At 65.5% G+C, this 55842-nt stretch carries 50 protein-coding genes and 2 tRNA genes (2 of these 52 running past the window's edge); 32 read left to right on the forward strand and 20 right to left on the reverse strand.

Annotated features, from left to right (window positions below; genetic code table 11):
- Together argC and DSAT_RS02610 are read right to left on the reverse strand one after the other, a co-directional pair.
- On the reverse strand, positions 1–629 hold the 5' portion of the coding sequence (argC, locus tag DSAT_RS02605; protein ID WP_020886029.1) for an N-acetyl-gamma-glutamyl-phosphate reductase. Its footprint begins 427 nt before the window's first position; only the first 629 of its 1056 coding nucleotides appear in the window; its start codon is at positions 627–629; its stop codon lies beyond the left edge, outside the window.
- Between the two features lie 8 nt (positions 630–637).
- On the reverse strand, positions 638–940 hold the full coding sequence (locus DSAT_RS02610) for a DUF1844 domain-containing protein (protein ID WP_020886030.1): 303 nt from the start codon (positions 938–940) through the stop codon (positions 638–640).
- A gap of 162 nt (positions 941–1102) precedes the next feature.
- On the opposite strand from DSAT_RS02610, the gene DSAT_RS02615 reads away from it, so the two are divergent.
- Complete coding sequence (locus tag DSAT_RS02615) at positions 1103–1381, forward strand: BrnT family toxin (protein ID WP_020886031.1); 279 nt, start codon at positions 1103–1105, stop codon at positions 1379–1381.
- Positions 1378–1650, forward strand: a complete 273-nt coding sequence (locus DSAT_RS02620; protein WP_020886032.1) for a hypothetical protein — start codon at positions 1378–1380, stop codon at positions 1648–1650. Before DSAT_RS02615 ends, DSAT_RS02620 begins: the two co-directional genes overlap by 4 nt.
- Positions 1651–1783: 133 nt before the next feature.
- On the opposite strand, the gene mscL is transcribed toward DSAT_RS02620, so the two are convergent.
- The 5 genes from mscL to cbiR form a co-directional block, all read right to left on the reverse strand.
- Entirely contained in the window at positions 1784–2191 is a 408-nt protein-coding gene (mscL, locus tag DSAT_RS02625) for a large-conductance mechanosensitive channel protein MscL (RefSeq protein ID WP_020886033.1), read from the reverse strand.
- 234 nt (positions 2192–2425) lie between these two features.
- A complete protein-coding gene (gene polA, locus DSAT_RS02630) occupies positions 2426–5074 on the reverse strand; it encodes a DNA polymerase I (protein ID WP_020886034.1) in 2649 nt (882 codons plus the stop codon).
- 4 nt (positions 5075–5078) lie between these two features.
- Positions 5079–6095, reverse strand: a complete 1017-nt coding sequence (locus tag DSAT_RS02635; protein ID WP_020886035.1) for a DHH family phosphoesterase — start codon at positions 6093–6095, stop codon at positions 5079–5081.
- 19 nt (positions 6096–6114) lie between these two features.
- Positions 6115–6627, reverse strand: coding sequence for a bifunctional adenosylcobinamide kinase/adenosylcobinamide-phosphate guanylyltransferase (locus DSAT_RS02640; RefSeq protein WP_020886036.1), 513 nt, complete (start codon positions 6625–6627; stop codon positions 6115–6117).
- 1 nt (position 6628) lies between these two features.
- Positions 6629–7408, reverse strand: a complete 780-nt coding sequence (gene cbiR / locus DSAT_RS02645) for a cobamide remodeling phosphodiesterase CbiR (RefSeq protein WP_020886037.1) — start codon at positions 7406–7408, stop codon at positions 6629–6631.
- Positions 7409–7557: 149 nt separating this feature from the next.
- Between cbiR and DSAT_RS15605 the strand changes: the two genes are divergently transcribed.
- Positions 7558–7701, forward strand: coding sequence for a hypothetical protein (locus DSAT_RS15605; RefSeq protein ID WP_020886038.1), 144 nt, complete (start codon positions 7558–7560; stop codon positions 7699–7701).
- An 85-nt stretch (positions 7702–7786) separates the two neighbouring features.
- On the opposite strand, the gene DSAT_RS02650 is transcribed toward DSAT_RS15605, so the two are convergent.
- The 4 genes from DSAT_RS02650 to DSAT_RS02665 form a co-directional block, all read right to left on the reverse strand.
- Positions 7787–10969, reverse strand: a complete 3183-nt coding sequence (locus tag DSAT_RS02650; protein ID WP_020886039.1) for a UvrD-helicase domain-containing protein — start codon at positions 10967–10969, stop codon at positions 7787–7789.
- A gap of 284 nt (positions 10970–11253) precedes the next feature.
- Positions 11254–12045 (reverse strand): MogA/MoaB family molybdenum cofactor biosynthesis protein, encoded by a 792-nt coding sequence (locus DSAT_RS02655; protein WP_020886040.1) that lies wholly within the window; start codon positions 12043–12045, stop codon positions 11254–11256.
- Entirely contained in the window at positions 12042–12584 is a 543-nt protein-coding gene (locus tag DSAT_RS02660; RefSeq protein ID WP_020886041.1) for a 2-thiouracil desulfurase family protein, read from the reverse strand. Before DSAT_RS02660 ends, DSAT_RS02655 begins: the two co-directional genes overlap by 4 nt.
- A 4-nt stretch (positions 12585–12588) precedes the next feature.
- A complete protein-coding gene (locus DSAT_RS02665) occupies positions 12589–13296 on the reverse strand; it encodes a DUF1614 domain-containing protein (RefSeq protein WP_020886042.1) in 708 nt (235 codons plus the stop codon).
- Positions 13297–13535: 239 nt separating this feature from the next.
- Between DSAT_RS02665 and rfbA the strand changes: the two genes are divergently transcribed.
- Complete coding sequence (gene rfbA / locus DSAT_RS02670) at positions 13536–14423, forward strand: glucose-1-phosphate thymidylyltransferase RfbA (protein WP_020886043.1); 888 nt, start codon at positions 13536–13538, stop codon at positions 14421–14423.
- Between the two features lie 375 nt (positions 14424–14798).
- The gene (locus DSAT_RS02675; protein ID WP_161656087.1) at positions 14799–15209 is read left to right on the forward strand and encodes a response regulator; all 411 of its coding nucleotides are present in this window, start codon (positions 14799–14801) and stop codon (positions 15207–15209) included.
- A gap of 301 nt (positions 15210–15510) precedes the next feature.
- Here DSAT_RS02675 and DSAT_RS02680 read toward each other — a convergent pair whose 3' ends face one another.
- Together DSAT_RS02680 and DSAT_RS02685 are read right to left on the reverse strand one after the other, a co-directional pair.
- Positions 15511–15744 carry a hypothetical protein gene (locus DSAT_RS02680; RefSeq protein WP_020886045.1) on the reverse strand — a complete coding sequence of 78 codons (234 nt, stop codon included), beginning with the start codon at positions 15742–15744 and terminating at the stop codon, positions 15511–15513.
- A 3-nt stretch (positions 15745–15747) separates the two neighbouring features.
- Entirely contained in the window at positions 15748–16245 is a 498-nt protein-coding gene (locus tag DSAT_RS02685) for a peptidase M15 (RefSeq protein ID WP_152490210.1), read from the reverse strand.
- Positions 16246–16503: 258 nt separating this feature from the next.
- Between DSAT_RS02685 and DSAT_RS02690 the strand changes: the two genes are divergently transcribed.
- From DSAT_RS02690 to DSAT_RS02720, 7 genes are all read left to right on the forward strand, one after another.
- Positions 16504–17202 carry a S24 family peptidase gene (locus DSAT_RS02690; RefSeq protein WP_020886047.1) on the forward strand — a complete coding sequence of 233 codons (699 nt, stop codon included), beginning with the start codon at positions 16504–16506 and terminating at the stop codon, positions 17200–17202.
- A 160-nt stretch (positions 17203–17362) separates the two neighbouring features.
- Positions 17363–17596: a hypothetical protein gene (locus tag DSAT_RS02695; protein ID WP_020886048.1), complete on the forward strand. Its 234-nt coding sequence runs from the start codon at positions 17363–17365 to the stop codon at positions 17594–17596.
- A 265-nt stretch (positions 17597–17861) separates the two neighbouring features.
- Positions 17862–20276, forward strand: a complete 2415-nt coding sequence (locus DSAT_RS02700; protein ID WP_020886049.1) for a methyl-accepting chemotaxis protein — start codon at positions 17862–17864, stop codon at positions 20274–20276.
- 212 nt (positions 20277–20488) lie between these two features.
- Positions 20489–22246: a sensor histidine kinase gene (locus tag DSAT_RS02705; protein ID WP_020886050.1), complete on the forward strand. Its 1758-nt coding sequence runs from the start codon at positions 20489–20491 to the stop codon at positions 22244–22246.
- Between the two features lie 168 nt (positions 22247–22414).
- The gene (locus DSAT_RS02710) at positions 22415–22870 is read left to right on the forward strand and encodes a DUF2318 domain-containing protein (RefSeq protein WP_020886051.1); all 456 of its coding nucleotides are present in this window, start codon (positions 22415–22417) and stop codon (positions 22868–22870) included.
- 9 nt (positions 22871–22879) lie between these two features.
- The gene (locus tag DSAT_RS02715; RefSeq protein ID WP_020886052.1) at positions 22880–24043 is read left to right on the forward strand and encodes an ABC transporter permease; all 1164 of its coding nucleotides are present in this window, start codon (positions 22880–22882) and stop codon (positions 24041–24043) included.
- 54 nt (positions 24044–24097) lie between these two features.
- Entirely contained in the window at positions 24098–24784 is a 687-nt protein-coding gene (locus tag DSAT_RS02720) for an ABC transporter ATP-binding protein (protein WP_020886053.1), read from the forward strand.
- 85 nt (positions 24785–24869) lie between these two features.
- Here the strand turns inward: DSAT_RS02720 and mtgA are convergent, their stop codons facing one another.
- Together mtgA and DSAT_RS02730 are read right to left on the reverse strand one after the other, a co-directional pair.
- Entirely contained in the window at positions 24870–25499 is a 630-nt protein-coding gene (mtgA, locus tag DSAT_RS02725; protein ID WP_235695912.1) for a monofunctional biosynthetic peptidoglycan transglycosylase, read from the reverse strand.
- Positions 25500–25645: 146 nt separating this feature from the next.
- Positions 25646–26377, reverse strand: a complete 732-nt coding sequence (locus DSAT_RS02730; RefSeq protein WP_020886055.1) for a sulfite exporter TauE/SafE family protein — start codon at positions 26375–26377, stop codon at positions 25646–25648.
- 248 nt (positions 26378–26625) lie between these two features.
- Between DSAT_RS02730 and DSAT_RS02735 the strand changes: the two genes are divergently transcribed.
- Entirely contained in the window at positions 26626–27897 is a 1272-nt protein-coding gene (locus tag DSAT_RS02735) for an HDOD domain-containing protein (protein WP_020886056.1), read from the forward strand.
- Positions 27881–30193 (forward strand): putative bifunctional diguanylate cyclase/phosphodiesterase, encoded by a 2313-nt coding sequence (locus tag DSAT_RS02740; protein ID WP_020886057.1) that lies wholly within the window; start codon positions 27881–27883, stop codon positions 30191–30193. The genes DSAT_RS02735 and DSAT_RS02740 overlap by 17 nt, the downstream gene beginning before the upstream one ends.
- On the opposite strand, the gene DSAT_RS02745 is transcribed toward DSAT_RS02740, so the two are convergent.
- Entirely contained in the window at positions 30190–32727 is a 2538-nt protein-coding gene (locus DSAT_RS02745; protein ID WP_020886058.1) for a Lon protease family protein, read from the reverse strand. The two genes, DSAT_RS02740 and DSAT_RS02745, sit on opposite strands and share 4 nt — an antisense overlap.
- 19 nt (positions 32728–32746) lie before the next feature.
- The gene (locus DSAT_RS02750; protein ID WP_020886059.1) at positions 32747–33166 is read right to left on the reverse strand and encodes an Hsp20/alpha crystallin family protein; all 420 of its coding nucleotides are present in this window, start codon (positions 33164–33166) and stop codon (positions 32747–32749) included.
- A 174-nt stretch (positions 33167–33340) separates the two neighbouring features.
- Between DSAT_RS02750 and DSAT_RS02755 the strand changes: the two genes are divergently transcribed.
- Positions 33341–33434: transfer RNA gene (locus DSAT_RS02755), tRNA-Sec, on the forward strand.
- A 372-nt stretch (positions 33435–33806) separates the two neighbouring features.
- Here the strand turns inward: DSAT_RS02755 and DSAT_RS02760 are convergent.
- Positions 33807–33882, reverse strand: a tRNA-Ala gene (locus tag DSAT_RS02760).
- A gap of 236 nt (positions 33883–34118) precedes the next feature.
- On the opposite strand from DSAT_RS02760, the gene DSAT_RS02765 reads away from it, so the two are divergent.
- From DSAT_RS02765 to DSAT_RS02795, 7 genes are all read left to right on the forward strand, one after another.
- Positions 34119–35117 carry an ABC transporter permease gene (locus DSAT_RS02765; protein WP_040370661.1) on the forward strand — a complete coding sequence of 333 codons (999 nt, stop codon included), beginning with the start codon at positions 34119–34121 and terminating at the stop codon, positions 35115–35117.
- Positions 35114–35968, forward strand: coding sequence for an ABC transporter permease (locus DSAT_RS02770; RefSeq protein ID WP_020886061.1), 855 nt, complete (start codon positions 35114–35116; stop codon positions 35966–35968). The genes DSAT_RS02765 and DSAT_RS02770 overlap by 4 nt, the downstream gene beginning before the upstream one ends.
- Complete coding sequence (locus DSAT_RS02775; protein WP_020886062.1) at positions 35965–37620, forward strand: glycosyltransferase family protein; 1656 nt, start codon at positions 35965–35967, stop codon at positions 37618–37620. Before DSAT_RS02770 ends, DSAT_RS02775 begins: the two co-directional genes overlap by 4 nt.
- Before the next feature lie 221 nt (positions 37621–37841).
- Positions 37842–39107 carry a phenylacetate--CoA ligase family protein gene (locus tag DSAT_RS02780; RefSeq protein WP_020886063.1) on the forward strand — a complete coding sequence of 422 codons (1266 nt, stop codon included), beginning with the start codon at positions 37842–37844 and terminating at the stop codon, positions 39105–39107.
- Positions 39108–39115: 8 nt separating this feature from the next.
- Positions 39116–40342, forward strand: a complete 1227-nt coding sequence (locus tag DSAT_RS02785; RefSeq protein ID WP_020886064.1) for a ChaN family lipoprotein — start codon at positions 39116–39118, stop codon at positions 40340–40342.
- 20 nt (positions 40343–40362) lie between these two features.
- Positions 40363–41220 carry a bifunctional DNA-formamidopyrimidine glycosylase/DNA-(apurinic or apyrimidinic site) lyase gene (gene mutM, locus DSAT_RS02790; RefSeq protein ID WP_020886065.1) on the forward strand — a complete coding sequence of 286 codons (858 nt, stop codon included), beginning with the start codon at positions 40363–40365 and terminating at the stop codon, positions 41218–41220.
- Positions 41221–41224: 4 nt separating this feature from the next.
- Positions 41225–42373, forward strand: coding sequence for a tetratricopeptide repeat protein (locus DSAT_RS02795; protein WP_020886066.1), 1149 nt, complete (start codon positions 41225–41227; stop codon positions 42371–42373).
- A gap of 19 nt (positions 42374–42392) precedes the next feature.
- Here DSAT_RS02795 and DSAT_RS02800 read toward each other — a convergent pair whose 3' ends face one another.
- Together DSAT_RS02800 and DSAT_RS02805 are read right to left on the reverse strand one after the other, a co-directional pair.
- Positions 42393–43214, reverse strand: a complete 822-nt coding sequence (locus DSAT_RS02800) for a CoB--CoM heterodisulfide reductase iron-sulfur subunit B family protein (RefSeq protein WP_020886067.1) — start codon at positions 43212–43214, stop codon at positions 42393–42395.
- Positions 43211–44947 carry a 4Fe-4S dicluster domain-containing protein gene (locus DSAT_RS02805; RefSeq protein ID WP_020886068.1) on the reverse strand — a complete coding sequence of 579 codons (1737 nt, stop codon included), beginning with the start codon at positions 44945–44947 and terminating at the stop codon, positions 43211–43213. The genes DSAT_RS02800 and DSAT_RS02805 overlap by 4 nt, the downstream gene beginning before the upstream one ends.
- A 364-nt stretch (positions 44948–45311) precedes the next feature.
- On the opposite strand from DSAT_RS02805, the gene DSAT_RS02810 reads away from it, so the two are divergent.
- The 10 genes from DSAT_RS02810 to murJ all read left to right on the forward strand — a co-directional run.
- On the forward strand, positions 45312–47051 hold the full coding sequence (locus tag DSAT_RS02810) for an adenylyl-sulfate reductase subunit alpha (protein WP_020886069.1): 1740 nt from the start codon (positions 45312–45314) through the stop codon (positions 47049–47051).
- Positions 47052–47116: 65 nt separating this feature from the next.
- The gene (locus tag DSAT_RS02815; RefSeq protein WP_020886070.1) at positions 47117–47440 is read left to right on the forward strand and encodes a 4Fe-4S binding protein; all 324 of its coding nucleotides are present in this window, start codon (positions 47117–47119) and stop codon (positions 47438–47440) included.
- Between the two features lie 14 nt (positions 47441–47454).
- On the forward strand, positions 47455–49920 hold the full coding sequence (locus DSAT_RS02820) for a hydrogenase iron-sulfur subunit (protein WP_040370621.1): 2466 nt from the start codon (positions 47455–47457) through the stop codon (positions 49918–49920).
- 161 nt (positions 49921–50081) lie between these two features.
- On the forward strand, positions 50082–51041 hold the full coding sequence (locus tag DSAT_RS02825) for a tripartite tricarboxylate transporter substrate binding protein (RefSeq protein ID WP_020886072.1): 960 nt from the start codon (positions 50082–50084) through the stop codon (positions 51039–51041).
- 310 nt (positions 51042–51351) lie between these two features.
- Entirely contained in the window at positions 51352–51849 is a 498-nt protein-coding gene (locus tag DSAT_RS02830; protein WP_020886073.1) for a tripartite tricarboxylate transporter TctB family protein, read from the forward strand.
- A gap of 28 nt (positions 51850–51877) precedes the next feature.
- Positions 51878–53380 carry a tripartite tricarboxylate transporter permease gene (locus tag DSAT_RS02835; RefSeq protein WP_020886074.1) on the forward strand — a complete coding sequence of 501 codons (1503 nt, stop codon included), beginning with the start codon at positions 51878–51880 and terminating at the stop codon, positions 53378–53380.
- Positions 53377–54303, forward strand: coding sequence for a molybdate ABC transporter substrate-binding protein (locus DSAT_RS02840; protein ID WP_020886075.1), 927 nt, complete (start codon positions 53377–53379; stop codon positions 54301–54303). Before DSAT_RS02835 ends, DSAT_RS02840 begins: the two co-directional genes overlap by 4 nt.
- 191 nt (positions 54304–54494) lie before the next feature.
- Positions 54495–55214, forward strand: coding sequence for a Crp/Fnr family transcriptional regulator (locus tag DSAT_RS02845; protein WP_052167314.1), 720 nt, complete (start codon positions 54495–54497; stop codon positions 55212–55214).
- A 254-nt stretch (positions 55215–55468) separates the two neighbouring features.
- Positions 55469–55654, forward strand: a complete 186-nt coding sequence (locus tag DSAT_RS02850) for a hypothetical protein (RefSeq protein WP_020886077.1) — start codon at positions 55469–55471, stop codon at positions 55652–55654.
- Positions 55655–55725: 71 nt separating this feature from the next.
- Positions 55726–55842, forward strand: the beginning of a protein-coding gene (gene murJ, locus DSAT_RS02855; RefSeq protein ID WP_020886078.1) for a murein biosynthesis integral membrane protein MurJ. It continues 1455 nt past the right edge of the window; only the first 117 of its 1572 coding nucleotides appear in the window; its start codon is at positions 55726–55728; its stop codon lies beyond the right edge, outside the window.

Genomic DNA, 55842 nt, shown 5'->3' on the forward strand with positions numbered 1-55842 from the left:
TTGTAGGCCCTGAATGAATCCGCCACCTCGCAGTAGAGCATGGCCGTGTTCGCGCCGCGCCCAGCGCCCGTGGCCCCGGACTTGGCGTCCACCACGATGCCGTCGGGCTCGATTAGTCCGGCTTTAAGCGCCGGCGCAAGGCCCAGGATGGCGGCCGTGGGGTAGCAGCCGGGGTTGGCCACCAGCGAGGCGTTCCTGACCTCCTCGCGGTACAGTTCGACGAGCCCGAAGACGGCGCGGTCGAGCAGGTCGGTGCGGCGATGCGCCAGGTTGTACCATTGCGCGTAGATGTCCGCGTCGCGCAGCCTGAAGTCGGCCGAGAGGTCCACCACGCGAGCGCCCGCGTCGAGCAACTCGCCCGCCATGTCCATGGCCGTGCCGTGGGGCACGGCCAGAAAGACCACGTCGCAGGATTTCTTGAGATCCGCCACGTCGGGCATGGTGACCACGATCTCGCCCGGAGCGGTGCGCTCCAGGTGCGGAAAGAGGTCGGCCAGGCGCTTGCCCGCCTCGCCGCGCGAGGTGGCGCGCACGAGCTCCAGGGAGGGGTGGGCGGCCAGGAGCCGGGCCAGTTCCATGCCGGTGTAGCCGGTCACTCCGACCAGTCCGGCGGTGCGTTTCGCGGGCATGTTCGTCCTTACTTGCTTTTGGCCACGTATTTCATGCGCAGTTCGAAGAGCACGTCCTCGAGCAGCTTTCTCTCGTCGGCGTCGAGGCACTTCTCGGTCTTGCACTTGAGCATGCACAGGATGTCGATGGTGTGCTTGGCCAGGACTAGGTCCTCCTGCATGGCCCCGCTGGAGGGCTCGGGCACCTCGCCCAGGTGGACGAGTGCGGAGGAGGCCAGGGAGAGCACGAAGGTGGAGAACGTCACCTCGGGCATGATGGGCCCGCCGGGGCCTTCGCAGCAGGGAGAGGCGGGCGTGGTGTCGGCGGTCATGCGGATCTCCTTGAAGGCTTTGTTCGGACCGCGCCGTGGCGCGAGCCGGACCGGGTATCTCGTTTCCCTAGCGCAATAATCCCGCATGCTCAAGATGCAAGGGGCAAGGGGCAGACGGATCGTTGTTGCCAAAAGGCACACAATGGCATAATAGGTCGATTCATGAAGGAGTTCGTCTGGAGCGAGGAGAAGAACGAGATGCTGCGCCGCGAGCGCGGGGTCTGTTTCGAGGACGTTCTCGTCCACATCGCCGAGGGCGGGCTGCTGGACGTCGTGGAACACGGGAACCGGGCGAGATATCCGGGCCAGAGAATATTCATCGTGGACATCGAGGGGTATGCGTACCTCGTCCCGTTCGTGGAGAGCGAGCGCGAAATTTTCTTGAAGACGGTAATCCCGAGCCGCAAGGCGACGCGGGACTATCTTGGGAGGCGTCAATGAGCGCGATCGACCGTGAGGAGCAGGAACTCCTCGAATCATACGAGAAGGGCGAATGGAAGCCCCTGGACCCAGATGCCCGCGCCCGGTACGAAACGGCCGCGCGCGAGATGTTCCGCAAGGACAGGCGGCTGAACATCCGCATCTCGGGCCGCGACCTCGACCGCATCAAGCGCCGGGCGCTCATCGAGGGCATCCCCTACCAGACGCTCATCGCCTCGGTGCTCCACAAGTACGCCAGCGGGCGGCTTCGGGAGCGCGACGACGCCTGACGCCCCAAACAGGCCGGTGAAAAAGTCCCATCTGCCGCGTTGCCGCGAAAAACTCAAACCCTCGCGTATTTGAAATACGCGTCGGCCTTGAATGTTTCTTGCGCCTTGCATCTGGCGCATTGGGCACGGCCCGCTACGCGCCCTTCTTGAGCAGGTCCCTGATCTCGGTCAGGAGCTTCTCTTCGGGGCCGGGCTCGGGAGGCGGCGCGGCGGGCGCGGCCTCCTCCTTGCGGCGCAGCATGTTGATCCCCTTGACCAGCATGAAGATGGCGAAGGCCACGATGGCGAAGTCCACCACGGTCTGCACGAAGACGCCGTAGCGCAGGACCACGGCCGGGGCGTCCTCGGCCGCGGCCTTCAAGGTCACTGTCAGGTCGCTGAAGTCGATGCCGCCCACGAGCAGGCCGATGGGCGGCATGATCACGTCCGCGACCATGGAGCTGACGATCTTGCCGAACGCCGCGCCCACGATGATGCCCACGGCCATGTCCACGGCGTTTCCCTTGACGGCGAATTCCTTGAATTCCTGCAGAAGTTTCACGGCTGCTCCTCCGGTTTGCGGGGGAACATAACATCAACTCCCGCCCGCAGGGAGTGGGGAAAAACGGTAGGGGGAAGAATATTCGCTGGCCTGGGAGAAATATTCGCGCCGGAACTTCCAGGGGCGGCACGGGCACGGCCAGGGTAAAACGGCTTTTCCGCGTCGCGGCGAGCGAATGGGCCTTTGCGCCAACATCGGGACGCGGCCGCCTGAAGGCGGTCAGGCGCCCGCCCGTCAATGCGCCTCGGCCCAGGTGGGGCCGACGCCCCAGTCCACTGCCAGGGGCACGGAGATATCCACGGCCGAGGTCATGATCCCGGCCAGGCGTTCGCCCGCCTCGCGCGCGGCGTCCTTGGGGGCCTCGATGACCAGTTCGTCGTGCACCTGGAGGATCAGCCGCGCGCCGAGCGCGCGCAGCCGCTCGTCCTCGTGCGCGCGCAGCATGGCCAGCTTGATGATGTCCGCGGCCGAGCCCTGCACGCGCGTGTTGATGGCCTGGCGCACGGCCTGGGCCTGCTCGTTGTCGTTGCGCGAGAACAGCCCCGGCAGAAGCCGCCGCCTGCCGAACATGGTGGTCACGTAGCCGTCGCGCCGCGCGTCGCGCTCCACGCCCTCGAAGAATGCCTTCACCGCTGGCATGCGCTCGAAATAGCGGGCGATGAACTCCTTGGCCAGGGTCAGCGTGATCTTCAGCTCGCGAGACAGCCGCTGCGGCCCCATGCCGTAGAGCAGGCCGAAGTTGATGGTCTTGGCCGCGCGCCGCTCGTCGGGCGTGACCTCGCCCGGCTCCTTGCCGTGCAGGATCGCGGCCGTGCGCGCGTGGATGTCCTCCCCGGCGGCGAAGGCCTTGGTCAGTTCCGGGTCGCCGCACAGGTGCGCGAGCAGCCGCAACTCGATCTGCGAGTAGTCGGCCGAGGCCAGCAGGCGGCCCGGCCCGGCCGTGAAGCAGGCGCGCATGCGGCCGCCCATCTCGCCCCGGATGGGGATGTTCTGCAGGTTCGGGTTGGAGCTCGAAAGCCTGCCCGTGGCCGTGGAGAGGTTGTTGAACGTGGTGTGGATGCGGCCGTCCGGCCCCACCAGCCTCGGCAGCGGTTCGAGATAGGTGGAGCGCATCTTCTCGTAGCCGCGATAGGTCAGCACCAGGTCGATGACCGGGTGCTCCCCGGCCATCTTCTCCAGCACGGCCTGCGAGGTGGAGGGCAGCCCGCCGGGCGTCTTGCCGCGCGGCTTGAGCGAGAGCCGGTTGAAGAGCAGGTCGGCCAACTGGTGCGAGGAGCGGACGTTGAACTCCTCGCCGGGCGAAAGCCCGGCCGCCTCGCGGATGGCCTCGGTCAGTTCCGCGAGCTTGTCCGTGACCTCGTCCAGGAAGCTCTCGAAGGCCCCGAGGTCGATGGCCACGCCTGCCTCCTCCATGTCGCGCAGGACCGGCAGCAGCGGCAGTTCGAGCTCGGCGTAGAGGCGCTCCATGCCGGCCGCCTTGAGGCGCTTGGCGAGCAGCTCGCCCAAGGAGCGCGCGGCAAGGCCCGGCGCGTCGTCGGGCAGGGACGGCATGTCCGGGTCGGCCTCGTAGGCCGCGAGCAGATGCGTGAGGCCGTACTCGCGTTCCTCGGGGTTCAGGAGATAGGCCATGAGCCCCAGGTCGCGCACCTTGGCGAAGGGCAGGGCGCGCCAGGCCCCGGCCGCCCTGGGCCGGGCCAGGATATCCTTGAAGGAGGGCGCGGCAAGGCTCGCTGGTCCGGCCTGGGGCGCGGCCAGGGCCTTGGCCAGGGCGGCTTCGTCGCCCGTGTAGAGCAGTTCGCGGCCGTCAAGGCCGAGCGCCATGCCGTCCGGCAGCGGCGCAAGGCCAACGTGCATGCCCGAAAGTTCCGGCAACTCCCCAGGCGTGGCGACGCGCTCGGCCGAACTCTTTGGCTCGGCTTTCGGCCCATTCACGTAATCCAGCAGGCTCATGCCCCCGGCCTTGGCGCTTGACGCGGCCACGGACGCGGCTTTTTGCGGCGCGGGCAGGGTGGAAAGCTCGCGCGCCAGGGAGCCGAATTCGTAGCGGGCCATGAATTCCTTCAGGCCCGCGATGTCCGGCGCGGCGGGCGTGAGCGCGGCCAGGTCGGTGGTGTGGCAGAACGTGGTGCGCAGCCGCGTCAGCTCGCGCCACCTGAGCGCGTCCTCCAGGCGGCCATCGAGCTTCTTGCGGTACTTCTCGGGCAGTTCATCGAGCCCTTGCCAGATGGCCTCCAGGGTGGGGAAGCGGGCCATGATTTCGGCCGCGGACTTGGGGCCGATGCCCGGGACGCCCGGGATGTTGTCCGAGGAGTCGCCCGTGAGGGCCTGGAAGTCCGGCCACGACGACGGCGCAAGGCCGGTCTCGCCCGTGAATTCGGCCAGCCCCGTGAGCTTGTCCTGCTTGCCCGCCGGATCCCACAGCCAGACACGCTCGGCCAGGCACTGCTTGAGGTCCTTGTCCGCGCCGACGATGATCACAGGGTGGCTTGGCCGCAGGCGTTCGGCCAGCGAGGCGATGCAGTCGTCGGCCTCGCCGCCCTCGGAGACGATGACCGGCAGCCCGAAGAGGCGCAACGCCTCCTTGATGGGCTCGATCTGGACGAGGAGGTCTTCCGGCGTGGCTTGGCGCTGGGCCTTGTATTCGGAATATATCTCGTTGCGGAAGGTGGGGCCTTTGCCGTCGAGGAAGAAACCGATGGCCCGTGGCTTTTCTTCGCGCAGGATCTTCATGATCATGCGCAGGACAACGAAGAGCGCGTTGGTGGGAAAGCCTTCGCGTGTGCTCATGTCGCGAAAGGCATAGAAACCGCGGTAGACGAAGGCGGAACCGTCCACGAGAAAGACGGGCTCGGCGGAAAGGTTCAATCGATCCTTGAGGGGCATGGCGTCAGGCGTCCGGGGTTGCGGTGGGCATGTGCTCGGTGCAGCACTGCAATTTTTTGCCGTCGAAGCGCGAGCAGAGCAGGATTTCGGGCGACGTCTTCAGGGCCTTCAGGTCGATCTCGGCCCGCGCAGCCTGGCGATGGCCGCCCGCGCTGCCCACGTCGCCGAACATCTCGCTGGCCATGACGCCCACGTCCTGCTCCAGGCCGTCACCCCGGAAGATGACGACCAGCGTGGGGCCGCACTTACCGGCGATGGCCGTCCAGTTGATCTCGTGCACACGCAGGAAGAAGTCGGCCAGGATGACCAGAATGTCCGGGTTCTCCACCTCGCCCATGTAGACGTAGGCCCCGTGTTCGCAGATCTCCAGGCGTTCGAGCGCGGCGCGGAAATAGTGCAGCCAGTGCAGGTGGTATTCGCTGCGCACGATCTTCTTCAGGGCCATCTGGTTGGCGAACTTGGTCAGATGGCGGAAGGCGCGCACGTCCGTGTCGCAAAAATTACGCTCGAAGCTCTGGGTGTCGGACTTGATGCCGTAGAGCAGGGCCGTGGCCAGGAGCGGGGAGGGCTTGATGCCCAGGTTGTAGAGGTATTCCGTGAGCAGGGTGGAGCAGGCCCCGTATTCGGTCCTGATCTCCGTGAAGGGAGCGGCGACGGGCGATTCGGCCTTGAGCGGATGATGGTCGAGGACGATGGAGAATTCAAGGCCCTCGAAGGCTGGATTGTGGTGCGGCTGCGAGTCGACCAGGGCGAGACGGTCGTAGTGCGAGGGCATGCGCTTGGTGAGCATGTGGGTGGGGATGCGCAGGGTGCGGATCATGGTCAGGTTGTCGGGCCTGCGCACCTCGTTGATGTGGGCCAGGCTCACCTTGGCCACCCGGCGGCCGATGATGCGCTTGAGCGCCATGGCCGAGGCCATGGAGTCCGGATCGGCGTTCATCAGGATCAGCCAGCGCTGCTTCTTGTCGAGAAGCCCGATGAGCCGCTTCATCTCCTCGGCCAGCACCCGGAAATAGGCCATGGTTTCTCCTTGTTTCGTCTCAGCCCTTGAGCCTGAGCGGCAGCCCGGCGGCCACGAACCAGGCCTCGTCGGCCAATGTGGCCACGCGCCGGTTCACGGCTCCGAGCTCGCGCACGAAGGCCCTGGTCGCGCCATCCCCGGCCACGGGGCAAAGCCCGGCCTCCTGCGAGACCACGACGACCGAGGGCCCCTGGCTCGCAAAAGCCCGGAGCGCCTCGCACAGCGCATCGGCCTGCGCTTGGAGCGTGTCCGACATGATGCAGGAAAACAGCCAGAAATCAAGGCTGTCCACGAGCACGGAGGTTTGCGCCGCGCCAAGACGTGTAAGCTCTTCCGACAGGTTCTCGCGCGCTTCGATCACCGGCAGGGCGGCGTCTCGGCCCTGTTTGTGGGCCATGATGCGGCGGGCGAAGTCCGGGTCCTCGGCTCGACCCGTGACCAGGAGGGCGCGGGGCGCGGGCGCGTTCGCAAGCATGGCCAGGGCGTGGTCGGACTTGCCCGATGACTGCCCGCCGAGCACCAGGGCGATCATCTCAGCCCGCCGAGGTGGTCATGACGTGATGCAGGACGGCCAGGGACTCGGCCAGCCCCTCGGGTTCGAAGACCTCGGGCATGACCACGGTGTCGGGCCCCATGCGCGAGAGGATGACGCGGAGCAGGCGGCGTCCCTCGCGGTCGAGCTCGGTCAGCGGCAGATGGCGGTCGCCGTCGCCGGGCGCGCTCAGGTGCAACAGCTTCACGCGCGGCCACAGCCGGGGCAGGTCCAAAAGCCGCTCCTGGTTGTAGGCGATGAGGTGCCCAAGATCGAGGCAGACGTTCAGGCCCAGGTAGCGGATGTCGCACCAGAACTCCAGGGGGTTGAATTCCTTGGTGTTCTCCAGGAGGATGCGGTCGGGCTTGATGCCCTGGTGGATGAAACAGAAGGCCACCTCGTCCAGAAGCTTGGCGTGCGGCGGGGCATGCAGCACAAAGCTCCAGGGATCGAGGAAGGCGGTCTTGTCGAGCAGCCCCTCGATAATGTGGCGCACGGCCAGGATGCCCTGGCTCCACGGCAGGTCCAGAGGCAGATGCAGGTGGTAACGCAGCGAGAGTTCGGCCATGGTCGGGGGCAGGTCTTCCTCGGTGTAGGCCAAGCTCGCCTGGGATTCGAAAAGGACGATGCCGACCTCGTCGAAGACTTCGCCCAGACGACGGCAGTTCTCGCCCACGGTTCCGGGCCAGACCCAGGAGGGCGCGGCCAGGCGGAAGGGGAAGTCGGTGGGGCCGACGCTGAGTGTGAGCGGGCCTTCAGAAGTCTGTTTTTTCAGGGGCATAAACTTTTTCCGCCCAGGGCCGATGAGATTGACGACAGCATGTGGCCGCGCCGTATGCCGACCCCTTGACTAATCGCAAAAGGCACGCAATTTGCTTGAGTCGAAGTGTGCGTTTCAGGTCGCAGGACCGGAACGACAGGAGTGGGTTCATGAAAAGGTTCAGGATGTATTTTCAGCACGCGTTCAACCCGTTGCATGTCTATTGCCGTCTCACGGACCTGGGCATGCGCAGGGGCACGGCCAGGCGCTTATGCCTCGCCTACGAACGTCTCGTGTATTGCCGCGTGGGCTGAGAGCCCGCGTCCTTTCTTTCAGGCCGCCCAGGCTCACCGTATTTTCCACCGCGCCCTGTCCGGTCCTTCGTTCCTTGAGTCTTCTTCATATCAGGGAAATCTGGCGCTCCTGGCGCATGGTTCGCGGCACCAGGGCGGACGCCTTGAGCAAGCCGTCGGGCAGCACGTCGAGGAAGCGCGAACCCACGAGCTTCAGTTCGCGTCCGTACAATTCTCGCGCCACTGCCCGCGAAAGGTACAGCCGCCCCTTGGAGCGCGTGAGGCCAACGTAGAACAGGCGGCGTTCCTCGTCCAGGGGCGGCCTGCCTTCGTCGGATTCTGCCCCGCCTCCTATCTTGCCAGTGAGCACGCCCGCGCCCGCGTAAGGCACAATGCCGTCCTCCAGGGCAGGCAGGAAGACCGCCTCGAATTCGAGCCCCTTGGCCGCGTGCAGGGTCATGATCTGGACTTTCTCGGCCTTTTGCCGCACCTGCTCGATCTCGCTTTGCAAGTCCACCCAGTTGATCAACCCGGCCCAGCCGCCCTGTTCGTCAAAGGAACGTGAAAGCTCGCGGAAGGCTCGGCCCTGCCAGAATGCGCGGTCAAAGGGCGCGGCGTCCTGCAAAAAGGCCGCAAGGCCGAGAGGCCCGCGCGCCAGCACCTTTTCGGGGATGGTCAGGTTGGTGCCCAGGACGCCTGTTGGCTCCTCCGGGCCGGTCATGCCCAGGAATTCCTTGGCCGTGGTCAGGATCGCCGCGGCGCGCGGCTCGTTCCAGAAGGCTTCCATCTCCGGCACGGCGCAGGGCACGCCCACGCGTTCGAGCGCCCGCCGGATGGGCGGGGCCAGCGACTTGAGACGCACCAGCACGGCCACGTCGCCGGGAGAGAGTCCCGCGCCCGCGCCGCCGTCGAGGGTGGACGAGCCACCGCCGAGCAGGTTGCGCACGCGCTCGGCGATCCAGGCCGCCTCGCGGGCCGCGTCGGGCGCGGTGAAGAAGAGCTGCTCGCCGCGCTCGGGCTTGTGGCCCACGAGCGGCGAGCGTCCAGGCATGAGCGCGGCTGCGAGCGACAGGATGGGCGCTGCGCTGCGGTAGTTCTCCGAGAGGCGGACCACGGAAAGATCGGGCCACACGGCCGCAAGATCGGCCGAGACGTCGGCCAGGGCCCCCCGGAAGGAGTAGATGGACTGGTCGGGATCGCCGATGGCGAACAGTCCCCGGCCCTCTGGTCCGGCCAGGGCCTTGACCACGGCCAGTTGCAGGGCCGAGAGATCCTGGACCTCGTCCACCAGCAGGTGCGTGTGGCGGCGCACGTAGATGCCCGACTCGATCTGCTCGCGCCAGAATTCCAGAAGGTCGGCGTAATCGACCAGGTTCCAGTATTCCTTTTTCTTGACGTAGGGGCGGAAGGCCTCGGCCATCTCTTCGCTCACGGCCAGACTTTCGCGGGCCAGCATGTAGCCGTCGTAGGCCGCGCGCAGCCGCTGTCCGGTCAGCTCGGGCAGACATTCGGCGAAGACGCGGCGGCTGGACTCCTCGTCCATGACCGTGGGGGCCTCGTCGTAGGCCCCGGCCCAGTATTCGAAGGCCAGGGCGTGCAGCGTGTCGGCCTGGGGCAGGCTGTCCGCGTCGCGGCCCGATGCGGCCAGGCGTTCGCGCATCTCCTGGGCCGCGCGGCGGGTGAAGGTCAGGCACAGGATCTCGCGTGCGGGCACGCCCTTGGCGAGCAGCGCCTGGACCCGGCCCATGAGCGTCTGGGTCTTGCCCGTGCCGGGTCCGGCCACCACCAGCACCGGTCCCGGTCCGGCCGCGATGGCCGCTTGCTGCTCGGCGTTGTAGGAAATCTCGCGCGGGCTGGGTTTGTCGCGGCGCGGGGCGGCAGGCACGTCCGGGGCGGTTTTCCCGCCAAAAACGTCGGAATCGGGCGCAGGCGGTGTAAGGGAATCCGACGGCGCGGCCGCCTTTTGTCCGCATTTGGCGGAGGGGGAGAAGCCCGGAGCCAGGAAGCGACCCTGGCGCATCTGGCTCTTTTCGGCCTTGGAGAAGACCGAGATGACGCCGAACTGGCCGTCGAAGCCGGGCTCGCGGATGACCTTGCCCGCGCGCATGCGCGAGAGCGCCTCGCCGAGCAACGGGTGGACGCGGACCAGTTCCTCGGGCGGCGCGTCGCACAGCACGGCCATTTCCGAGCCGATGCGCGAGACGGCCTTGGTGTAGAGCGCGCGGGCCTTCTTGGTGGCGGGCCCCACGCCCAGGACCTCGCCGATGACCTCGGAAAGCGGGATGAGCGAGGTGAAACCAGGCTGCCCCGGCGGCGTCACGGGAGTCTCGCGGTCGGCCAGGTCCATGACGCGGTGCAGGACGCCGAGCGTCAGCGGCTTGCCGCAGACCGGGCAGAGATCGCCGCGCGCCTTGGACTCGCGGGGTTCGAGCACCACGCCGCACTTGCGGTGGCCGTCGAGGTGGTACTTGCCCTCCTCGGGGAAGAACTCCAGCGTGCCCAGGAACTCGTGGCCCAGCCCCTCGCCCTTGAGCGAGCGGTAGATGGTCTCGTAGGAGACCTCGCCCGAAAAGATGTTGGCCTCGCGGCCGAGCTTCTCGCCCGAGTGGGCGTCGGAGTTGGAGATCAGGCGGAAACGGTCGAGCTTGGAGATGAGGCGGTTCATCTCGGGATCGGAGGACAGGCCCGTCTCCAGGGCGAAAACCTCGTGCGCGAGGTCGCCGAAGCATTCCTCCACGGAGTCGAAGCCGGAGTTGGAGCCGAAGAGCGAGAACCACGGCGTCCAGATGTGCGCGGGCACGAGAAAGGCCATGCCGCCCAGTTCCAGGACCATCTCCAGCAGGTGCCGCGCGTCCAGGCCCAGGATCGGGCGGCCGTCGGAGGTCAGGTTGCCTATGGCGGAGAGCTTTTCGTTGAGTTTTTTGGCTTGAGAGAAGCCGGGCACGTAGATCAGGTTGTGGATTTTGCGCACCCGGCCGCCGCGCTTGTAGATGGAGCTGATCTCGGCCTGGAGCATGAAGCGCACGCGCCCAGGCGGCAGAAATCCGTCGAGGCTTTCGATCTCCGAGGCCAGGCCCTGTTGCGAGCGCAGGGAGAGAAGACCCCGGCCGTCCTCGACGCAGGCCTCCTCCAGTTCTTCGAGCCATTTGGGATGCGTGAAGTCGCCCGTGCCCACCACGTCCAGACCCTTGACCAGGGCCCAGGCGGCGAGGTTTCGCGGGGTCAGGGCCCTGGAGGTGGCCCGAGAGTGACGCGAGTGGATGTGCAGGTCGGCCCTGAAGAGTTCCATGGCTGCGGCTGGCGGTCCTTTTGCGTCGCGATCGGCGCGGGTTCGTGGATTGCTGTCGGGTCTTCGTCGGCCTTGTCAGGCGCGAAAAAAACATACTTCTTTTTGTCTGTGAACACCACTCCCCCGGAGACCGGCTGGCCGCCCCCAAAACATCACCTGCTGCGTTGCCGCGAAAAGTTCAAACCTTCGTGTATTGGTAATGCGCGTCGGACTTGAATTTTTCTTGCGTCTTGCATCTGACGCTTTTGAGCGGTCTGCGAGGCGGTGCCGCTCGCAACGACCTGCTATCCCCCGCAGTCGGCCGGGTCGCCGCGCAGCTTCTCCACGGCGTGGGGCAGGGCTGGCAAAATGGCCTGAAGCGTCTCGCGTACGGCCTTGGGCGAGCCGGGCAGGTTGACCACGATGCTCTGCCCGATGGTCCCGGCCACGGCGCGCGAGATGGCCGCGTGCGGGGTCTTTTGCAGCGACACGGCGGTCATGGCCCGTTCAAAGCCGGGCAGGCGCTTTTCGATGAGCGGCAAGGTGGCCTCCGGCGTGATGTCGCGCGGGCCAAGGCCCGTGCCGCCGGTGGTCAGGATGACGTCGAAGCCCTCGATGAGCGCGAGCGTCGCCAGGAGGCCTCGCAAAAGGCCGAGGTCGTCGGGGATGACCTGGCCGCGCGCAATGCTCACGGGCATGTCGGCGCGGGCCATCTCCTCGATCAGGGGGCCGGAGGCGTCCACGCGTTCGCCCCGGCTGCCCTTGTCGGAAAGGGTGATCCAGGCCAGGGAGAAGCCGTCCGTGGCCACGCTGAACTCCGCCTGGCCCGGAAGGGCCGTGGGGCGAAGCGCGGTCAGCGCCGCGACCACGGGCGCGGGCCTGTCCATGGGCCAGACCATGCGGCCCGCGACCCTGAAGACGGGCTGGCCGTCGCGCGAGAGAGTCTGGCCCGCGCGAAGGCAGGGGCCGGACGGGTCGCAGATCAGCACGGGCACGGGCGCGTGGAACAGCGGCGCGCTGGCCAGGGCGCACATGTCGCCCGCGTCCAGGGCCAGGCCTTCGGGGGCCGTCAGGCCGATGGTCGCGCACTCGATCATGAGTTCTCCTCCGGGGGCGCGGCCTCGGTATAGGCCTTGGCGCCGACCACGCGCGCAAAGCCGTCCAGGGCCGGTGAGAAGGACAGGATGCGTTCGTCCGCCACGGGCACGTCGGGAAAGCGGCGGCGGGCCAGCCGGGCGAATACGCCCAAAGCCTGGCCCGAGGGCCGAGCCATGGTGTCGTGCACCGGAATCGGGGTCACGGCGGCGCAGGTCGGCGAGCGGCTTTTTAGTACCATGCCCGAGGGCGGGTCGTGCTCCAAATGATCCAGTATTTCCAGGCAGCGCTCGGTGACGCGGAAGGTGTAGTCCGCGCCGGTCTGCACCCCGATCAGCGAGGGAGCGAGGGGAGAGCCGTGGAGGTTGATGGGCTCGCGCGGCACGGGCAGGCCCGCCTCCACCTCGGGGCAGACGGGGAAAAGCCGGAAGCGCTCGGTGAGGAAGTCGATCAGTCGCTGCGAATGGATCAGGGCCGCGTTGTAGCGGGTGCGCTGCCCGGCCAGACAGGCGCTTATGACCACCAGGGGTTTTTGGCGCATGGCGTCAGGCCAGGAGCACGGCCAGGATGCCGGTGATGAAGATGCCGTCGAAGGTGCCCGCGCCGCCGATGGACAGCGTGGGGGCCTCGAGCGCGCTCATGGTCCGTCTGTTCATGAGGTGCAGCACGTCCGCGCCGATGAGCGTGCCCATGGACCCGGCCACGTAGGCCACGGCCGGGGCGTGGTCGGGCGGGGCCAGGGTGATGGCCGCCAGGGCCGTGATCAGGGGCGGCACCAGAATGGGAATGCCGATGCCCACGCCCTGCACGGGTCTGGCCAGCTTGTAGCACACCAGACTGACCAGGACCGTGGCCGCGATCAAGGGAACGGTCAGCCCCATGCGTGAGACGAGCCAGAACGAGAGCAGGCAGGGAATCAGGCAGCCGCCCATGTTCACCACAATGGTCTGATCCACGAGGCGGCCCTCCTCACAGCGCATCCAGGGGCCGCGCTGGTGGCGGAAAAGGGCCGAGAGGTCGGGGACACAGACGCGCACCTGGCGGCCGGTGCGGAGCAGCGGCAGATTAACGGCCGCCCCGATCAAGGTGGCCAGAAGCAGCATGAAGCCTTGTTGTGGCGTCAGGCCGAGCTTGGCGAAAGCGATGGTGATGGCTCCCACCTGGATGATGACGAACAGGAATATGAGTCCCACGAAGAAGAGGATCATGACCAGCCCGGCCAGGGGAAGATGGACAAAGGGTCCGCGCGCCATTGGTCTCCCGGGGTTGCGGTTCGCTGTTGCTTGCAGGTATTGCCGGGAGCACGAGGCTAAAGGCCTTTTGTTCCCGCGGCTTGGCCGCCGTGGTTTGCGAGAGGCGGGCCAGTCGTGACACTTCGGAGCAGAAAATATTGCATGTTTTCAGCTTCAGGTAATATAGAACGCTCTCGCGCGCATGGCAAGGAACCCGGCCCCGCAAGGGCGCGGGAGCGTCGGAGGAGAAAGGAGAGAGCATGAAGGGCATCATTCTGGCCGGTGGATCGGGCACACGGCTTTCCCCCATCACGCGGGGCGTGTGCAAACAGCTTTTGCCGCTGTACGACAAGCCCATGGTCTATTATCCGCTCTCCGTGCTCATGCTTGCGGGCATTCGTGAGATCGCCCTGATTTCCACGCCCGAGGATCTGCCGCGCTTCGAGCGCATGTTCGGCACGGGCGAACAACTCGGCCTCTCGCTGACCTACATCGAGCAACCCCGGCCCGAGGGGCTGGCCCAGGCCTTCATCCTGGCCGAGGACTTCATCGGCCCAGACCCGGTCTGCCTCGTGCTCGGCGACAACGTCTTCCACGGCCACGGCTTGTCGCGGAAGCTGCAGGAGTGCGCGCGGCTGATTAAGGGCGGCATCGTCTTCGGCTATAAGGTCAAGGACCCCGAACGCTACGGCGTGGTGGAGTTCGACGCGAGCGGGTGCGTGAAGAGCATCGAGGAGAAGCCAAGCAAGCCCAAGTCGCGCTACGCGGTCACGGGGCTCTACTTCTACGACAACACGGTGGTTCAGATCGCCAAGGAGCTTTTGCCTTCGTCTCGGGGCGAGCTTGAAATCACGGACGTGAACAACGCCTATCTGGCGCGCGGCGAACTACGCGTGGAATTCCTGGGACGCGGCCACGCCTGGCTCGACACGGGCACCTTCGAGTCGCTGCATCAGGCGGCCGGATTCGTGCAGGTCATCCAGCAGCGCCAGGACGTGGTCGTGGCCTGCATCGAGGAGATCGCCTACCGCATGGGCTTCATCGGGCTGGACGCGCTGGAGGAATTGGGCCGCGAGATGAGCAAGAACAGTTACGGCCAGTATATCCTGGACATTGTGCGCGAGGAGCGCGCCCGACAGTCCGATTGAGAGATTTTCCCGCGTCCGCGTGCCCCGCGCTCGGGCGTTCCCCAGGGGGGCCGTGCATGTTGTCGGTTCCGGTCGTTTTCGGTCTGGGTGGCCAAAGTCGGGGCAGATGAAAGCCGGTGAAAAAAATATTTTCGGCTCGCGTTCTTGTATTTTTCCCACATTTTCGATCCCCGCTTTCGCCCCCGCCCCGAGTGCCTTGCACCGCAGTCGTTTTCGTTCATCCACGGTTCATGGATCACGCCGCAGTTGCTCTCGTAAGGTTTGTTTCACGCTGTTTGCAGCCGATCGCACACTTGTCAGCATGACTGATTTCTGGTTTATTCTGGAAGTGCCCTGCCCCTTTGTTCCATGGCGCGGCGAGGAGGCCCGATGCGCATGCTCATCGCAGATGACGACCGCATGGACAGGACGGTCCTGGAGAAGATCCTTGGCCGGTCGAGCACCGTGCACACGGCGAACGACGGCGAAGAGGCCCTGGACATGTTCGGGAAGGCCATCGATGAAGGTGCGCCTTACGACGTGGTCATCCTTGACATCATCATGCCTGGAATCGATGGCGTCACGGCCTGCAAGCTTATGCGTCTGATCGAACGCGCCAGAGGGGTGGCGGGGCGGTCGAGATTCTTTTTCATCAGTGCGCACCACGATCTGCGCGGGATAGGGGAGGGCGTTTTCCCCGAAGGAAGGAACGTGTTTTTCAGCAAGCCGGTCCTGAACTCCATCGGCGAGATCAGCCGGGTCGTCCAGACGGCCGGAAGGGGCAGGAGCGCGAGGGCCTTGGCTTGATGCGCAACGGCCGGGGCTGTCTGCCGGAGTTTATTTTCGGGATGCGCATCGCGCGCTCAGGCCACTGAAACGGCGCCATGTGTGAGGTGCCGCGAAAATATCCAAATTCGTGCGTGTTTTCTGTTCCCGGCATCATGCCGCAGCCTTGAAGATTTTTTGCGCCTGGCTTCCGGAGCCCCTTGTGCGGCTTGGCAGGCGAAACGTGGTGGCAACTCGAAAGCGGCCCCATTTACGCGGGGCCGCTTTCGGTCATCTTTGTTCGGGCTGCTGGGAGTGGACAAGAAGAATGTGGAAAAAGCGGTCAGGATGCGCGGCCGGAAGAGCGGGACGTTGGCGATGTCCGCCGGACGGTGCGGGAGCGGCGGCGGCGACGGCGTAGCCACTGAGTCAGGTCGTCGGGCAGGGCCTTCCAGATGCCCCGGCCGCCGTCCTGCCAGGCGGGCAGCCCCTCCTTTTCCGCCAAGTGCGGGATGGTGTTGTAGCCGACGCCGATGGCTTGGGCGATGGCCTTGCGGCCGATGAGCACGATCGGCATGGTTTATCCCTCCACCCAGAGAATCCCGCGCGCGTCGCGCGGGTGGTTGCGAAATCCCAGGTGAAGCCAGGAGACGTTCGTCTCGACCACGCTGATCCAGGCGAAGGCCGGGTTCTCTCCGCTGCGCCGCTCGGCGTCCCTGATGTCGGCCCGGATGGCCTCGGCCGTGGTCCGCACGGGCACGATATCCACCGCTCGCCCAAATTTGTGGTCGGAAAGGGCCGCGCCCACGGAGCAGTCGTGGGGCCGGAGCCCCCGGTAGCGGTGCTCGCCGCCCGCGGCCCAGGTGTTGCAGACCATCGGGCCGTAGATGTCGCGCAGGGCGTCGATGCTCCACAGCATGCGCGCGTCGAGCAATCCCCACAGCCGCTCGGCGGACTGCGCACGGTGCATCTCCGGCGGCACGAGTTCGGCGAGATCGAAGTGTCTCGGCTGGTATCCGATTAGTGCGGCGGTGCCTGGAGTGGCGTTTTGCAGGGGCTCAAGCGGCGCATGCGGCATGCGTGTGTGAGCCTGCGGCGTTTGTGGTGTGGCCTTTTGCATCTGTGTAACCCCCTCGAATTCTTGGCGTAAGACCCTGTGTCCAACGAGGGCGAACGCCGGTTCACGAACGATACGGCCACATCCCGGGCAAAAAGCGGTGCGCCGGTGAGCCGCGTGCATGGTCGAGAAAGATTATTCTATTAAATCGCAAAATGCAAGCGATAGATTCTGAAATTTCGAATGGCCTTGTGCGAAATAATCTGGTAAGATTTTATTATGTACGACCTGAGCACCGGCAAAATATTCGGCGCCGCGCTCAAGCGGCTGCTTGGCGAGCGGCCGCGCGGCACGCAGGCGCGGCTGGCAAAGGCCTTGGGCAAGGAATCGTCCTACATCGCCGACATCAAGCACGGCCGGGGCGGCGGCACAGAGGAAACGCGGCGTTACATCGCCAGTTTCCTGGGCGTGCCCTACGAGGAGATGCTGGCCATGGGGCGGGCCATGTTCAAGGGCGCGAGCGAGGGCAAGGCCGCCTTTCCCTTGCCCGAGCCCTTGTCAGCCTACGGCGGGGAAGGCATAACCCCGGTGCCGTTCCTCGAGGCCGTGCCAAGCATGGGTGGCGAGAGTCAGCGCACCTCTCGCAAGGTCAAGTCACACTTGGCGTTTCGCACCGACTGGCTGCGTACCAAAGGCAACCCCGAGCGCATGGTCGTGGTCCGGGCCGACGGCGACTCCATGCATCCCACGATCCCCGACGGCAGTATCGTGCTCTGCGACGAGTCGCGCACCGGTTTTGCCGAGGGCCGCGTCTTTCTCGTGGAGGTCGGCGACGGCATCTGCATCAAGCGGTTGCGCATGGGGTCTTCGGGGGTGATCCTTGTCTCGGACAATGGCGGCGTCGAGACCCCGGTGCCCAGGGGCGAGCACTTCCGCATCCGCGGCCGCTGCCTGTGGACCGCGCGCGAACTCGAGTAGCGCCGGGATTTGCCGAGCTGCCTGTAGCGTTTTCTGTACGCGCCCGGCCGTCGCGCTGAGAATGAGCTTCCCGCCATTTCGGAATGATCGATCAAAATTGCTTGCTTTTGTTCGGTTTCGTAGAATATAAAGTGGCACTTCGTATTTTGAAGGAGTGCCGATGCCGCTTTACCTCGCCCGCGACAAGGACGGCGGACTCCGCCTGCATCCTGGCCTGCCGCGCCGCAACGCGGAGTTGGGCCTGTGGGAGACCGGCGACGAAGCCACGCTCTTGCCCGCGTCCTCGTTTCCAGGACTGACATGGGAGTCGCGGCCGTTGCCGGTTGGTCTTGTCCCCCACGTCCGAACCGTTCCCGCGCCGCCTCTTTCAAGCGCGTCCGTCTTCCACGCCTGACGCCCCTGCCCCTGAAGTCCCCCTGAAGCTCCGCCCTGAAACGATAGGCCTCGGGCATCCCGAGCGGTCGAGATTTTTAGCGCAAGCGAGCGCCCCCCGCATTCGCTGTGCGGCCTATTTTTCACAAGCCTAATCTTATCATTGCATCGAATAAGCAGGTTGCTATTCCTCGCAATATATCGGTCAATATCCGCCCGCAAAAGTCTGAAAAGGGCGGCAACCGGCGAGCGCGCCCTGAAGGTGCGACGCGCTTTGGGGGAAGGTCATGGGCATCAGGTTAAAGTTCATTCTGCCGCTCGTGGTCACAGTGCTCGTGCTCGGCGTCGTGAGTTTCGTGGTCGTCACGCGTCAGCTCGACGAAATGACCGTCATGAACGTGCGCGAACAGGCCGAGGCCAAGGCCCGGGAGGTGCAAAACGGCATCGACCAAGCCGCGACCGCCGCCCTTGAACTCGCGTCCTCCTTCTCGCAGCTTCCCGACGTGCTCGAAGCGTACGAATTCGCGCACATGGGGAATCTCGACGATGAGAACGACCCCTTGGCCCAGACCGCGCGCGCCATGCTCAGGGCCAAGCTTTCCGGCGCGGCCGCCGGATACAAGGCCGTGTTCGGCAAGAACCTGGAGTTGCACTTCCATCTGCCCACGGCGCGAAGCCTGGTGCGGTTGTGGCGTGAGAAAAACCACCGCGTGGGCGATCGCTGGGTGGACGTTTCCGACGACCTCAAGTCGTTTCGCCCCACAGTCATCGAAGTCAATCGCACCGGACGGCCGGTCAAGGGAATCGAGGTCGGCCGGGGCGGTTTCGCCATCCGGGGCCTCGCGCCCATCAAGGACACGTCCGGCAGACAGCTCGGCTCGGTCGAGGCCCTGGCCGATTTCGACGCCGTGCTGGCCAGCGCCGCCGCGGACGAAGGCAACCTCATCCTCTACATGAACGCGGACCTGCTCTCCATCGCAACCAGCTTGCAGGACCCTGCGAAGAATCCCGTGCTCGACGGCCGCTTCGTGCAGGTCACGCAGATGCGCGACACGAGCCTCGGTGCTCTGGTGAGCGCCGCTTTCCTGGCCAAGGCTGCGTCCGCCCCGTCCATCGAGGATCACGGGAGCATTTCGCTGTCCGGCTTCCCGGTCCGCGATTACCGCGGCGAGCAGATCGGCGTCATCGTCCACGCGCTCGACACGGCGGCCGCGCAGGGCATCATCGGCGGAGTCAAAAACGTCGTCGTCGGCGTCATGGTCGCCTTGCTCGTGATCCCGGGTCTGCTCGTGGCCGTGCTCGTGACCCGCTACGTGCTTTCGCCGGTGCGCCGCATCGTGGGCGTCATCCAGGACATCGCCCAGGACAAGGCGGACCTGAAACAGGAAATCGACGTGCGCCAGAGGGACGAGATCGGTGAACTGGCAACTTGGTTCAACCGGCTGATGCGCAAGATCGACGCCGTGATGTGCGAGTCCGAGGGGTACGTGAACATGCTCAACGCCGTGCCCGACCCGATCTTCGCCGTGGACGACGATTTCAAGATGCTTATGGCCAACAAAGCCACAGAGAAATTGCTCGGCAAGTCGCTCGAAGAAATGAAGAAACACCGTTGCGCGGACCTCTTCAGGACCGAGTCCTGCGGCACGGACAACTGCCCAATTCACCAGGCCAAGCAGATACAGGGCTTCTTCACGGCCGAGGTCATCAACATCGGCAGCAGCGAGAAGCCGCATTTCATCAAGCCCACGGGCGACGTGGTGCACGACTGTCACGGCCGCAAGGTCGGCTATGTGGAGGTCGCGCGAGACGTGACCGAGATGGTTTTGCAGGAGCGTTTGCTGACGGAGAACATGGAGCGTCTGGAAAAGGTCAACGCCGAGATATCCGAGGCCGCCAGCCGCGTCTCCTCGACCGCCGGGCACCTCTCGCAGGCCTTCGAGCGGATCACGGCCGACGCCGCGCGCCAGCGCGATCACGTCATGGGTACGGCCGGAGCCATGAACGAGATGAACTCCACGGTCATGGAAGTTGCCCGCAACGCCTCGGAGACGGCCGAATTCGCCGGCGACGCGCGCAAGCGCGCCGAGGCCGGGGCCAAGGTCGTGGCCAACGTGGTCGCGGCCATCGGGCAGGTGCGGCAGCAGGCCTTGTCCATGAAGGACGGCATGGGCGAACTCGGGCGCATGGCCGAGGGCATCGGCCAGATCATGAACGTCATCACGGACATCGCGGACCAGACCAACCTGCTGGCTCTGAACGCAGCCATCGAGGCGGCGCGAGCGGGCGAGGCCGGACGCGGTTTCGCCGTGGTCGCGGACGAGGTGCGCAAGCTCGCCGAGAAAACCATGAACGCCACCAAGGAAGTGGGCGAGGCCATCACCTCCATCCAGGAAGGGGCCAAGCGCAACGTGCGCGACGTGGATGGCGCGGCCAAGGCCGTGGAGGCCGCCACGGAACTGGCCGGCCACGCAGGCGAGTCGCTGGCCGAGATCGTCAGGCTCGTGGCCCAGACCACGGATCGCGTGCACTCCATCGCTTCGGCCGCCGAGCAGCAGTCCGCGACCTCCGAGGAGATCAACCGCAGCATCGCGGACATCTCGCGCATCGCCGACGAGACCGCGCAGGCCGTGGACGAATCCTCACGCGACGTGCAGACCCTGGCCGAACTGGCGGGACGCCTTAAATCCATGGCCGGATAGAGCAGGCCGCACCGGGCCGCGCCTTGCATCCGGAGGCGCGCGAAACTGTTCCCCCGCCTCCCGAACCCGCCGTGCGCCGGGTTCGGGAGGCGGGATTATTTTTTCCAGGCAAACGTTTTTTCGGTCTATGCGAGCACAACCCGTAATGATATGGCGATATCTTGCGAGCGTCATGCAGGATCCGCGTGGCGCGACACCAAGACCCGGCACCCATGCGACTGAGAAAACTCTACTCCATACGACGCGGCATCGCTCTGGTTGTGCTCTTGGCCGTTCTGCCAGCGCTGTTCATCATCTGGCGCACGGGTCTGCAACAACGCGAGGCGGCCGAGGCCGAGGCCCGAAGCCGCGCCTTGAATCTCGCCGTCAGTCTGGCCGAGCTACAGGAGCGCACCACGGAATCGACGCGCACGCTGCTCGCCACCCTGGCGCGCGTCCCCGAAGTGGAGGCCTTCGACCACGAGGCCATGAGCGCGCTCTTCGCCCGTCTCTTGAGCGAGAATCCTTTGTACGTGAACATCGTAGCCACCGACACCACGGGCGACATAGTGGCTGCGGGCACGCCCTTCGTGGGGATCAACCTCGCAGACCGTAAGCATTTTCAGGACGCGATCCGCAGCAAAGACTTCGCCGCAGGCGAATTCATCGTCAGCCGTACGGCCTCCGAGGCGGCCTTCCCCTTTTCGCTTCCGCTCATCGACGCCAATGGTGAGGCGAGAGGCGTGCTCATCGTCGCCTTGCGTCTGGCCTCCTTCGCCGAGAGTGTGCAGCGTTTGAATGTGGCCGACAACGTCGTTCTGGGCGTTCTCGACGGAAAGGGCATCAGGCTGTTTTATTGGCCGCCCACGGCTACAAATCCGCCCGGCCAACCCATCCGGGGAGAAGTCTGGCAGGCCATTTCCAGCGGCGGGGCGGAAGGACTCACGGTCCAGGAAGGCTCGGACGGCGTGCGCCGCATCTATGCCTGGAGAAAGCTGCGACTTTCGCCCCTGGACGAGCCCTACATGCACATCGTTGTCGGCGTGCCCGAGGCCGAAGCCTATGCGGAGGCCGCTGCGCTCACGCGGCGAAACCTTTTGCTGGTCGGTCTTGCGGCGCTTTTGGCCCTCGCCTTGGCCTGGGTCGGAGGCGGCGCGATCGTCGCCAGACGCATCGAGCGCATCAGCGAGACGGCCCAGCGCATCGCACGCGGCGATTTCGACGCCCGCACCGGCCTGGGCGATCTGGGGGGCGAGTTGGAAGGACTGGCGCGGTCCTTCGACGCCATGGCCGAAAGCCTAGCCAGGCGGCACGACGAGCAGGCTGCGGCCGAGGAGACCATCCGCGCTTCCCTGGCCGAGAAGGAGATGCTGCTGCGCGAGATCCATCACCGGGTCAAGAACAACATGCAGGTCGTCATGAGCCTCATCAGCCTGCAACAGGCTGAGGTAGGCGCTGAGGGGGCCGACGCCATGCGCCGCATGCACGCCCGTGTGCGGGCCATGGCCCTGGTCCACGAGCGGCTGTACATGTCGCGGAATCTGGGCGAGATTGAGATGCGCGACTACCTGCCGACCCTGGTGCAGCAGATCGCCGCCTCGTACAGGGCCGAGGCAGGCAACGTGGAGGTCGCGGCCGAAACGGAGTCCATGCGGTTCCCGTTGGACACGGCCATTCCCTTTGGGCTCCTTGTCAACGAATTGGTGACCAACGCCCTCAAGCACGCCTTCGTGGCGAGTGGCAAGGGCAGGGTCCGCATCCTTCTTGCCCGACGCGGCAAGGAGGCCGAACTGCTGGTGGAGGACGACGGAAAAGGCTTGCCCGAGGGGTTCGACGCGCGCGGAGCAACTTCGCTTGGCATGCAACTCGTGTTCGGGCTCGTCTCGCAGCTTGGCGGCAGGCTGGACATCGGGAACCGGGGAGCGCGCGGAGCGTCGTTCAAGGTTCTCTTCCCGCTCGATTCCGATTCGGAGGAGCATTCCGGGGCGTAAGCCCAACTCGTGCGACCTCTCTCCCCGATTTCGTTCCGTTCGGAACAAGACACCTCCTAACCTTGTCAGGTCGCGCCTGGGTGATTATGAGAAGAATTCGGCGACATCAAAATTATGACCAAAAAAGTATGGAATAGCCGCCACGGCGGTTCAAGGAAGGGAGGCTCCATGCCCCGCATTTTCACAATCAGCCTGATTCTTGCCGCGTTTCTGGCCGTATCGGCCGTCCCGGGACAGGCCTTTTTCGGCCTCTTCAGTTCCGGCAAAAGCCTGACCTTGGCCGACGGCAAGGCGCTCATCCCGCTCGACGGCCTGAAGACGGGCGAGGCGCGATTCTTCACCGTGCCGCTGGACGGCAAGACCATCAAGCTGTTCGCCCTGAAGACGCCCGACGGACGGGTGCGCACGGCCTTCGACGCCTGCGACGTGTGCTGGCACGCGCACAAGGGCTATGCCCAGGACGGAGACTTCATGGTCTGCGTCTACTGCGGCATGCGCTTTCATGTCATGCGCGTGGGCGACGTCTCGGGCGGCTGCAACCCCGCGCCGCTGCCTTCGACCGTGGAAGGCAAGAACGTCGTGATCACGGAAGCCGCCCTGCGCACGGGCGCGGGCTTCTTCTAGGCGGGCGTCATGGGCATTCTGCTCATTCCCTGGCGTAATCTGCGCCGCAAGCCCTTGCGCACGGCCCTGATGATCCTCGTCTTCGCGGCGGGCGTGGCCGCGGTCTCGGCCTTGGCCACGCTCTCCACCCAGGTGGGGGACAATCTCGAAGCCAAGATGAGCGCCTACGGGGCCAATATTCTGGTCACGCCCAAGCGCGAGAGCCTGCATGTGAGCTACGGCGGCATGCAACTCGGCGACGTTTCCTACGACGTGGGCGCGCTGAACGCCGAGGCCACGGTGGCCGCCATCCGCTCCATCCACCATCGCGACCGTCTGGCCGCCGTGGCCCCCAAGCTGGCCCTGCTGGCCCAGGTGGACGGGCAGAGCGTGGGCGTCATCGGCGTGGATTTCGACCAGGAGCTGCGCATCAAGAGCTACTGGTGGCCAGAGGGCGAGATGCCCAAGGAGCCTTTCCACGTCCTCGCGGGCGCGCATGCGGCCCGCGCGCTCGGACTTTCGCCGGGTTCGGAAGTCGTCCTCATGGATCGCCCCTTCGTCGTGGCCGGGGTGCTGAACGTCACTGGCGGCGACGACGACAACGTCATCTTCGCGGACATCACGGCCTTGCAAGACGCGACGGGCAAGCCCGGCGCGGCCCACTTCGTGGAGATCGCGGCCCTGTGCGCGGGCTGTCCCATCGAGGACATCACGGATCAACTCGAAGCCGCCCTGCCCAATGCCGAGGTCATCACCATGCAGCAGGTGGTGCGCGAGCGCATGATGACCGTGGATTTCGTGCAGAGGCTCGCGGCCGGGATATCGGCCGTGATTCTGCTCACGGCCTGCGTGATGATCGGACTGTCCATCTTCACCTCGGTCAACGAGCGCATCCACGAAATAGGCCTGTTGCGCGCCCTGGGCTTCTCCAAGGGCAGCGTCTTCGCGGTCTTTTCGCTCGAAGCCGTGGGCATGGGGCTCGTGGCGGGCGTGCTCGGCCAGATCGGCGGGATGTTCGCCTCCGAGCGTCTGGCCGGGCTCGTCGGTCTTGGCGATGCGGCCATCGCGACCTTCGACCCGCTGCACTTCGTCCTGGCGCTTGTGGTGGTGCCGCTTCTCGCGGCCCTGGCCGCCCTGCCTCCGGCGCTCAAGGCCGCGCGGGTGGAGCCGTCGCAGGCCCTGGTCATGCTGTAGCAGGCCGCCCAAAAGCACCATCTGTTCCTGGCAATATTCATGGGAGAATCCGTCATGCAGACCCCGCTTCTCGAAGCCCGCGAGATCGTCAAGTCATATCGGGGCGAGGCCGCCCAGGCCCCGGCCCTGCGCGGCGCGTCATTGTCCGTGGCCGAGGGCGAGTTCGTGTGCATCGTGGGCCGCTCGGGTTCGGGCAAGTCCACGCTTCTGAACGTCCTGTCCACGCTGCTCAAGGCGGATTCCGGCGAGCTCGTGTACCAGGGCCGGGACCTGACCCGCGCCACGGAGACGGAACTGAACCGCCTGCGGGGAAGCGACTTCGGCATGGTCTTTCAGATGCACCACCTGCTTCCCTACCTGACCACGCTCGAAAACGTGCTCCTGCCTTTCATGAAGGGGCTTTCCCCGATCCCGGAAAAGCGCCGCGAGCGCGCCCGCGAGGTGCTGTCCCTGGTGGGGCTCGCGAGCAAGCAGGACCGCCTGCCGGGCCAACTCTCCGGCGGCGAGCAGCAGCGCGTGGCCATCGCCAGGGCGCTGGCGGCAGGACCCTCGGTGCTCTTCGCCGACGAGCCCACGGGCAGCCTGGACAAGACCACGGGCCGGGGGATCATGGAGCTTTTGAAGCGCATCAACGCCACGGGCGTCACCGTGGTCATGGTCAGCCACGACCCGGAATACGCCGCCCAGGCCAGCAGGCGCATCACCATCGACGACGGCTTGGTCGTTCCCGACGCGGCCTGAGCCTTTCCCCGTCCTGCCCTCGCGCGGCGGCCCCGGTCCGGAACCTCCCGGCCCGGCCGCCGTGTTTTTGTTTTGGAGATAGGCCCTACAGCCGTCGCTGCATGCGCGAGAGGTACAGGCGCGCACGCGCGGCCACGCCCGGCGAGGGCTTGGTCGGCGACCATTTGAGGGGGTTTGGCAGCACCGCCGCCAGGTGCGCGGCCTGGTTCGGCGTCAGGGCCGATGCCGAGACCTTGTAGTGGTGGCGCGCGGCCGCCTCGATACCGAAGACGCCGTCGCCCCATTCGGCCACGTTGAGGTACAACTCCAGTATCCGCTGCTTGTGCAGTGTTCGTTCCAGGCGGTAGGCCAGGATGGCCTCCTTGGCCTTGCGCAAGGGGCTTTTGGACGGACTCAGGTAGAGGTTCTTGGCGAGCTGCTGGGTTATGGTGCTGCCGCCCGCGGCCACGCGTCCCGCTTCGATGTTGCGTCGCAACGCCTGTTCCATGGCCGGGAAATCGAAGCCGTCGTGGTGCCAGAACTTGTCGTCCTCGGCGATGGTCACGGCCAGGACAACGTGCGTGGGGATGCGGGCAAGCGGCGTCCAGGTCCACTGGATAGTCTTGTCCCGGCTCGCCTCTTCCCACTGCGCCTCGCGCCAGCGCATGAAGGCGGTTTTGTCCGGCTTCTCCTCGCTCAGCGCGGCCACGTCCGGCCATACGACGTAGCGACCCACGTCCCCGGCCGCGAACAGCGCGAGCAGCCCGAGCGCGATCCAAAGTCCGCGCGCAAGGCGAGAAGGAAGCGATGCGCGCCGCGTCCGTCCGCGAGGCCGAGGTCTTGGGGGAGAGATGCGTTTTTGCACGCGCGCCATGTGGCCCTCTACTGCAGCAGCACGCGTCCGGCCATGAGCGTTCCCAGACCCAGCAGGAAAAGTGTGACCAAGCGGCGGTAGGCTGCCTCGCTCACCCGCGCGCAGTACCGGGTTCCCAGGAAAGCGCCCAGGGCCAGGCACGGAAGGGCAAAGGCAAAAAGTTCGAGCACCTGCGAGGTGACGAGTCCGAATACTACGTGCGTGCTGGTGATAATGCACCCTGTGAGCAGGAAATAGGCGGCCATGGCCGCGCGCACGCGGTCCTTGGGCAGCCCTTGCGAGGCGAGATAGGCGACCACGGGCGGGCCGTTGGCCCCGATGCTGCCTCCAAGCCCGCCGGACAGCACGCCCACGGCGAATCCGGCCCTGCCACCCCACGGCCGGGGCTTCGCCCTGCCCGGCAGCAGCGAGTACAGGGCGAAGCACAGGACGAGCGTGGCCAGGATGGCTTCGAGGACCACGGGTTCGGCCTGTCTGAGCACCATAACGCCAAGAGGGAAGCCTGGAACGAGGCCGACCAGGATCGGCGCGATATCGCGGCCACGCATCTCGCGGCGCAGGGCCGTGAGCAGCGTGATGTTCAGGCTCAGGGCCACGATGCCGGTCAGGGGGATGGCCACGGGCATGCCGAAGAGCAGTGCGGCCACGGGCATGACCAGGAGCACCGAGCCGAAGCCCGAGATGCCCTGGGTGAAGCCTGCCAGAAGGGTGACGGCGCACAGGGTGGCTGTGGTGATCATAAAAACAATTCTACTGTTTTGACCTTGCCCGGACAAGCCGGATTCGACGGCAAACCCAGGGGCGACCACGGACGATCCGGCAGGGTGAGAGCGAAGGCGTTGCGACGAAAAAAATAAGTCCAGTCCGTTTCGTTCCCGGTCCCGTTTAATCGGAGTCCGGCAATCCCAGTGGCGGTAGGGCAAACCCCCATTGCCAGGAATCGCGTGTCGTGTTTATGGATACGTTAATTTCCTTATCGAGGGGCAGCGTGGGCGTCATCAACATCGAGGACGTGCAGCCGGGCATGGTCCTGGCCGCCGATCTGCGCACGACGCAGGGCAGGCTTTTGCTGCCCCTGGGGTCGCCGATCACCTCGGAGCATCTGCGCATCGCGCGTATCTGGGGGATAACCGAGGCCGACGTGCAGGGCGTCTCCGAAGCCGACGCCGAGCGCGACGCCCTGTCGCGCCTGGACCCCGAGGTCAGAAAGCTCCTCGACGCCCTGTCCGGTTGGCGCTTTTCCTGCTGTGACCTGAGTCTCGCGCCCGTGCGCCAGCTCATGCGCCTGTTCATGCAGCGCGCAGCCAGGGGGGCCACGCGCGGCAAGGCCGCCGACCTCGTGGCCCGCTACCGGGGCCCCAGGATTCCTCCCGATGTCCTGAAAGCGCCGCTCCCGGCCGAGAAACCGACCTGCGCCGACATTCTCAAGAAGGAACTCGGGCTGGCCTCGCTGCCCACGATCTTCAACGAGATCGTTGAGGCCGTGAAGAGTCCCAAGAGTTCGGCCGCCCATATCGCCGAGGTCATCGGCAAGGATCCAAGTATTGCCTCGCGCCTGCTGCGCTTGGTCAACAGCGCCTTCTACGGCTTTCAGTCGCAGATCGACACCTTGTCGCGCGCCGTGGCCATCGTGGGGACAATCCAGATCACCAACCTGGCCATGGGCATCGCCGTGACCACGAGTTTCAAGGGCATTCCCGAGGAGCATCTGGATCTGCGCGCTTTCTGGGAACACAGCATTGCCGTGGGAGTCATGGCCCGCCTCCTGGCCTCACACGCCCGCGTGCCCGGCGAGGAACGGCTTTTCGTGGCCGGGCTTTTGCACGACATCGGTCGCCTGGTGATGGTCCGCAATTTTCCCGATCTGGCCGCCGACGCGGTGCGCCGCGCCATGGCGAGCGGCAAGCCCATGGACGACGTGGAGCGGGTCGTGTGGGGTTTTTCCCACGCTCGGCTGGGCAGCCTCCTGATGCACGAATGGAAATTGCCCGAGGGGCTGCGCAAGGCCGTGGACATGCACCACGTTCCGTTCAAGGCTGACGCCGAGGTGGAGGCCGCCCTGATACACGTGGCCGACGTCACGGCGCATGCCCTGGGCTTCGGCCACAGCGGGTCCAGGCTCGTTCCGCCGCTTTTCGCCGAGGCCTGGAAGCGCATTGGCCTGCCCATCAGTATCCTGCCGACCCTCGCGGCTCAGACCGAAAACCAGATGCGCGACCTGATGCGGGTCTTTTTGGAGGATCATGCCGCCGTCGCCTGAGTGCGAGGAGAACCTCGCCGAACTGCGCGAGCGGATCGCGTATCTCGAAACCGCGCGCCGGGACATTCTGGAGTCCCTGGATCTGGCCGCTAAGTCGGGAGATTTCCGCCTCTCTCCGGGCGCCTTCGATGGCCCCCCCACCATGCTGCGTGAGGTGGCGGCGCGCGTGCGCAGGCTCTTGCCCGTGACTTCGCTGGCCTTTTGGCTGGTGGACGAGGACACGGCCAATTTCGACCTCGCGCTGTGCGATCCCGACGGCGAGGCGCGGTTCATGAACGGCGAGTTCGAGCGTCTGAGCGACGAGCGCATCGTCGCCTTGGCCCTGAACAGCGAACGGCCGGTCACGGCGGCGGGCAGCGGTGGCTGCCGCCACGTCGTCCATGCCCTGACGACCGCCTCTCGCGTGCGCGGGCTGATGATCGGCCGCTTGGCAGACGGTGCGGGCGGGTTGCCGGACGCTTCGCTGGCGCTCTTGACGATCCTTTTGCAGGGCGCGGCCTCCTCGCTCGAAGGCCATGAGCTTTACAAGCTCTTGCGGACCAAGAACGAGGCGTTGCGCGAGGGGTTGCGCCGCCTGGCTGTGCAGGAGGAGGCCCTCAGGGGCGAGGTTGCCGCGCGCAAGGCCGCGCAGGGCAAGCTCGAACTTCTGGCCCAGGCCTTCGTCGGCTCGCTGGAAGGGATGATCGTCACCGACGCCTCGGGCCGCATTCTGGAGGTCAACCCGGCCTTCACGGTCATGACCGGACTTTCGGCCGAATCGGTCATCCGCAGGCGCATGCGCTCGTTTCTGGCCGCCGCCGAGGGGCGAGACCAATTTCGGCTGATGATCGCGGAGCTTTCCGCGCGCGGCCGTTTCGAGGGCGAGGTCACGGGCCGCAGGGCCGACGGACGGCTCTTTCCGGTCTGGCTTTCGGCCAGTGCGGTGCGCGGCGAGGATGGGCGGATCGTCAACTACGTTGCCGTGTTCCACGACATCACGGAACGCAAGGAAAAAGAGGAGCAGATCCGGCATCAAGCACAGCACGACGCGTTGACCGGGCTGCCAAACCGGACGCTGCTGCTCGACCGCCTGGGCGTGGCCATGATCCGGGCCATGCGGCGTGGCTGCAAGGTGGGCGTCTTTTTTCTGGATGTGGACGACTTCAAGCGCATCAACGACTCCATGGGCCACCCTGTGGGTGACGACCTGCTGCGCGCCGTGGGGCAACGGCTCGAGCAGGCCATGCGCGGCGGCGACACCGTGGCCCGGCTGGGTGGCGACGAATTCGTGATCATGGCCGACGACCTGCGCGATCAGGGCGATGTCGCGCGTCTGTGCGACCGCATCACCTCCCTCTTTGTCGAGCCGTTCATGGCGGGTGGCATCGAGCATCATCTGACCATCAGCATGGGCGTAACCGTGTACCCTGACGACGGTGACGAGCCCAACATGCTCATCCGCAACGCCGACCTGGCCATGTACAAGGCCAAGGAAGGCGGCAAGGGACGCTGTCACATCTACACTCCGCAACTGACCCGGCACGCCAAGAAGCGGCTCAAGCTGGAGCGGCTTTTGCGCAGGGCGATCGAGAAGGACGAGATAGAGGTTTTCTACCAGCCGCAGGTGGATTTCGCCACGGGCCAAGTGGTGGGATTGGAGGCTCTGGCGCGCTGGCGACGGAAGGGAACACTCGTTCTGCCCTCGGAGTTCGTGCCCTTGGCCGAGGAATGCGGGCTGATAGGCGCGGTGGGGGCAGTGGTACTCAGGCAGGCTTGCATCCAGGGAGCCCTGGTCAACGGCAACGGTCATCGCATTCGAGTTGCGGTCAACGTCTCCGCCCGGCAACTCGAACAGTCCGGGCTTGTGGAAACGGTGACCGAGAGCCTGGATCGTTCAGGCTTTTCTCCCGAGCTATTGGAGATCGAGATCACGGAGACGGCGCTCATGCGCAACGAGGACCGCGCGCGCGTGGTCCTCGAAAACCTGCGCACCATGGGCGTGCAGGTTTCTATCGACGATTTCGGCACGGGTTATTCCTCGCTTTCGCACCTGCGCCGCTTCCCCATCAAGGCTCTGAAAATAGACAGGGGATTCATCCAGGGACTGCCTGCGGACCAGAACAGCGCGAGCATCGTGGAGGCGATCCTCTCCATGGCCAAGAGCCTTGGCCTCTTCGTGGTGGCCGAGGGCATAGAGACGCCAGCCCACCATGATTTCCTGCGCAGCCGGGGTTGCGACAGCTACCAGGGCTTTCTCTTCAGCCGTCCCCTGCCCGCAGCCGAACTGGAAGGCTTTCTGAACAGCCGAAGCCGTTAATCGGCATTCTTCCCGCGAGCCGCCCCTTTCTTTTTTGGCTTCTCGCCGTTCTCTTCCCCCTTGGCGGCGAAATCGCGCAGCCCCTCCGCCAGGCGTGCGAGCGTTGCATCCGCCAGGCCGAAGACCGAATCCATGGAATAGCGGCCCTGCGCGTCGCGCTCTCCCGCCGGGCGTCCGGTCAACAACTCGATGCCTTCCTGAACCGTGGCAACGGCGAAAACGTGGAATTCGCCCTTGGCCACGGCCTCGACCACCTCGGGTGCGAGCACCAGATCCTTGACGTTGGCCTTGGGGATCATCACTCCTTGCGTGCCCGTGAGCCCCTTGCGCTTGCAGCACAGGTAGAAACCCTCGATCTTCTCGTTGACACCGCCGATGGGCTGGACCTCGCCCTTCTGGTTGACCGAGCCGGTCACGGCCACGTCCTGGCGCAGGGGCAGGCCGGAGAGAGCCGAGAGCAGGGCGTACAACTCTGTCGATGAGGCCGAGTCGCCGTCCACGCCGCCGTAGGACTGCTCGAAGGCGATGGAGGCCGCGAGCGAGAGCGGCTTGTCCTGCGAGAAGGTGCGGCGCAAGAAGCCCGAGAGGATGAACACGCCCTTGTTGTGCGTGGGGCCGGACATCTCGGCCTCGCGCTCGATGTTGATGATGCCTTCCTTGCCCATGGAGACGGCGGCCGTGATGCGCGAAGGCTTGCCGAAGGCGTAGTCGCCCATGGAGTAGACGGCCAGCCCGTTGACCTGGGCCGTGACTGCGCCGCTCACGTCCACGAAAATCGAGCCTCGGTCGATCATCTCCTGGATGCGTTCCTCGATCTGGTTGTGACGATAGATCCGCGCTTCCACGGCCTCGTGCACGTGTTTCGCGTCCACGGCCGGGGCGTTCGCCCGCCGCGCGAAATGATCGGCTTCGAGCAAAAGGTCGGCTAGGCGCGAGAAGGCCGTGGATATCTTTTCCTGGCGGCCAGCCATGCGCACGGCCTCTTCCACTACCCGGGCCACGGCCGCCGCCGTGAAGGGGAGCAGATTTTCCCTGTCGGCCTGGGCGCGCACGAACCGGGCCACCTTGGCAGTGGACTCGTCGCTACGGTCCATGCTCGTCTCCCAGTCGGCGCGGACCTTGAATATCTTGGCCGTATCGGGATCGTAGTAGCGCAACAGCCAATACAGGCGCGGCTCGCCCAGGACCACCACCTTGACTTTCATGGGGATGGGCTCGGGCTTGAGCCCCGTGGCCGTGAAGAAATAGTAAGGGTCGTAGGTCTCGATCTCGATAAGCTCAGTCTTGAGCGAGCGCTTGAGCGTCTGCCACACGCCTGGTTCCATGATGGCGTCCATCAGGTTCAGAACCAGAAAGCCGCCGTTGGCCTTGACGAAAGCCCCGGCCTTGATCTTGGTGAAGTCCGTGCGCCATGTTCCGGTGCGGTCGGTGACGCGCTCGATGGAGCCGAAGAGGTTGCGGTAGGTGGGCCAGGATTCGATGATCACCGGTTGTCCCTTGACCTCGGCGTTGTCCACGATGAGATTCACCTGGTAGGGATGCAGCACTGCCTCCGCCGGCGGCGTGAAGCTCATGCCGGGCATGGGTCCCTGCACCGGCCTGCCCAGGGTGCGCAACTCGTCCAGGTTTTCGACCATGTGGTCGAGCACCGCGTCCAGGTGGGCCTGGACCTTGGCGCCAGGATAAGCCTCGCGCACGGGCCGCAGCGCCTCCTGCGCCCAGGACATGAAAACCAGGCGGTCCACCTCCTCGTGCCGGGCGGTGACTTCCTTTTGCAGTGCCTTGACCTGCTGGATGACGTGGTCGATCTGCTCCTTGACTTCTTCCCGCTTCTTCTTCAAGCGCTCGAATTCCTCGCGCGGGAAGCGGCCATGCTCCACCATGTCTTCGAGCTCGATCATGCGTTTGGGCTGGCCGTCCACCACGGGCAGGACATCGGGTCGCGTGAAAGGGCCCATTTGCATGTTGACCACGACGAGCCCGGTGTCGCGGACCTTCTCCTCCATTTCCTTGTAGAAAGCCATGACGCGCTTCTCGTGCGCCTCGGCGATGTCATTCTTGCGCTGGATGTAATCCTCGCTCTCGAATATCTGCGGCACCTCGCGCTTGAGAAGCTCCAGGAATTCTTTGATGCTTTTTTGGAAGCCGGCTCCCTGTCCAGCCGGGAAGGTCAGCAGGATGGGCTGCTCGGGGTGCTTGAAGTTGTTGACGTAGGCCAAGTCTTCGGGCGCTTCCTGCTCGCTGGAAAGCTCGGTCAAAAGCCGCCTGACCGTGGCTAGGCGGCCGGTTCCGGCCGGGCCGGTGACGAAGATGTTGTAGCCCTTGCGAAAAAGGCCCATGCCGAAGCGGAAGGCCTCCACGCCACGCTGCTGGCCCAGGATCTCGTCCAGAGGCTCGACGTCGGCCGTGGTGGCGAAGCCAAGGCTTTCGGGAAGCACACGCGGTCTGAGGACTTCGGGCGTTAGGGCGTGGTGTGCGTCGGGGGAGGCGCTTTTCGCGGTCGTGCGTGAGGAGGAAGAACGTCTGGCAGGCATGGGATCGCGCTCCTGGCTTTTACAGGGTCTCGCGCCCGGTGCGGGCGTCTCGGGCCGTTTGGGGGCGCTTGGGCAGCGTCACGGTCAGGGTCTGGGGAGAAAAATCTATCCGCGCGGCAGTGGGGTCGACCGTCGCGGGCAGGGTGATCTCGCGGCGGAAGGCGCGGGCGTCGATGCCGTCCGGGGTCTTTACTCCGCGCTTGCCAGAGATCGTGAGGGTTCTGGGGCTGGCCACCACTTCGATGTCCTCGGGCGAGAATCCGGAGAGGCTGGTCGTGACGACCACGCATCCCGCGCGTTCCACGACCCGCAGACGCAAGCCCCCAGGCAGGAAGAGGGGAGGCAGCCCATAGTCGGCGCACAGGGCGTCGAAAAGGCCGTCCATGTCCTGGCGTAGGCGTTCGAGGGCGGAATCGCCCCACAGCTTGAGATCGGCCATGGCGATGTCCTCCAGGGGAAAACACGTATCCCATGCCTAACACATTCGCGCTCCTGTGGACAACCCTGACGGCAGGAAAAGGTGAACACTCGGCAGGCGACCGGGGCAACGCGCGGAAAGGCGCTTCTTCGTCTTGCCCGGTGCGGGCAAAACTGATAGTGGGCCATGCCACGTGGAAGCGTATCGTCACCGGTGTGGCGCCCGGTCTTCAAAACCGGTGGAAGACAGAAATGTCTTCGGTAGGTTCGACTCCTATACGCTTCCGCCATCTCTTCCTCCGGCCTCTGGCTTTACAGGCCTGGCCCACCTCCAAGACATGACCCGCCGCGCCGCCGTGAAAAGTCTCGATTCCAGGGATGGGGGCACGCGCTGCCGTGAGCCTGTTGCGCGGCCCGCATCTGGGCTTTTTGAACGGCCGTGGAGCGGGCTTCCTTGGCGCGCCTGTGCGAGCGTTACATGCTTGGCCGCGCGGCTGTCTGGCAGAGGAAAGGCATAGAGGATGAATGGTTAACAGAAAGGATCGGTGTAAGAAAAACGTCCGTCGGAAGCGGCGGACATAGAGCGGACACGGAGGGGAAAATCGCCCCTTCGGGCATGAAAAAAGGGTTTCGGTAACTCACCGAAACCCTTTGGATTAGCGTGGTGGAGCTGAAGAGAATTGAACTCTTGGCCTCTTGAATGCCATTCAAGCGCTCTCCCAACTGAGCTACAGCCCCACGCTGCGAGGCGTCCTTTTTATAAATTGCGGGCAGATTGTCAAGGTCCAAATCGTCTTCGTGGAAAAAAATTCGTAGTCCTGCGTTGCAACCGGGGCCGAGGTCTTTCTCGGCAGGCGCGCGGGCGCGGGAGGGGCATGGAAGAAGACGGCCAGGTCCGGACGGCGCGGCGCCTGCCGCCTACCCGGCGCGCGGCAGGCGTTGATTCGCGCCGCGTTTGGCCGTACATTCCCCCCATGCTCGCGCTCCTCGCACGTCTGGCCGCCAAGCTCGCCTGGGTCGCCGTGGTCTTCATCGGCATCACCGTCATCAGCTTCGCGGTCATCCATCTGGCTCCGGGCTCGCCCACGGACCTCGAAACCCAGATGAACCCCCAGGCCTCGGCCCTGGCCCGCGAGCGCCTGGACAAGCTCTACGGCCTGGACCGGCCGCTGCACGTGCAATACGCGGACTGGCTCTCGCGCCTGGCGCGCTTCGATTTCGGCCGCTCCATTTCCGGCGACAGGCGGCCCGTGTGGGACAAGATCAAGGAGCGCCTGCCCCTGACCTTCGGTATGAACGTGGCCTCGCTGATCCTCACGCTGGCCATCGCCGCGCCCATTGGCGTGCTCTCGGCGCGACGACGAGGCAGCGCCTTCGACAAGGGCATGACCGTCTTCGTCTTCATCGGCTTCGCCGTGCCCGGCTACTGGCTGGCGCTTCTGATGATGTATTGGCTTGGCATCGTCTGGCCGGTGCTGCCCATCTCGGGGCTGACCTCGCTCGGCTTCGACGAGATGAGCCTGGGCGAGAAATTATGGGATCTCTCGCGGCATCTGGCCCTGCCCATCTTCATCTACACCTTCGGCTCCCTGGCCGGGCTCTCGCGCTTCATGCGCACGAGCATGCTCGAATCACTGCGCCAGGACTACATCCTCACCGCGCGGGCCAAGGGCCTGCCCGAGCGCCTGGTGGTCTGGCGGCACGCGCTCAGAAACGCGCTGTTGCCGGTCATCACCATCCTGGGCCTTTCCGTGCCGGGCCTCATCGGCGGCTCGGTGATCATCGAGTCCATCTTCGCGCTGCCGGGCCTTGGGCAATTGTTCTTCCAGGCGGTCATGGCCCGCGACTATCCGCTGATCATGGGCAACCTGGTGCTGGGCGCGCTGCTTACGCTGGCGGGCAACCTGTTGGCCGATCTTGGCTACGGGCTGGCCGACCCCCGCGTGCGCGCCGGGGCGGGGAGGGGGGCATGAGCCTTCGCGACCTCACGCCCTACGGCATCCTGCGCCGTTTCGTCTCGCGCCACGGTCTGCTCGTGTTCGGCGCGGCCATCGTCATCGGCATGTCGCTGCTGGCGATCTCCGCGCCGATGATAGCGCCGCACAGCCCCACGGCCATCAACGCCGAGACCATCCTGCAGCCGCCTTCCCTGGCGCACCCACTGGGCACCGACGCGCTGGGCCGCGACGTGCTCTCGCGCATGCTGTACGGCGCGCGCGTCTCGCTGTGGGTGGGCTTCGTGGCCGTTGGCCTGTCGGTCTCCATCGGGCTCACGCTTGGGCTCGTGGCCGGATACCGGGGCGGCCTCACGGACGAGATCGTCATGCGCGGGGTGGACGTGATGCTCTGCTTCCCGTCGTTCTTCCTGATCCTCGCGGTCATCGCGCTGCTCGAACCCTCGCTCGTGAACATCATGATCGTCATCGGCCTGACCTCGTGGATGGGCGTGGCCCGGCTCGTGCGCGCCGAGACGCTCTCGCTGAAAGGCCGCGATTTCGTGCTCGCGGCCCGCGTGGCCGGAGCTGGGGCCCCGCGCATCCTGCTCGCGCACATCCTGCCCAACGCCATCGCCCCGGTGCTGGTGGCGGCCACCCTGGGCGTGGCCGGGGCCATCCTTGTGGAGTCCTCGCTCTCGTTCCTGGGCCTTGGCGTGCAGCCGCCCACGCCCTCGTGGGGCAACATGCTCATGGAGGGCAAGGACGTGCTGGAGATCGCACCCTGGATGTCGGTCTTTCCGGGGCTGGCCATCCTCGTTACGGTGCTCGGCTACAACCTTTTGGGCGAGAGCCTGCGCGACCTGTGGGACCCGCGCCTGAAGCGATGAGAATCTGCCTCGTGACCTGCGGCTGGCCCGTAAGACCGCTGCGCGACATGGGCCACGAGGTGCTGCACCTGGACAGGCCAAGCGACGGTTCGGCCGTGCTCGACCTGCCGCGGGCCCTCGAAGCGGCCCGTTTCGCGCCCGATTTCGTGGTGCAGGAGGAATTGCTCGACCGCCGCATCCTCTGCGCCGGACTTGGCGACGTGACTTGCCCCAAGATTTTCCTTTCCCGCGACACCCACCTCAACGCATGGTGGACGGCGCATTACGGCCGCTGCTTCGACGGTGTTGCCACCACCCAGCCCGACTGGGTTTCGCGCCTGAAGTCCATGGGCCTTGCCCAGGTGGGCGTGGTCTCGTGGCACGGCCACGACGTGCCCTTCACCCCGCACGGGGAGCGAAAAACGCCCGTGGCCTTCGTGGGCCGCCTGCATCCCTCGCGGCAGGCGCGCGGCTGGCTGGTGGAGCTTTTGGCGCGGCGCTTTGGCGCTCGCGTCGAGTCCACGCTGCCGCCGGGCAAGGTGCTGCCGCTGTATGCCGACACGTTGCTCGCGCCCAACGAATGCATCCTGGGCGAGATCAACATGCGGCTTTTCGAGGCGGCCTCGGCCGGGGCCTGCGTGCTCACGCCCGACCTGGGCGAGGCCCAGGCGCGGTTTTTCGAGCCGGGGCGGGAGATCCTCGTCTATCGCGACGCGCTGGAACTGTGCGCACTCATCGAGCGGCTGCGCACGCGCCCCGCCGAGACCGAGCGCATCGGCCGCGCGGCCCGAGAGCGGGTGCGCGCCACGCACCTGCCCGCGCACCGGGCGGCCGAACTGCTCGACTTCGCGCGCGGCCTTTCGCCAGCCGCGCTCACGGGCGATGCGGCGCGGGGCGAGTGGGCTATGGCCGCGCGGCTTCTGTCACTTTCGCAGCGGCTCAGCGTCGCGTCCGAGGCGCTCGAACCCGAGCTTTCGCGTCTCGCGCTCGGCGGACGACAGGGGCGCGCGGGTAGGGCCGACGCGGCCGTGCTCCTGCTGCGCGTGCTGTGGGAGCGCGGCGCGAAAGAGGAGGCTGCCTCGCTTCTGCGCACGGTCCTGTCCTCGGGGCTTCATGGCGGCAACGCCGCATTCGCCGCGGCCGCATATGCGGCCGCCCTGCGCCTGGGCCAGCCGGAGATGGCCCGGCTGCTGGCCCAGCGGCCCTTCGGGAAGGCGCGCCTCGTTCCCCGCGAGCCGGGCGAGGCCTTCATCTTTCTGGCCAAGGAGCTTCGCGCTAGGGGAGCGCTGGTCAACCCAGGCTTTCCCTTCGATCCTGCCCGCGATCTGCCCGCCACGGCGGTCGAGTGCCTGTTGTGCGCGCAGCTCGTCGCGCCCGCTTCGCTTCAGTCCTGCAAGCTGCTCGATCTGTGGCTCGCGGACCAGCCGGGCCTTGAGGGCCTGCGCCTGGGCTGGCTCTCGCACCTCTCCCTGCACGAGCCGCGCGAGTGGCGGCACGCCCTGCGTCTGGGCGCGACCAACTTGCGCTGCTATCGCCCGGACCAGGGCATGGAGGAGTTGCGCCTGGGCCTTTCCCTGGCGCGCGAGCAGGGCCGCGAAGCCCTCTTCGCGCGCGCCCTGTCCGCCGCGCACCTCTCGCCTCTGCCTGCGAGCGCGCTCGGCCTCTCGACCTGACGGGCCGCTGAAAAGACGCCATCTGCACTTTTTGCGTGCCCCAAGGGGGGCGGCTGCCTGCCGAACGGTCCTCCAGGTGTTTGTAATACCTTTTGTATGACGACATAACTTGTCGCCATTGTTCAATTTTGTCGCAAAAGCTTGCTCCCGAAGCGATTCTTCATATATATACTGTCTGCCCGCCGCCATGCGCCGGGCAGACACGTTTCGGAGGAACGCACATGACCCGCAAGGACCGCACCGAAGGCATCTTCTCGCGACGCGAGGTGCTCGACGAATCCGAGCGCAAGCAATTCTATCTCTTGCAGCTCAAGGATCTTCTCTCCTACGCCTACCGCTATTCGGAGGACGTGAAGAAGCGCTTCGACCGCGCCCAGTTCAACGTGGACAAGTTCAAGTCGCTCAACGACCTTAAGCACATCCCCATCCTGAAGAAGAAGGAACTCATCTTCCTGCAGTCCATGGGGCCGCGCCTGGGCGGGCTTTTGACGAAGGATCTTGGCGAGTTGCGCCGTGTGTTCCTGTCGCCCGGCCCCATCTTCGATCCCGAGGACAGGCACGACGACTACTGGGGCTGGACCGAGGGCTTCTACGCCACGGGATTTCGCACCGGCGACGTGGTGCAGGTCACGCTGCCCTACCACCTGACCCCGGCGGGCCTGATGTTCGAGGAGCCGCTCAAAAACCTGGGCTGCGCCGTGGTTCCGGCCGGTCCGGGCCAGACCACCACGCAGCTTGAAATCATGCAGAAGCTGCGCGTGACCGGCTACGTGGGTTCGCCCTCGTACCTGCTGCACTTGGCCCAGAAGGCCGAGGAGTCGGGCCTCAATCTGCGCAAGGATTTCTTCGTTGAGGTGGCCTTCGTCACCGGCGAGAAGTTCTCCGAAAAGATGCGCAACCAGATCGAAAAGAAGTTCGACTGCATCATGCGCCAGGGCTACGGCACGGCCGACGTGGGCAGCATCGGCTACGAGTGCTTCCATAAGACCGGCCTGCACATCGCCAACCGCTGCTTCGTCGAGATCTGCCACCCCGATACCGGCATCCCGCTCAAGGACGGCGAGGTGGGCGAGATCGTGGTCACGGCCTTCAACAAGACCTATCCGCTGATCCGCCTGGCCACGGGCGACCTCTCCTACATCGACCGCGCGCCGTGTCCCTGCGGCCGCACCACCCCGCGCCTGGGCAACATCGTGGGCCGCGTGGACACCACCGCGCGCATCATGGGCATGTTCGTCTATCCGCACCAGGTGGAGCAGGTCATGGCGGGCTTCGAGGACGTCAAGCGCTGGCAGATCGAGGTCACCAACCCCGAGGGCATCGACGAGATGACCCTGTTCATCGAGGCCACGGCCTTCAAGCGCGAGGAGGAGCTTCTGCACACCTTCCGCGAGCGCATCAAGCTTCGGCCTAAATTGACCGTGCTCGAACCCGGCACCCTGCCGCCGCAAATCCGTCCCATCGAGGACAAGAGGAAGTGGGACTAGGCGGGCGCATGCGGCCGCGCGTCCGGTTCGCCTCGGCCCTGGCCTTGGGCCTTTGCCTCGCCTTCTCCGCCGCCTGCGCCGGGCGCGCTCCCCTTGACGGGACCGCGCCCGACCAAGCTGCCGGGAGCGGGCTGCCACCCGATTATTCGGCCGCGCATCCGGCCGCACATCCGGGCACGCTTCTCGACGGCCACGGCGAGGTTCTGAGTGAGGCCGCGTTCATGGAGGCGGCTGCACGCGCCGATCTGGTGCTGCTCGGTGAGAGCCACGCATCGCCCTGCGACCACGTGCAGCAGGCGCGGTTGATCCGGCTCATGGCCGAGGCGGGCAACCCACCCGCCGTGGGGCTTGAGATGATCCCCGTCACGCTGCAGCCACAACTCGACCGCATCAACGCGGGCGAAGTCGCCCTGGACGAGATCGAGGAATTCCTCGGCTGGTCGGACGTGTGGGGCTATCCCTTCGCCGCCTACCGGCCGGTCTTCGAGGCCGCCCGCGACCTCGACTTGCCGCTTTTCGGGCTGAACGTGCCCTTCGACGTCATCCGTTCCATCTCGCGCGAGGGGCTTTTCGGCCTCACGCCCGAGGAGAGGGCGCTCGTGCCGCTGCCGGTCATCGAGCCAGCGCCCGCGCAGATGGAGAAACTGCGCGAGGTCTTCGCCATGCACGGCAGGCCCGAGGCCGACCCGGAGCGCTTTTCACGCTTCGTGCTGGCCCAGTCCCTGTGGGACACGGCCATGGCCGTGAACGCCCTGGTCGCGCACAAGGCCACCGGCCGCCCCGTGGCCGTGGTCACGGGCGGCGGACACGTGGAGTTCGGCCACGGCATCGCCCGCAGGGCCGCCTATTTCGCCCCGGCCGCGCGCGTTCTCACGGTCATGCCCTGGCGCGGCCGCACGGGCCAGGGCGTGCCCGAGGGCTTTGCCGACGTCTTGTACGTCTGCCCGTCCTCGCAGCGCACCCGCCTGGGGCTGCTCCTGGTCCAGGAGGAGGGCGGGCCGGTGGTCGTGGAGGAGGTCGTGCCCGGCTCCGTGGCCGAGCGCGCCGGGCTCTTGCCCGGCGACGTGGTGGTCGAGGCGGCTAAAGAGCCGGTGACGGCCCTTGGCGACCTGCACACGGCGGGCATGCGCGCCGCGCGCGAGAACGCGCCTCTCTCGCTGGTCGTGGAGCGCACGGACGAGGCGGGCGTGTCGCGCATCGCGGTCGAGTTGACCCGGCCGCGCGCGGACGAGTAGCAAGATCGTCCAGGAAATCCATGCCTGAACTGCCGGAAGTCGAAACCATCGCCCGGGGCCTTGCCCCGGAGATCGTCGGGCAGGCCGTGCGCGACGTCTCGGTGCGCTACGCCGGGGCCGTGGGCGGCGACGCCGAGACCTTTTCGCGCCGGGTGACGGGCAAAACCATCGCGGCCGTGCGGCGGCGCGGCAAGATGCTCCTGCTCGATCTTCTGGAGGCTGAGGGCGCGGCGCGGCCCGCCGGTCAGAATCCACTCCCTTTTATGCACGTGGCCGTGCACCTGAAGATGACCGGCCGTCTGTGGACGCCGCCCGAGGGTCATGACCCCGACTGCCACACCCACGTGATCATGCGCCTGTCGAACGGGCGCGAGCTTCATTTCCGCGACGTGCGCAAGTTCGGCTGGTGCCGGGCGCTGACGCCTGGGGAACTCGACGCCATGCCTTTCTACGCGGGGCTTGGCCCCGAACCCCTGGAGTTGGCCGAGGCCGACTTTATGGCCCGGTTTTCGGGCCGCCGGGGCAGGATCAAGGGACTCTTGCTCGATCAGCGGGTGCTCGCGGGCGTGGGCAACATCTACGCCGACGAATCCCTGTTCCGGGCCAGGATCAGGCCCGACGCGAGCGCGGCCGGGCTCGGCGAGAAGCGGTTGCGCCGCCTGTTCGCGACCCTGTGCGAGGTGCTTTTGCTCGGCATCGCCCAGAACGGGGCGAGCATCAGCGACTACCGCGACGCGCGCGGCGACGCCGGGGCCTTCCAGAACAGCTTTCTGGTCTACGGACGCGCGGGCAAGCCATGCACGGTCTGCGGCGCGACCCTGAAATCGACGACAGTGGCGGGGCGCACGACCGTATGGTGCCCCAGATGCCAGAGGTGAGATCATGCGCATGGCGCTGACGATCATGCTTTTCGCGGCCGCGTTGCTGGTCTTCTCCACCAACGCGACCGCCGGGGACGCCGAGCCCTGCGGCGACGTAAACGCGCTGCTTGCGCGGCTTGAGCCGGACGTGGACGTGGGCAGGCGCATCTTCGAGCGCGGCTACCGCGAGCGCGCTCAGGTGGCGCGCGACGTTTACGACGCGCTTTCCAGACTCGCGCCGAACGATCCCGTCTGGGAGTCTGTAAGAACGGATTTATGTGAAGGCAGGCTCATGGACGTGCGCACGGCCCTGTCCTTCGCCGCCAAGGACGACCATATTGGCGAAAAGCTCTTCGCCCTGGCCGGGGTGGACTACCTGGCCAGGGAATACGGCTCGGCGGCCGGGAACTACATCGAGGCCGTGCAGCGAAAGCCCGATGATCCCGGCTTCTTGGCCGCCCTTGGCCGCATGCACTATCTGGCCGGTGAATATGCCCAGGCCGCGCCGCTTTTCGCCCGGGCCTGGAGGATCGAGGAGGACAAAAACGGGCAGACCGTGCGGGCGGCCGAGTTGGCTGAGTGGGTCGGCGACGCGCATCTGGCCCTTGGCGACGCGTCCTTCGCCGCCAAGGTCTACGAGGAAGCCGCAGTGCTCTATGCCGAAACCCTCGGAGAGGAAGCCACGTCGGTCGGCATCGCGCTTGGCAAGCAGGGCACGGCCCTTCTTGAGATGCAGCGCCTTGATCAGGCCGAGGAGACCTTGAGGCAGGCGCTTGCGGTGCTGCATGCATCCCACGGCCCGGACAACCCGCTGGTGGCCGAGACCCTGCGCTCCCTGGCCCTGGCTCGCGAGCAGCGCCGGGAGTACGGCGCGGCCGGGGAACTCTATCTCTCGGCCCTGGTCTCGGCCTCCAACTGGTACGGCATCGAGGCCCCGGAGCTTGCGCCCTACCTCTTCGGCCTGGGCGTGGCCCGCTTCCACCTGGGCGAGTACGAGACCGCGCTTGCGGCCCTGCGCGAGGCCAGGGGAGCGGCCATCGAGCTGTACGGTCCGCAGGCCAGGGATCTGATGGAGATCGGCGGGTACATCGCCCTGGTCGAGGACGCTCTCGCGCGGCGTGATCGCGAGAACGCGGCGCCCGGCCAGGGCGATGCCCCTGTGTCGCGATAGCCCCGCTTGGGCCATCGCTTCAGGGAATCAGTTTTTCCGCGTCGCCGCGCAGGTCGAAGCCCAGGCTGCGTGCCAGAAGCTGCGGGTAGGAGACGACCGGCAGCCCCTGCCCGTCCTCCCCGGCTTGGCCCAGGCGTATCTGGCAGAAAGGGCAGACCACGCACAGAGCGTCCGCTCCAGCTTTGCGGGCGTCGTCGAGCTTGCTTTTGGCGATGACCGCCGAAGTGTCTTTGTCCGTGGCCATGATCGGCGCGCCGCAACAGTCGGCCTTGCGCCCCCAGTCGGCGGAGCGGGCGTCCACGGCCTGCACGAGCCGGTCGAGCACGGTGGGCTGGAAGGGATTGTCCAGACCCAGGACGTTGCTCGGCCTGAGGATGCGGCAGCCATAATGCAGCGCCAGATTCAGGCCCTTGGCGGGCTTTTGCACGGCCCTGCGCAGGGCATCCAGCCCCACGTCCTGCTCCAGCATCTCGAAGAAGTGCCGAACCTTGGCCGTGCCCGAGAACCTGAGGCCCTCCTTGCGCAGTGAATCGTTGATTCTCTCGGCCAGCGCGGCGTCGCGCGAGAGCATCCAGGCACAGTGCTTGAGCGTGCCGTAGCAGCAGTTGCACACGGTGACGATGGCCGCGTCGTGAGCCTCGGCCAGGGCCAGATTGCGGCCCGAGGCCAGGAGCCAGGCGTCCTGGTCCACGTTGCGCAGCGGGTAGCCGCAGCAGCCGAACTCCGTGATCTGCACGGTCGAAAGGCCAAGACCGGACATGACCGCGTCCGTGGCCAGCTCGTATTCGGGAAGGTTCAGGGCCGTGACGCAGCAGCGGAAAAGGGCGTATCGGGTGTTCATGCGTTTTCTCCGGTCTTGAGGCGGGCGAGGGCTGCGTGCTTGTGCGCATAGAGCACGTCGGCCACGGGCACGCCCTGCGGGCATTGTTCCTGGCACTGGTAGCAGCCCACGCAGGCCCAGAGCATACGGGACGAGGCCGCGATCTCGGGCACGCCCAGGATCGTGGCGTGGATGATCTGGTGGGGCAAAATTCCCAGTTCCTGCCGGGGGTTCTCGAAACAGTCCATGATCGGGCACGACGAGGTGCACGTCCGGCAACTGAAGCAGGCGTTGAAGCCCGCCTGGTCGGGGAAGAACCTCTTCGCCGCTTCGGGCCGGGCGAGCACGACCTCGGCCGTGGCCGCCTCGGCGAAATGTTCGAGCACGAGGGCTCGGGCGGCGTCGCCCGGCGCATTCGCGGCGTCGGCTCCACCGTCGCGGGCGCGCAACAGGTCGTGCAGGCGCAGTTGCGAGAGCACGTAGGGCTCGGCCGGTCCCAGGCGCAGCAGATCTTCGCGCGTGGCCGTCCAGATGTCCTGCAGGTCGATGCCCACGGGGCAAACATCCGTGCAGCGGTGACAGTTGGTGCAGACCACCAAGCCCTCCAGCAGGGCCTTTCGTCTTTCGGGCGCGAGGTCTTGTCCGGCGGCCACGGCGCGCAAGGCCGAAAGCTTTTCCGAGGGCAGGATCAGGCTGTTGTGCAGTGCGTCGTCGGCGATGCCCACGGAGCAGCGCTCGCTGCACGCGCCGCAGCGTGTGCAGGCGTCCAACTCCATGACCCTGCGCGCGGCTGTGGCGGCCGGGGACGAGCCGCGCCCGGAAACCGAGGCCGCGACGAGGCTCACGGGGCTTGTCAGGGCGTGGAACATCTTGCCGAAAGGCAGCCAGGCCAGACCCGCGAAGGTGGCCAGGATGTGGATGTACCACAGGAAGGAGACCAGGGCCTTGCCGTCGGAATTCGCGGTGACGGGATAGGTCAACCAGGACGTGGCGTAACTGACGAAGGCCGACTGGCTCGGACTGTGGCACGAGACGCAGAACATGTCGTTCAGCTCGCGCCCTTCCTCGATCACCGCCGCGTCGAAGGGCTTTTTCAGCCTGGGCGAGATCAGGCCGTATTCGAGCACCCACAGGCTTTCCAGGCTCTCGATTTCCTTTTCGTCGGTCAGGATCGAGTAGTCCTCGACCATGCGCGTGAACTCTGACTGCGAGGCGATCTTCGCGCCCTTGAGCAAAAAGCCTGAGACGAGGATGAGCGCCACGAGCGCGATGGTGGCCGTGTCCATGGACCGGGTCTTCAACCGGGGTTTTGGCATCACGAAGCGGCGGTACATGGCCATGCCCACGCCCGCGAGGACCATGATTCCGGCGATCTCACGCAGATAGAGATAGGGATTGAGCGTGGACATGTAGCCGGGGAAGAGCGCCTGGCTGACCACGCTTTCCATGGCGTGCACGACCACGAGGAACATGAAACCCCAGAAAATGAGCATGTGCATGGCCCAGCGGTAGCGGTCCCGGATGAAGGAGCGCCGCAGCAGCAGGGCGTCGAGGACCAGGGCCTTAAGGACGGCGACGATCCCGGCGGGTGAGAGCGAGCCGCCCGCGGCGCGCATAACGCCCGCGATACGCGGCCCAGGCCCGATGGCCCGGTCGGCCTCGGTCAGCCCCTGCCGGAACCAGCCGCTCGCCTTGAACAGCACGCCTAGGGCGAAGATCGCCAGGGAAACGTAGAGTGTGACGCTAAAGAACATGGGCATTCTCCGGGTCGGCTCCGTCCGACGGTTTTCCGTTCATGGGGCCTGGGGCGTTTCGTCCCTGGCCGTTGAACGGCTTTCCGCGTCGGGGCGGAGCGGTTTCATCGTTGCCCATGTCTTAGGTGAAAAAAATTTCGCTGTTTATCGCCACCGCGATAGTACGAAAAGTTGGGGGAAAATATACCAGTGTCACCCTCGCTCAGGAAATCCAGCGCTAGGTCGCGCCGCAAGAGACATTCACGGCGGCGCGTGCGGGGGAGACGGTTCTTTCATGCCGCGCCTGACCGGAGATGAGGGTGAGTCAGGCTGCGTAACCCCCCTTGAGCGAAAGCAATCAAACGGCAAACCCAGGAGGTTGGTCATGGCCGAGGCGATTCCCAAAGACTTGAATGAGGTCGTAACCGAAACCGTGGAGTGCGATCTTCTGATTATCGGCGGCGGCAACGCCGGCTGCTTCTCCGCCTACGAGGCCAGGAAGCTCAATCCCGACATCAAGATCGTGATCATGGAAAAGGCCAACATCAAGCGTTCCGGCGCCTGCGCGGCGGGCATGGACGCCATCAACACCTACATCCCGACGTGGGACGGCAAGACTCCCGAGGATCTCGTGCGCTGGTCGCGCTCCCAGGTTGGCGGAGGCCCCCTGCGTGAGGATCTGGCGTTGTCCAACGCCCAGGAACTCAACCAGTGCGTCGAGGAACTCGGCGAGTGGGGCCTGCCCATCCTGCGCGAGGACGACGGCAAGCCCCAGTATCGCGGCGCGTGGGACATCTCGATCCACGGCGAGCAACTGAAGCCCATCATGGCCGAGAAGGCCATGGAGGCCGCCATCGTCTACAACAGGGTCGCGGCCACCTCGCTGCTCATGGACGGCGAGCGCTGCGCGGGCGCGACCGGCTTCGGCATTCGCGACGGCAAATTCTACGTCTTCAAGGCCAAGGCCACCATCGTCTCCACCGGCGGCGCGTGCGGCCTGTACAAGTCCTACACCTCGGACGTCACGGCCTCGCACCATCAGACGTGGATGTGCCCCTTCAACGTGGGCACCGGCTACGCCATCGGCCTGCGCGTGGGCGCCGAGTTTACCTCCATGGAACAGCGCTGGGTGGCCGCCCGCACCAAGGACTACTGTGGTCCCGTGGACACGGTCTCCGTGGGTTTTCAGGCCAAGATGATGAACGCCAAGGGCGAGTACTTCCTGAACACGCACTACGCGGACCAGGGCGGCGACAAGGCCCCCCGCTACATCCGGGCCAACGCTCCCATGGAGGAGTGGCGCGCCGGTCGCGGGCCGACCTTCATCGACACCACGCACATGGACGAGGAGACCTGTCACAGCATGCTGACGGACTACCTCAACGAGCGCCCGTCCTTCGTGCTCTACTTGGCGGCCAACGGCATCGATCCCACCAAGCAGCCCGTCGAGGTCTACGGCTCCGACCCCTACATCGTCGGCGGCCACACCGGCAGCGGCTTCTGGGTGGATATCGAGCGCATGACGACCGTTCCCGGCCTCTTCGCGGCGGGCGAGACGGCCGGCGGCAACCCCAACAAGTTCGTGGGCGGCTGCGCCGCCGAGGGCAAGCTGGCCGCGCGCGGCGCGCTCAAGGTCATCGCCGAGAAGGGCGATGTGAAGCTCGACGACGCCCAGGTGCAGGCCGAGAAGGCGCGCGTTTTCTCCCCCTTGTTCAAGGGCGAGGACTTCGACGGGCTGACCCCCGAGGAAGTCAAGGAGCGCCTGCAGCGCCTCATGGACGAGTACGCGGGCGGCACTTCGCAGTTCTACCGCGTCAACGAGGAGCAGCTCGACTACGCCCTTCGCCACATCCAGATCCTCAAGCAGCAGGTGGAGTTCATCCAGGTCAACACGCTGCACGACCTGATGCACGCCCACGAGGTGATGGAGCGCATCGAGGTGGCCGAGATCGTCTGTCACCATCTCAAGGGCCGCAAGGAGACCCGTTGGGCTGGCTGGCAGACCCGCACGGACTACCCCGAGCGCGACGACGAAAACTTCAATTGCTTCGTCGAGTCCCGCAAGAATTTGGAGACCGGCGAGATCGAGGTTTTCACCAGGCCCTACGAACGGATCGTTGACTAGAATTCCGGGGTGAACAGGTCGGGACATTCATCCCGATTCCCCGTATAATTAGGAGGTTAATCAATATGCCGCCGAAGGTAGATTGGCAAAAATGCGACGGCTGCAAGGCTCTGGACGAGCCCCTGTGCGAACAGGTCTGTCCGGGGAACCTGATGACGCTCAACAAGGACAAGAAGGCCTACTGCCGCCCCTTGCGGCACTGCTGGGATTGCATGTCCTGCACCAAGGTCTGTCCGGTGGGCGCCATCGAGACGCGCATCCCCTTCCAGATCGGCTACCACGGGGCGAAGCTGATTCCCATGATGGGAACGAACAGCATCACCTGGACCTGTCAGGACATCAACGGAAAGGTCACCCGTTACCGCTTCAAAAACCGGATTGAGGACTAATGGCAGCTCAACCAATGAAGATCGCCGTTTTCTTCAATGACCAGGGCGGGCGCCTGAGCGCCGCCCTGGACATGGAGAAACTCATGTCGGTCGCGGCCAAGGCCAAGGGCGTGGCCAAGACCGACATTGTCGGGGACTCCTTCCTGGACGCCTTCCCGGCCCTGGCCGGGGAGGTGGTTCCGGGGGAAGGAATCGACCGGGTCCTTTTCGTGGGCGGATTCACCGACGCCCAGAAGAAGGCCTGCGCCCGGACCCTGGTCGATGCGGGGATCAACCCCTACATGGTGGAATGGTTCGATCCGACGGATCAGGGGCTGCTCAACACGGCCCTGGACCAGACCGTGCGGGACAAGAAGGCGGCGGTGATGCTCAAGATGGTCCTGGCCAGGGCCAGGAGCCTTGAGCCGCTTGCGCCCGAAACCCTGCCCGCCAACGAGAGGGTTTTGATCGTCGGCGGAGGCGTCTCCGGCATCCATGCGGCGGCTTCATTGACCAGGCTGGGCAAGCCAGTGACATTGGTGGAGAAGAACTCGGGCCTGGGCGGCAAGGTCGCCCAACTGGCCCGGTTCTATCCCCGCATGTGCGATCCCAGGTGCGGGCTCGAACACGTCCTTTTCGGACTCGCCGACTCGGATCTGCTCGACCTGCGCACCCTGGCCAAGGTCGAAAAGCTTGGCGGCGGCCCAGGCCGCTTCGAGGCCTCGATCCGCCAGGCTCCCCGTTACGTGGACGAGCGCTGCGACGGTTGTGGCGTCTGCCAGACCGTGTGTCCGATTGAGCTTGGCGATGCCGTGGCACCAGTCGAGTGCGAGCTGCCCGTCGAGGCGTTTTCGCCAGTCCAGATGCCCATCGAGGCCGAGGAGACCGTAGCGCCGTCCGAGATTTCGGAGCAGGTCGCGGCCGAGGCGACGACGCCTGTCGAGCGCCCCTCTCGTTTCATGCGCAAGGCGATCCACCCGGCCCTGCCCATGGCGTATCCGATCCAGTTCGTGGTGGAGCGCCGCCACTGTCCGCCCGATTGCCGCGAGTGCGAAAAGATTTGCCCGCGCCAGGCCGTGCGTCTGGAGCAGGAGGAGAAGGTCGAGAGCGTGGAGGCGGGCGCGGTGCTCGTGACCACGGGCTTCGACCTCTATCCCATGGAGCGGCTTGAGGAATACGGCTACGGCAGGCATCCGGGCGTCATCGACAACCTGGAGATGGAGCGCGTCCTTGCCCTGGACGACGCGCACATCGCGCGCCTGGACAAGAGCTTTGCCGCCGGTCTTACGTCGGTCGGCTTCATCCAGTGCGCGGGCAGCCGTGACGAACGGCATCTGCCGTACTGTTCCTCGGTCTGCTGCTCCGCGACCATGAAGCAGATACTGGAACTCAAGCGCATCAATCCCGAGGTCGCCTGCTACGTCTATTTCATGCACATCCGCACGCCGGGCTTCGACGAAGGCATGTACCGCAAGGCGCGCGAGGCCGGGACCGTGTTCATCCGCGAGCGCCCCGCCAAGGTGGACGTCGATCCGGATTCCGGAAAGATCGTCGTCGAGAGCCTGGACGTGGCCCTGGGCCGCAAGGTGCGCGCCGAACTCGACCTGCTCGTGCTGGCCGGGGGCATGTGCCCCTCGCAGGGTACGACGGAGGCGGGCAAGGTGTTGGGCCTGCCGACCAACGAGCACGGTTTCTTCGAGACCCACAGGCAGTGCTACCCCGCCGAGTCCCAGCGGCCCGGCATCTACGTGGGCGGTTGCGCGCGCGAGCCCATGGACGTTGCGCAATCCATCGAATCCGGAGCCAAGGCGGCCCTGGAGGCCCTGGGCTTCCTTGGCGCGGGCATCCGGGTGGAGCCCACCTATCCGACCTTCAACGACAAGAAATGCGATCAGTGCGGGCGCTGCGTGGAGGAGTGTCCCTTCGCCGTCCTGACGTACAACGAAAAGAACATCCCGGTGCCTGACCTGGCCAAGTGCCGCCAGTGCGGCAACTGTATGGGCATCTGTCCCAAGACCGCCGTGGATCTGAAGCACCGGACCATCAAGCAGTATGCGGGACAGGTCGAGGTCGTGGGCGAGAACACGTCCTTCCTGCCCAAGAGCGAGCCCATCGTTCTGGCCTTCCTGTGCGAGAACGACGCTTGGCTCGCGGCCCGCGAGGCCCAGGCCCAGGGGCGCGTGCCCGCAAACGTCGTGGCTCTCAAGGTGCCCTGCGCGGGAGCCTTGAACAACGCCCTGATCGCCGACGCGCTCTCCTTGGGCGTGGACGCGGTCTTCATCGGTGCCTGTCCGGACGAGACTTGCCACTACGTGAAGGGCAACCAGCTCATCCGCAAGCGCCACGACGATCTCACGGACAAGTTGAAGAAGATGTCCATGGACGTGGAGCGAGTCGTCTTCGCGGGGCTTGGTCCCAGGGACGTCGATGCGTACGTCCGCGCGATCGACGATTGCATCGCCCTTCTCAAGGAGAAGGGCCCCAACCCCTTCAAGATGTAAGGGGTGAAGAGAGAACCGGGAACAGGCGACGGCGCGAGGCGATTCGGCATGATCGGTCATGTGGAAGCCGCCTCGGCGCGCCGCCTTTACGGAAAACGACCAGAAAAGAAACTGTCGGCGTGGTATCGTGAATCGCAATGTCTAACCGAAGGAGAGGGAGTATGCGTTCTGCCATCGTAACCCTGTTTCTCTGTGTCTTCCTGGCCGGGATGTGCCTTGCGCAGCCCGTCCAGGCGTCCAATTATCCCGAGCGCCCGATCAAGATGCTGACCATGACCGGGCCGGGAGCCCAGATCGACCTTCTGACCCGCGCCCTGTCCGACGCCCTGAGCGCCGAACTGGGCAAGCCCGTCCTGGTGACCAACATGCCCGGCGGCTCCCACGGCAGCGTGATGGCCGCGGAGCTCAAGGCTTCCGACCCCGACGGCTATACCCTGGCCGTTTCGGCCACGGCGGCCTTCACCTACTCGCCCCACTACGTCCAGACCCGCTACACGTTCGACGACTTCGAGTATCTCTCCATGCTCGGCCTGAACCAGAGCGGCATCGTCTGCGCGCCCAACCGTCCCTGGACCAACTTGAAGGAAGCCTTCGAGTGGGCGCGCAATGAAAAGCGCGGTCTGACCTACATGTTTCAGGGCTCCGACGACCGCGACGTGATGCAGCGCATCGCCGCCAAGGAAGGCGTCAGCCTGTCCCTCATGCCGAGCACCGGCGGCCCGTCCATCATCTCCGCCGTCATGGGCGGCCACGTGGACCTTGGGCATCTGGGCGCGATCCTGTTCGAGTACGTCAAGGCCAACCGACTGAAGCTCCTGGCCGCCACCACCCCGCAGCGCCTCACCCAGCTTCAGGACGTGCCCACCCTGCGCGAACAGGGCTGGGACGAGTCCGTCGAAATGTTCGTGGTGCTGGTCGCGCCCAAGGGGCTGCCCGCGCCGGTTCTCGATCGTCTGAACCAGGCCATCGACAAGGTCGCCGCGAACGAGAAGTTCCGCACCTTCATCACCGACGAACTGATCATGGCACCCGTGACCTTCGGCCGCGAGGCCGCCCTGTCTTATATGAAGGAAGCCAACGACCGCTTCGGCAAGCAGGCGGCGGAAGCGAAGAAGCAGTAGTCCATCCGCGAGGGGGACGTCGGGGATCGCGAAAGGCGAACGTCCGACGAGGATTGCGGTCTGCCGGGTGCGCTTGGAATGGTGTGCCCGGCAGACTGCAAATAATACGCAAGCGATTGTTCGTGAATGAATTGATACGACATTGACAATGTTGAAAGAATGATTTTGACATGCAGTGTCCCGTTCGTTCAATGCAGGTTGTTGTGTGTATGCGCAAATTGAAAAAATGTTTTTTCATAAATTTGACATATCAATACGGCCTTTTGATATGTTTTCGCATGGCAAATGACGGGATTCAATGGAGATGGGGATGACAAGCAGAACAAGAGACAACCTGATTTACGGTGGGATCGCACTGGGAAGCGTGGCCTTCCTGACGTGGATCATCCCGGCGTACACCCCCGAGTATCCGGGGTACGGCGTTTCCGCGGCGCTTTTGCCCAACGTCGCCGTAAGCATCATTCTGGTGCTTTCGCTCCTGGCGCTGGCACAAAATTTTCTCGCCTATCTCGTGCTCAAGAAGAAGAACCTCCTCGAACCGGAAAAGCCGACGGAAGAGCCCCAGGAAAACGGCTACCAGGCGAAAAAGGTGCACTTGGTGCATCTCGCCAGGTTTATGATCCCCTGTCTTCTTGTCATGCCCGCCATGCATTGGCTTGGTTACGTTCCGGCCGGAATCCTGTTTCTGCTGGCGATCCAGTATATCGGCCTGCGGCCCAAGCCGCTGACGGGGTTGCTCGTGGCGACCATCCCCGTGGGCGTCATGTACGTGTTGATGGTCTACGGGCTTGGTGTGCCCCTGCCGTAAAACCCGAACGTTTCCGACCGGAGCGCATATGATCGAGTTCATCATCGCAGGGGCCCTGGACGCCATACAGCCCGTGAACCTGCTTTTCGTCTTCATCGGGGTCGCATTCGGCGTGCTGGCCGGGGCCATTCCCGGCGTCAACGGCCCCATGGCCATCGCCTTGTGCATCCCGCTTTCCTATTACATGTCGCCGGTGGCGGCCATCGGCTTCCTCGTCGGCCTGAACAAGGGCGCGTTCTACGGCGGGGCCATCTCCGGCATCCTGCTGAACACGCCGGGCACGCCGGAGGCGGCGGCGACTTCATGGGACGGCAACCCGCTGGCGCGACAAGGCAAAGGCGAAAAAGCCCTGCGCATGGCCCTGTATTCGTCGGTCTCGGGCGACGCCTTCGCGACGCTGGTGCTCATCCTCGTGGCGGCTCCCCTCGCGGCCGTGGCCCTGTACATGGGGCCGCCGGAAATCTTCGCCCTGATCTGCCTGGCCATGACCATCATCGCGGGCCTGGGCACCAAATCCCTCACGCGCGGGCTCATCGCCGCCGCGTTGGGCATCCTCGTCGGCACCGTGGGCATGGAGCCCGTGTCCGCCCTGCCCAGGTTGACCTTCGGTCTGTACCAACTCGAACGCGGCATCTCGCTGATTCCCGTGGGCATCGGCATGCTGGCCTTCTCCGAAATCATCATCCAGATGGAGCGCTTCATCAAAATCGGTGGCCATGAGTGCACCCTGGCCTTCTCCGACAAGCCTGAGGATCGCTTCATCTCCTGGGCCGAATACCGCAAGAGTCTGAAGACGATCCTGATGTCGTCGTGCTACGGCACGGCCGTGGGCGCGTTGCCCGGTCTGGGCGCTCCCGTGGCCTCGTTCTTCGCCTATGACCAGGCGAAGAAGCGCTCCAAGAACCCCGAGGAGTTCGGCACCGGCAAGCTCGACGGCATCGCGGCCGCGGAGTCGGCCAACAGCGCGGTCGTGGCGTCGAGTCTCATCCCGCTGTTCACCCTGGGCATCCCCGGCAACGTGGCCGCGGCCCTGCTCATCGGTGCGTTCGTCATCCACGGCATGATTCCCGGCCCGCTCATGTTCGAGCAGAACGCCCAGTTCATCTATTCCATCTTCGGCAGCCTCATCATCGCCAACATCTTCCTGCTCGGCGTGGGCCGCGTCGGCCTCAGGGCGTCGTGCCGGGTCGTGCAGACACCGGCCTCCATCCTGTACCCGGTCATCATCTTCACCTGCATCATGGGTTCCTATCTGGCCGCGTACTCGACCTTCGACGTCAAGCTGATGCTTTTCTTCGCCTTCCTGGCCTACTTCATGCGCAAGTTCGACTTCTCGTTCATCTCGTTCATAATCGGCTTCATCCTGGCCCCGATCTGGGAGACCGCGCTGCAACAGGTGGTCATCTCCTCGCAGTTCAATCCGTACATGTTCTTCTCCAGGCCGGTGGCCATGATCCTGATGGCCCTCACGTTCTACATCGTCTTCAAGACGACGTGGGGTTCCTTCAAGAAGAAGGCGGCCGTGGGATGACGCCGAGCGCAGACCCGACCCTCCGCCGAGGATTTCGTCTCGACTGGCCCGAGGAGCGGGCGGGCCGGTCGGGCGACGGGGTGCGTTGGCTGCAGCCGGAATCGAACATCTGTCTGGACTTCCACGGCGACCCCGCGCGGGCCCGGCTCGCGGTCTTTTCCGACGGCAACCATCACATGGCGCTTTTGCAGTGCCTGGACTGGTTCGCGCGCGATAACGGCGACCTGCCCGTCTTCTACGCCACCACGCCGCCGGGCGTGGTGGCCGCCATGCTCCGAAGCGGCGGACTGCACCTCGGCAACCTGACCATAAGCGCCACGCCCCATGTCTTCATCTCGCCGCCTGAGATCCTGGACGGTCTCGTGGCGGACGGGTTCATGCGCGGTCATATCCCGTTCGTTCGCAACCAGGGCAGCGTCATTTTGACGCAAAAGGGCAACCCCAAGGGTATCGTCGGGATCGCGGACCTCGCGCGCGAGGACGTCCGCCTCTTCCTCTCCAACCCAAAGACGGAGAAGGCCAGCTTTGCGGCCTATCACGCGACCCTTCGGGCCATGGCCCCGGAGGCCCTGGCAGCAAGCGGTTTTCCCGACGACAAGATCGCGCGCGGCGAGGTTCTTTTCGGCGAAAGCATCCATCATCGCGAAGCGCCCCAGGCGGTGGCCGACGGGAAGGCCGACGCGGCCATGGTCTTTTATCATCTCGCCCTGCGCTACCTGCGCATCTTCCCGGACGTCTTCGACGCGGTTCCCCTCGGCGGAAGCGTGGAGCGGCCCGACCCGGCGTCGGGCAACGTCGTCTCCCTAACCCACGCGGGGCTCGTGGGGGACGGCGGAAAGTGGGGCGCGAGGCTTCTTTCCTTTCTGTCGTCGGCAACGGCGCACGACATTTACAGACGCCACGGGTTGCTGCCCATGGATTGAAGCGCTTGCGTGAATTCGGTCAGTCCGGGGTCGTGCTGGGCGTGGCCAGGCGCGCGCGGCGGGCGAAAGAAACGAAGACGCGGCCGCAAGGCCGCGCGAGCATGAAGTGAACGCGAGGGGCGCGACGCTCTGGGCCGTCACGACGGCCTGGGGCGTCGCTTTGCCTTTGTCAGACATCTGGGGTAGATTATATGTATTCGATCACAAGGAGCGACCCGGTGGCCACGCACGACTGGCATCTGGGCGAGGACGATTTTTTCGCGGACCTTGCAGCCGAACGGGAGGCTTTCCTGCGCCTTTCGCGGCGGCGGGAACTGGCCAAGGGTGACATGATCTTTTTCGAGGACGATGCGGGGGAGTCGTGCTTCTATCTGGAGCACGGACTCATCAAGATTTTCCGCATCGCCGCCTCGGGCAAGGAGCCTATTTTCTTTCTGCGCCATGGCGGGGAGATGTTCGGCTTGGCCGAGGTCATGGAGTCCGAGACGCGCAAGGCCAACGCCCAGGCGCTGTCCCCGTGCGTGCTGCACGAGATCGACAAGCGCGAATTCGAGAAGTTCCTGGCCGAGAACTTCCGCGCCACGCGAAAGGTCATCCGCATCCTGGGCCGCCGTTTGCGCTACCTGGGCGAGCAACTCGGCAATCTCATGTCCTGCGATGTGGGAACTCGGCTTGCCAAGCTCCTGGTCTACATCGCCCACGACGAACTTTCCGCCGAGGATTCCTGGCGCAGGCCCGTGATCTTGCCCGTGGCCCTGACCCAGGAACAGATGGCTGCCATGACGGGATCGTGCCAGCAGACCGTGAGCGAATTCCTCAAGCGATTCCAGGAAGAGGGTTTGGTGCGCGTGGGCCGCAAGAAGATCACCATTCTCGACCCGCTGAAGCTTTTGGAGAAGGCCGAAAAATAACTCCCGCAAAGATTCTCCGCCGCCGAGTCGGTGCAAGAAGCCCAGGCCCGAGCGCGCTGACCGTGCGCTCGTCCTGGGCTTTCGCGCGTTCCTGGCCCCGCGATTTCCTGGGGCGCGCGGGTCGGGCCAATTCCAGCAATCGAGGCGCGAGGCCGCGAAGTATCGCCCAGGCGATGGAACACCAACGTCCTCCGGGCGTAAGCATGTGCCACGATCGAAAGCTTTTTTCTTTCGGAGCAAACCCGGAGGCCATCATGCTCTACAGTCTGCGAAGCCTGCAAAAGAGCGGCGGATGCCTGCGCGTGCGCTGTCCCGGATGCGCCGAGAAGCGTGACGTGCGCCTTGAGGACGACGAACGGCGCAAGGCTTTTTACTGCCAAGTCTGCCGCACGCCATACATCGTCGAGGTGTACGAGGACGGCCTGGTGCAGGTGGCCTGACGGGCCGCGCGCGAAGCTGCACCGGCCAGGGCTTTGGGGGTGCGTCTTGCCGCACGCGGCGCGCTGTGGCAATGTCGCGGCCCAAGGAGAGCCCCGCCCCCGTGACCACCCACTCCCGCGCCATCGCCAGGAACGCCGCCGTGGTCGGCCTGGCCACGCTGGCCTCGCGCATCCTCGGCTTCGTGCGC

The sequence above is a fragment of the Alkalidesulfovibrio alkalitolerans DSM 16529 genome, from assembly GCF_000422245.1.
In the GTDB taxonomy this organism is placed as follows: Bacteria; Desulfobacterota; Desulfovibrionia; order Desulfovibrionales; family Desulfovibrionaceae; genus Alkalidesulfovibrio; species Alkalidesulfovibrio alkalitolerans.

What these genes read in the sequence shown, in the direction of transcription:
- DSAT_RS02795 (WP_020886066.1), top strand. Translation starts at nt 41,225, where the DNA reads ATGCGCATGGCGCTGACGATCATGCTTTTCGCGGCCGCGTTGCTGGTC.
- DSAT_RS02850 (WP_020886077.1), top strand. Translation starts at nt 55,469, where the DNA reads ATGCTCTACAGTCTGCGAAGCCTGCAAAAGAGCGGCGGATGCCTGCGC.
- DSAT_RS02820 (WP_040370621.1), top strand. Translation starts at nt 47,455, where the DNA reads ATGAAGATCGCCGTTTTCTTCAATGACCAGGGCGGGCGCCTGAGCGCC.
- DSAT_RS02655 (WP_020886040.1), bottom strand. Translation starts at nt 12,045, where the DNA reads ATGATCGAGTGCGCGACCATCGGCCTGACGGCCCCCGAAGGCCTGGCC.
- cbiR (WP_020886037.1), bottom strand. Translation starts at nt 7,408, where the DNA reads ATGCCCCTGAAAAAACAGACTTCTGAAGGCCCGCTCACACTCAGCGTC.
- DSAT_RS02785 (WP_020886064.1), top strand. Translation starts at nt 39,116, where the DNA reads ATGCGGCCGCGCGTCCGGTTCGCCTCGGCCCTGGCCTTGGGCCTTTGC.
- DSAT_RS02635 (WP_020886035.1), bottom strand. Translation starts at nt 6,095, where the DNA reads ATGGCCTATTTCCGGGTGCTGGCCGAGGAGATGAAGCGGCTCATCGGG.
- rfbA (WP_020886043.1), top strand. Translation starts at nt 13,536, where the DNA reads ATGAAGGGCATCATTCTGGCCGGTGGATCGGGCACACGGCTTTCCCCC.
- DSAT_RS02640 (WP_020886036.1), bottom strand. Translation starts at nt 6,627, where the DNA reads ATGATCGCCCTGGTGCTCGGCGGGCAGTCATCGGGCAAGTCCGACCAC.
- DSAT_RS02765 (WP_040370661.1), top strand. Translation starts at nt 34,119, where the DNA reads ATGCTCGCGCTCCTCGCACGTCTGGCCGCCAAGCTCGCCTGGGTCGCC.
- DSAT_RS02680 (WP_020886045.1), bottom strand. Translation starts at nt 15,744, where the DNA reads ATGCCGATCGTGCTCATCGGCCGCAAGGCCATCGCCCAAGCCATCGGC.
- DSAT_RS02710 (WP_020886051.1), top strand. Translation starts at nt 22,415, where the DNA reads ATGCCCCGCATTTTCACAATCAGCCTGATTCTTGCCGCGTTTCTGGCC.
- DSAT_RS02825 (WP_020886072.1), top strand. Translation starts at nt 50,082, where the DNA reads ATGCGTTCTGCCATCGTAACCCTGTTTCTCTGTGTCTTCCTGGCCGGG.
- DSAT_RS02845 (WP_052167314.1), top strand. Translation starts at nt 54,495, where the DNA reads ATGTATTCGATCACAAGGAGCGACCCGGTGGCCACGCACGACTGGCAT.
- DSAT_RS02835 (WP_020886074.1), top strand. Translation starts at nt 51,878, where the DNA reads ATGATCGAGTTCATCATCGCAGGGGCCCTGGACGCCATACAGCCCGTG.
- DSAT_RS02800 (WP_020886067.1), bottom strand. Translation starts at nt 43,214, where the DNA reads ATGAACACCCGATACGCCCTTTTCCGCTGCTGCGTCACGGCCCTGAAC.
- DSAT_RS02675 (WP_161656087.1), top strand. Translation starts at nt 14,799, where the DNA reads ATGCTCATCGCAGATGACGACCGCATGGACAGGACGGTCCTGGAGAAG.
- DSAT_RS02700 (WP_020886049.1), top strand. Translation starts at nt 17,862, where the DNA reads ATGGGCATCAGGTTAAAGTTCATTCTGCCGCTCGTGGTCACAGTGCTC.
- DSAT_RS02810 (WP_020886069.1), top strand. Translation starts at nt 45,312, where the DNA reads ATGGCCGAGGCGATTCCCAAAGACTTGAATGAGGTCGTAACCGAAACC.
- DSAT_RS02775 (WP_020886062.1), top strand. Translation starts at nt 35,965, where the DNA reads ATGAGAATCTGCCTCGTGACCTGCGGCTGGCCCGTAAGACCGCTGCGC.
- DSAT_RS02840 (WP_020886075.1), top strand. Translation starts at nt 53,377, where the DNA reads ATGACGCCGAGCGCAGACCCGACCCTCCGCCGAGGATTTCGTCTCGAC.
- DSAT_RS02720 (WP_020886053.1), top strand. Translation starts at nt 24,098, where the DNA reads ATGCAGACCCCGCTTCTCGAAGCCCGCGAGATCGTCAAGTCATATCGG.
- DSAT_RS02615 (WP_020886031.1), top strand. Translation starts at nt 1,103, where the DNA reads ATGAAGGAGTTCGTCTGGAGCGAGGAGAAGAACGAGATGCTGCGCCGC.
- DSAT_RS02780 (WP_020886063.1), top strand. Translation starts at nt 37,842, where the DNA reads ATGACCCGCAAGGACCGCACCGAAGGCATCTTCTCGCGACGCGAGGTG.
- mutM (WP_020886065.1), top strand. Translation starts at nt 40,363, where the DNA reads ATGCCTGAACTGCCGGAAGTCGAAACCATCGCCCGGGGCCTTGCCCCG.
- DSAT_RS02805 (WP_020886068.1), bottom strand. Translation starts at nt 44,947, where the DNA reads ATGTTCTTTAGCGTCACACTCTACGTTTCCCTGGCGATCTTCGCCCTA.
- DSAT_RS02730 (WP_020886055.1), bottom strand. Translation starts at nt 26,377, where the DNA reads ATGATCACCACAGCCACCCTGTGCGCCGTCACCCTTCTGGCAGGCTTC.
- DSAT_RS02715 (WP_020886052.1), top strand. Translation starts at nt 22,880, where the DNA reads ATGGGCATTCTGCTCATTCCCTGGCGTAATCTGCGCCGCAAGCCCTTG.
- DSAT_RS02690 (WP_020886047.1), top strand. Translation starts at nt 16,504, where the DNA reads ATGTACGACCTGAGCACCGGCAAAATATTCGGCGCCGCGCTCAAGCGG.
- DSAT_RS15605 (WP_020886038.1), top strand. Translation starts at nt 7,558, where the DNA reads ATGAAAAGGTTCAGGATGTATTTTCAGCACGCGTTCAACCCGTTGCAT.
- DSAT_RS02660 (WP_020886041.1), bottom strand. Translation starts at nt 12,584, where the DNA reads ATGCGCCAAAAACCCCTGGTGGTCATAAGCGCCTGTCTGGCCGGGCAG.
- DSAT_RS02685 (WP_152490210.1), bottom strand. Translation starts at nt 16,245, where the DNA reads ATGCCGCATGCGCCGCTTGAGCCCCTGCAAAACGCCACTCCAGGCACC.
- DSAT_RS02750 (WP_020886059.1), bottom strand. Translation starts at nt 33,166, where the DNA reads ATGGCCGATCTCAAGCTGTGGGGCGATTCCGCCCTCGAACGCCTACGC.
- DSAT_RS02610 (WP_020886030.1), bottom strand. Translation starts at nt 940, where the DNA reads ATGACCGCCGACACCACGCCCGCCTCTCCCTGCTGCGAAGGCCCCGGC.
- DSAT_RS02650 (WP_020886039.1), bottom strand. Translation starts at nt 10,969, where the DNA reads ATGGAACTCTTCAGGGCCGACCTGCACATCCACTCGCGTCACTCTCGG.
- DSAT_RS02620 (WP_020886032.1), top strand. Translation starts at nt 1,378, where the DNA reads ATGAGCGCGATCGACCGTGAGGAGCAGGAACTCCTCGAATCATACGAG.
- DSAT_RS02705 (WP_020886050.1), top strand. Translation starts at nt 20,489, where the DNA reads ATGCGACTGAGAAAACTCTACTCCATACGACGCGGCATCGCTCTGGTT.
- DSAT_RS02745 (WP_020886058.1), bottom strand. Translation starts at nt 32,727, where the DNA reads ATGCCTGCCAGACGTTCTTCCTCCTCACGCACGACCGCGAAAAGCGCC.
- DSAT_RS02830 (WP_020886073.1), top strand. Translation starts at nt 51,352, where the DNA reads ATGACAAGCAGAACAAGAGACAACCTGATTTACGGTGGGATCGCACTG.
- DSAT_RS02695 (WP_020886048.1), top strand. Translation starts at nt 17,363, where the DNA reads ATGCCGCTTTACCTCGCCCGCGACAAGGACGGCGGACTCCGCCTGCAT.
- DSAT_RS02770 (WP_020886061.1), top strand. Translation starts at nt 35,114, where the DNA reads ATGAGCCTTCGCGACCTCACGCCCTACGGCATCCTGCGCCGTTTCGTC.
- DSAT_RS02665 (WP_020886042.1), bottom strand. Translation starts at nt 13,296, where the DNA reads ATGGCGCGCGGACCCTTTGTCCATCTTCCCCTGGCCGGGCTGGTCATG.
- polA (WP_020886034.1), bottom strand. Translation starts at nt 5,074, where the DNA reads ATGCCCCTCAAGGATCGATTGAACCTTTCCGCCGAGCCCGTCTTTCTC.
- DSAT_RS02815 (WP_020886070.1), top strand. Translation starts at nt 47,117, where the DNA reads ATGCCGCCGAAGGTAGATTGGCAAAAATGCGACGGCTGCAAGGCTCTG.
- DSAT_RS02740 (WP_020886057.1), top strand. Translation starts at nt 27,881, where the DNA reads ATGCCGCCGTCGCCTGAGTGCGAGGAGAACCTCGCCGAACTGCGCGAG.